General features: G+C 69.9%; 49 protein-coding genes and 2 pseudogenes (1 of these 51 cut by a window edge). 26 read left to right on the top strand and 25 right to left on the bottom strand.

The window, feature by feature from the left end:
• The 5 genes from ACIP89_RS23685 to ACIP89_RS23665 form a co-directional block, all read right to left on the bottom strand.
• Window positions 1-64: the 5' portion of a hypothetical protein gene (locus ACIP89_RS23685; protein ID WP_402116554.1), read on the bottom strand. Its footprint begins 272 nt before the window's first position; the window shows 64 of its 336 coding nt (coding positions 1-64); the start codon lies at window positions 62-64; its stop codon lies off the left edge, out of view.
• A 99-nt stretch (window positions 65-163) separates the two neighbouring features.
• Entirely contained in the window at window positions 164-985 is an 822-nt protein-coding gene (locus tag ACIP89_RS23680) for a lipase family protein (RefSeq protein ID WP_402116552.1), read from the bottom strand.
• 307 nt (window positions 986-1,292) lie between these two features.
• Window positions 1,293-2,093: an SAM-dependent methyltransferase gene (locus ACIP89_RS23675; protein WP_402116551.1), complete on the bottom strand. Its 801-nt coding sequence runs from the start codon at window positions 2,091-2,093 to the stop codon at window positions 1,293-1,295.
• 515 nt (window positions 2,094-2,608) lie between these two features.
• On the bottom strand, window positions 2,609-2,911 hold the full coding sequence (locus ACIP89_RS23670) for a DUF3253 domain-containing protein (protein ID WP_401924648.1): 303 nt from the start codon (window positions 2,909-2,911) through the stop codon (window positions 2,609-2,611).
• A gap of 86 nt (window positions 2,912-2,997) precedes the next feature.
• Window positions 2,998-3,318, bottom strand: coding sequence for a hypothetical protein (locus tag ACIP89_RS23665; protein ID WP_402116549.1), 321 nt, complete (start codon window positions 3,316-3,318; stop codon window positions 2,998-3,000).
• A gap of 204 nt (window positions 3,319-3,522) precedes the next feature.
• Between ACIP89_RS23665 and ACIP89_RS23660 the strand changes: the two genes are divergently transcribed.
• Together ACIP89_RS23660 and ACIP89_RS23655 are read left to right on the top strand one after the other, a co-directional pair.
• Window positions 3,523-3,765, top strand: coding sequence for a hypothetical protein (locus ACIP89_RS23660; protein ID WP_402116547.1), 243 nt, complete (start codon window positions 3,523-3,525; stop codon window positions 3,763-3,765).
• 136 nt (window positions 3,766-3,901) lie between these two features.
• Window positions 3,902-4,030 (top strand): LPFR motif small protein, encoded by a 129-nt coding sequence (locus ACIP89_RS23655; RefSeq protein ID WP_385031217.1) that lies wholly within the window; start codon window positions 3,902-3,904, stop codon window positions 4,028-4,030.
• 368 nt (window positions 4,031-4,398) lie between these two features.
• On the opposite strand, the gene ACIP89_RS23650 is transcribed toward ACIP89_RS23655, so the two are convergent.
• Window positions 4,399-5,004, bottom strand: coding sequence for a peptidase inhibitor family I36 protein (locus ACIP89_RS23650; RefSeq protein WP_401924655.1), 606 nt, complete (start codon window positions 5,002-5,004; stop codon window positions 4,399-4,401).
• Window positions 5,005-5,007: 3 nt separating this feature from the next.
• Window positions 5,008-6,066: a helix-turn-helix domain-containing protein gene (locus ACIP89_RS23645; RefSeq protein ID WP_402116545.1), complete on the bottom strand. Its 1,059-nt coding sequence runs from the start codon at window positions 6,064-6,066 to the stop codon at window positions 5,008-5,010.
• Between the two features lie 1,034 nt (window positions 6,067-7,100).
• Here ACIP89_RS23645 and ACIP89_RS23640 point away from each other — a divergent pair.
• Entirely contained in the window at window positions 7,101-8,981 is a 1,881-nt protein-coding gene (locus tag ACIP89_RS23640) for an FAD/NAD(P)-binding protein (RefSeq protein WP_402116826.1), read from the top strand.
• A gap of 66 nt (window positions 8,982-9,047) precedes the next feature.
• On the top strand, window positions 9,048-10,214 hold the full coding sequence (locus ACIP89_RS23635) for a putative PEP-binding protein (protein ID WP_402116544.1): 1,167 nt from the start codon (window positions 9,048-9,050) through the stop codon (window positions 10,212-10,214).
• 206 nt (window positions 10,215-10,420) lie between these two features.
• Here ACIP89_RS23635 and ACIP89_RS23630 read toward each other — a convergent pair whose 3' ends face one another.
• Window positions 10,421-11,299, bottom strand: a complete 879-nt coding sequence (locus tag ACIP89_RS23630) for a helix-turn-helix transcriptional regulator (protein ID WP_402116542.1) — start codon at window positions 11,297-11,299, stop codon at window positions 10,421-10,423.
• Window positions 11,300-12,520: 1,221 nt separating this feature from the next.
• Window positions 12,521-13,270, bottom strand: coding sequence for a DUF6008 family protein (locus tag ACIP89_RS23625; RefSeq protein ID WP_401932678.1), 750 nt, complete (start codon window positions 13,268-13,270; stop codon window positions 12,521-12,523).
• Window positions 13,271-13,790: 520 nt separating this feature from the next.
• Between ACIP89_RS23625 and ACIP89_RS23620 the strand changes: the two genes are divergently transcribed.
• The 9 genes from ACIP89_RS23620 (at window position 13,791) to ACIP89_RS23580 (ending at window position 22,116) form a co-directional block, all read left to right on the top strand.
• The gene (locus tag ACIP89_RS23620) at window positions 13,791-14,615 is read left to right on the top strand and encodes a p-hydroxycinnamoyl CoA hydratase/lyase (RefSeq protein WP_401924665.1); all 825 of its coding nucleotides are present in this window, start codon (window positions 13,791-13,793) and stop codon (window positions 14,613-14,615) included.
• A complete protein-coding gene (locus tag ACIP89_RS23615) occupies window positions 14,612-16,162 on the top strand; it encodes an AMP-binding protein (protein WP_401924667.1) in 1,551 nt (516 codons plus the stop codon). The genes ACIP89_RS23620 and ACIP89_RS23615 overlap by 4 nt, the downstream gene beginning before the upstream one ends.
• Window positions 16,163-16,197: 35 nt before the next feature.
• The gene (locus ACIP89_RS23610; RefSeq protein WP_401924669.1) at window positions 16,198-16,896 is read left to right on the top strand and encodes a DUF899 domain-containing protein; all 699 of its coding nucleotides are present in this window, start codon (window positions 16,198-16,200) and stop codon (window positions 16,894-16,896) included.
• Between the two features lie 139 nt (window positions 16,897-17,035).
• Window positions 17,036-17,782, top strand: a complete 747-nt coding sequence (locus ACIP89_RS23605) for an SDR family NAD(P)-dependent oxidoreductase (protein WP_401924672.1) — start codon at window positions 17,036-17,038, stop codon at window positions 17,780-17,782.
• A gap of 280 nt (window positions 17,783-18,062) precedes the next feature.
• The gene (locus ACIP89_RS23600) at window positions 18,063-19,010 is read left to right on the top strand and encodes an alpha/beta fold hydrolase (RefSeq protein WP_401924675.1); all 948 of its coding nucleotides are present in this window, start codon (window positions 18,063-18,065) and stop codon (window positions 19,008-19,010) included.
• A gap of 33 nt (window positions 19,011-19,043) precedes the next feature.
• Window positions 19,044-20,228, top strand: coding sequence for an acyl-CoA dehydrogenase family protein (locus tag ACIP89_RS23595; protein WP_401924677.1), 1,185 nt, complete (start codon window positions 19,044-19,046; stop codon window positions 20,226-20,228).
• A gap of 57 nt (window positions 20,229-20,285) precedes the next feature.
• Window positions 20,286-21,002 (top strand): NADPH-dependent F420 reductase, encoded by a 717-nt coding sequence (locus tag ACIP89_RS23590; protein ID WP_401924679.1) that lies wholly within the window; start codon window positions 20,286-20,288, stop codon window positions 21,000-21,002.
• Window positions 21,003-21,101: 99 nt separating this feature from the next.
• Complete coding sequence (locus ACIP89_RS23585) at window positions 21,102-21,509, top strand: GFA family protein (RefSeq protein ID WP_402116540.1); 408 nt, start codon at window positions 21,102-21,104, stop codon at window positions 21,507-21,509.
• A 103-nt stretch (window positions 21,510-21,612) separates the two neighbouring features.
• Window positions 21,613-22,116 (top strand): pyridoxamine 5'-phosphate oxidase family protein, encoded by a 504-nt coding sequence (locus ACIP89_RS23580; protein WP_401924684.1) that lies wholly within the window; start codon window positions 21,613-21,615, stop codon window positions 22,114-22,116.
• A gap of 185 nt (window positions 22,117-22,301) precedes the next feature.
• Here ACIP89_RS23580 and ACIP89_RS23575 read toward each other — a convergent pair whose 3' ends face one another.
• Window positions 22,302-22,643 carry a VOC family protein gene (locus ACIP89_RS23575; protein WP_401924687.1) on the bottom strand — a complete coding sequence of 114 codons (342 nt, stop codon included), beginning with the start codon at window positions 22,641-22,643 and terminating at the stop codon, window positions 22,302-22,304.
• 473 nt (window positions 22,644-23,116) lie between these two features.
• Here ACIP89_RS23575 and ACIP89_RS23570 point away from each other — a divergent pair, with 473 nt between their 5' ends.
• The 3 genes from ACIP89_RS23570 (at window position 23,117) to ACIP89_RS23560 (ending at window position 25,621) form a co-directional block, all read left to right on the top strand.
• Window positions 23,117-23,563: an SRPBCC domain-containing protein gene (locus ACIP89_RS23570; protein ID WP_401924690.1), complete on the top strand. Its 447-nt coding sequence runs from the start codon at window positions 23,117-23,119 to the stop codon at window positions 23,561-23,563.
• Window positions 23,560-23,916, top strand: a complete 357-nt coding sequence (locus tag ACIP89_RS23565) for an ArsR/SmtB family transcription factor (RefSeq protein WP_371634082.1) — start codon at window positions 23,560-23,562, stop codon at window positions 23,914-23,916. Before ACIP89_RS23570 ends, ACIP89_RS23565 begins: the two co-directional genes overlap by 4 nt.
• Window positions 23,917-24,181: 265 nt before the next feature.
• Complete coding sequence (locus ACIP89_RS23560) at window positions 24,182-25,621, top strand: MFS transporter (RefSeq protein ID WP_401932691.1); 1,440 nt, start codon at window positions 24,182-24,184, stop codon at window positions 25,619-25,621.
• A 131-nt stretch (window positions 25,622-25,752) separates the two neighbouring features.
• Here the strand turns inward: ACIP89_RS23560 and ACIP89_RS23555 are convergent, their stop codons facing one another.
• Window positions 25,753-27,138 (bottom strand): carotenoid oxygenase family protein, encoded by a 1,386-nt coding sequence (locus ACIP89_RS23555; RefSeq protein WP_402116538.1) that lies wholly within the window; start codon window positions 27,136-27,138, stop codon window positions 25,753-25,755.
• 79 nt (window positions 27,139-27,217) lie between these two features.
• Between ACIP89_RS23555 and ACIP89_RS23550 the strand changes: the two genes are divergently transcribed.
• On the top strand, window positions 27,218-27,868 hold the full coding sequence (locus ACIP89_RS23550; RefSeq protein WP_401924697.1) for a TetR/AcrR family transcriptional regulator: 651 nt from the start codon (window positions 27,218-27,220) through the stop codon (window positions 27,866-27,868).
• Between the two features lie 47 nt (window positions 27,869-27,915).
• Here ACIP89_RS23550 and ACIP89_RS23545 read toward each other — a convergent pair whose 3' ends face one another.
• Entirely contained in the window at window positions 27,916-28,884 is a 969-nt protein-coding gene (locus tag ACIP89_RS23545) for a hypothetical protein (protein WP_401924699.1), read from the bottom strand.
• A gap of 268 nt (window positions 28,885-29,152) precedes the next feature.
• On the opposite strand from ACIP89_RS23545, the gene ACIP89_RS23540 reads away from it, so the two are divergent.
• Window positions 29,153-30,136 carry a DUF1702 family protein gene (locus ACIP89_RS23540; RefSeq protein WP_402116537.1) on the top strand — a complete coding sequence of 328 codons (984 nt, stop codon included), beginning with the start codon at window positions 29,153-29,155 and terminating at the stop codon, window positions 30,134-30,136.
• The gene (locus tag ACIP89_RS23535) at window positions 30,133-31,530 is read left to right on the top strand and encodes a cytochrome P450 (RefSeq protein ID WP_402116535.1); all 1,398 of its coding nucleotides are present in this window, start codon (window positions 30,133-30,135) and stop codon (window positions 31,528-31,530) included. The genes ACIP89_RS23540 and ACIP89_RS23535 overlap by 4 nt, the downstream gene beginning before the upstream one ends.
• 189 nt (window positions 31,531-31,719) lie before the next feature.
• Here ACIP89_RS23535 and ACIP89_RS23530 read toward each other — a convergent pair.
• The 6 genes and pseudogenes from ACIP89_RS23530 to ACIP89_RS23505 form a co-directional block, all read right to left on the bottom strand.
• A pseudogene (locus tag ACIP89_RS23530) lies at window positions 31,720-31,860 on the bottom strand (transposase); the annotation flags it as partial.
• A 382-nt stretch (window positions 31,861-32,242) separates the two neighbouring features.
• Window positions 32,243-32,812, bottom strand: a complete 570-nt coding sequence (locus tag ACIP89_RS23525) for a flavin reductase family protein (RefSeq protein WP_078622531.1) — start codon at window positions 32,810-32,812, stop codon at window positions 32,243-32,245.
• Window positions 32,813-32,817: 5 nt separating this feature from the next.
• A complete protein-coding gene (locus ACIP89_RS23520; protein ID WP_401924706.1) occupies window positions 32,818-33,294 on the bottom strand; it encodes an acyl-CoA thioesterase in 477 nt (158 codons plus the stop codon).
• The gene (locus ACIP89_RS23515; RefSeq protein WP_402116534.1) at window positions 33,291-39,176 is read right to left on the bottom strand and encodes an SDR family NAD(P)-dependent oxidoreductase; all 5,886 of its coding nucleotides are present in this window, start codon (window positions 39,174-39,176) and stop codon (window positions 33,291-33,293) included. The genes ACIP89_RS23520 and ACIP89_RS23515 overlap by 4 nt, the downstream gene beginning before the upstream one ends.
• Window positions 39,173-40,192: an enediyne biosynthesis protein gene (locus tag ACIP89_RS23510; protein ID WP_401924711.1), complete on the bottom strand. Its 1,020-nt coding sequence runs from the start codon at window positions 40,190-40,192 to the stop codon at window positions 39,173-39,175. Before ACIP89_RS23510 ends, ACIP89_RS23515 begins: the two co-directional genes overlap by 4 nt.
• A complete protein-coding gene (locus ACIP89_RS23505) occupies window positions 40,189-42,168 on the bottom strand; it encodes an FG-GAP repeat domain-containing protein (protein WP_402116532.1) in 1,980 nt (659 codons plus the stop codon). Before ACIP89_RS23505 ends, ACIP89_RS23510 begins: the two co-directional genes overlap by 4 nt.
• A gap of 282 nt (window positions 42,169-42,450) precedes the next feature.
• On the opposite strand from ACIP89_RS23505, the gene ACIP89_RS23500 reads away from it, so the two are divergent.
• From ACIP89_RS23500 to ACIP89_RS23480, 5 genes are all read left to right on the top strand, one after another.
• On the top strand, window positions 42,451-43,998 hold the full coding sequence (locus ACIP89_RS23500) for a GMC family oxidoreductase (RefSeq protein ID WP_401924715.1): 1,548 nt from the start codon (window positions 42,451-42,453) through the stop codon (window positions 43,996-43,998).
• 257 nt (window positions 43,999-44,255) lie between these two features.
• Entirely contained in the window at window positions 44,256-44,891 is a 636-nt protein-coding gene (locus tag ACIP89_RS23495) for a carboxymuconolactone decarboxylase family protein (protein ID WP_402116530.1), read from the top strand.
• Entirely contained in the window at window positions 44,888-45,784 is an 897-nt protein-coding gene (locus ACIP89_RS23490; RefSeq protein ID WP_402116528.1) for an SDR family NAD(P)-dependent oxidoreductase, read from the top strand. Before ACIP89_RS23495 ends, ACIP89_RS23490 begins: the two co-directional genes overlap by 4 nt.
• Before the next feature lie 329 nt (window positions 45,785-46,113).
• The gene (locus tag ACIP89_RS23485) at window positions 46,114-47,169 is read left to right on the top strand and encodes a carboxymuconolactone decarboxylase family protein (RefSeq protein ID WP_402116527.1); all 1,056 of its coding nucleotides are present in this window, start codon (window positions 46,114-46,116) and stop codon (window positions 47,167-47,169) included.
• A gap of 359 nt (window positions 47,170-47,528) precedes the next feature.
• Window positions 47,529-48,323, top strand: a complete 795-nt coding sequence (locus ACIP89_RS23480) for a helix-turn-helix transcriptional regulator (RefSeq protein ID WP_401924723.1) — start codon at window positions 47,529-47,531, stop codon at window positions 48,321-48,323.
• Between the two features lie 156 nt (window positions 48,324-48,479).
• Here the strand turns inward: ACIP89_RS23480 and ACIP89_RS23475 are convergent, their stop codons facing one another.
• The 5 genes from ACIP89_RS23475 to ACIP89_RS23455 all read right to left on the bottom strand — a co-directional run bounded on the left by ACIP89_RS23475 (window position 48,480) and on the right by ACIP89_RS23455 (window position 53,937).
• On the bottom strand, window positions 48,480-49,181 hold the full coding sequence (locus ACIP89_RS23475) for a maleylpyruvate isomerase family mycothiol-dependent enzyme (RefSeq protein WP_402116525.1): 702 nt from the start codon (window positions 49,179-49,181) through the stop codon (window positions 48,480-48,482).
• Window positions 49,178-50,212 (bottom strand): NAD-dependent epimerase/dehydratase family protein, encoded by a 1,035-nt coding sequence (locus ACIP89_RS23470; RefSeq protein WP_402116523.1) that lies wholly within the window; start codon window positions 50,210-50,212, stop codon window positions 49,178-49,180. The genes ACIP89_RS23475 and ACIP89_RS23470 overlap by 4 nt, the downstream gene beginning before the upstream one ends.
• 202 nt (window positions 50,213-50,414) lie before the next feature.
• Entirely contained in the window at window positions 50,415-51,725 is a 1,311-nt protein-coding gene (locus ACIP89_RS23465; protein WP_402116521.1) for an ABC1 kinase family protein, read from the bottom strand.
• 93 nt (window positions 51,726-51,818) lie between these two features.
• Entirely contained in the window at window positions 51,819-52,592 is a 774-nt protein-coding gene (locus tag ACIP89_RS23460) for a TIGR03084 family metal-binding protein (protein ID WP_402116824.1), read from the bottom strand.
• Window positions 52,593-53,208: 616 nt separating this feature from the next.
• Window positions 53,209-53,937 (bottom strand): hypothetical protein, encoded by a 729-nt coding sequence (locus tag ACIP89_RS23455; protein ID WP_401924733.1) that lies wholly within the window; start codon window positions 53,935-53,937, stop codon window positions 53,209-53,211.
• A gap of 1,153 nt (window positions 53,938-55,090) precedes the next feature.
• Here ACIP89_RS23455 and ACIP89_RS23450 point away from each other — a divergent pair.
• Window positions 55,091-55,444 (top strand): RICIN domain-containing protein, encoded by a 354-nt coding sequence (locus ACIP89_RS23450; RefSeq protein WP_401924735.1) that lies wholly within the window; start codon window positions 55,091-55,093, stop codon window positions 55,442-55,444.
• A gap of 474 nt (window positions 55,445-55,918) precedes the next feature.
• Window positions 55,919-56,104: a hypothetical protein gene (locus tag ACIP89_RS23445; RefSeq protein WP_402116519.1), complete on the top strand. Its 186-nt coding sequence runs from the start codon at window positions 55,919-55,921 to the stop codon at window positions 56,102-56,104.
• 162 nt (window positions 56,105-56,266) lie between these two features.
• On the opposite strand, the pseudogene ACIP89_RS23440 reads toward ACIP89_RS23445, so the two are convergent.
• Both ACIP89_RS23440 and ACIP89_RS23435 read right to left on the bottom strand, forming a co-directional pair.
• Window positions 56,267-56,509 (bottom strand): annotated as a pseudogene (locus tag ACIP89_RS23440) (IS701 family transposase); the annotation flags it as partial.
• Window positions 56,510-56,728: 219 nt separating this feature from the next.
• On the bottom strand, window positions 56,729-56,998 hold a 270-nt coding region (locus ACIP89_RS23435; protein ID WP_402116517.1), incomplete at its 5' end, for a hypothetical protein.

The raw sequence follows: 56,998 nt of genomic DNA, 5'->3' as shown, positions 1-56,998 counted from the left end.
TGAACAGGACCCTGTGGTCGGATGCGCCGGAGGACCGGTGCGGATTCCGGGGAGCACGTCGCACCGCCGGCCTCGCACTCGAACCGGGCGCCACGTTCCTTACTGCCCGCGCCCGCGGGCGCGGCAGTCAGCACCGTGGCTTGCCCGGCGGCAGGAGCGGAGATCAGGTCAGGTTCTTCTCCAGGGCCGTGACGTAGTTGTTGATGAAGTGGTCGCGTACGCCGTCACTTGCCGGTGCCAGCGCGTCCGCTGTCAGGCCCCGGGCGCGGTCGGCGAGTCCGCCCAGCAGCGGCATCGACTCGTGCAGCCTGCCGCGGGCATCGATGTAGCGCAGGGCGTCGGCATGGGTGAACACCGGTTCCGGAGGCATCTGCGGAACGATGTCGTTGTTGTTGACGAAGCGGTACATGCGGTCCTTGAAGCCCTTGTTGCACGCGGCGGCCAGCAGCCGGTCGCAGACGCGGGGCTGCCCGTAGGTGTACACCCCGTCCGCGGCCAGACGCGGCTCCTCCAGATACGTCCGCGCCCCCGCCAGCATGGCCAGGGCACCGCCGAGACTGTGACCGGTGAACCACACGCTCTGCCCGTTGTCCCGGAAATCCGCGAGGCTGCTCCTGACCTCGGGATAGACCGATTCCAGTGCTTCACCGAAGCCGTAGTGGACGTACCCCGTCCTGGCCGGGCCCGGTACGGGCGGTGTCGTGGCGTCGGAGAGCCAGTCCTTGATCTGTGCCGGCTCCGTTCCGCGGAACGCGATGATGATCATCCGATCGCTGGCCGCCGTGAACGCCTGCGTGTCCTGCAGCGGAAAAGGCGGGCTGAACCGGGTCCGGTGGTGCCGCAACCGGCCGAAGCCCCAGGCGCGCACCTGTTCCTCGATGGTCGCTTCGTCCTTGTACGCCAGGTCGGATGCCTTGGCCAGCCAGTACGCATGGGCGAGGCTGTAACCAACGGCCTGGTGATCGATCGTCGACGGCACGGACATGCTCTTGTCTCCTCATACGTGGCTGCGGCGACGCCCGTACGATCTCCGCCGGGCGTCAGCCCCGCCGTGCCCCTCAGGGGCCCGGCAGGCACCAGACCACTTGAACAGCGCGCGAGCTCCCCTGTCGGCAGAAACGGTTTCCCCGGCACGTCGAACACCACCGGGCAGGTGTGGTCGGCATCTCCAGGCCGTTGGGTTGCGGAGCATCGTCGGCCTTGACCGAGGTGCCACACGGCGCCGGCGACGTCTGCCTCTGCCCCCAGCAGTACCGGCCGGCGGTGCGCGTCCCGCCGGCCGGCCGGTGCGGCTACCGCTTGGCGGCCACGAATCCCCACTGGTCGACCGGCTCGCCGACGGCGGGCTCCTGGGGGCGCCACAGGCTGATCGAGCCGAAGCCCGGCTCCACCAGATCGAGTCCGTCGGCGAAGGTCCGCATGATCTCCTTGGGGCGCGAGACGTACGGCATGGCACCGCCACTGGCGTACTCCTCCGACCCCGCCTCGGTCTCCGGGGTCCCGATGGTGTCGCACAGCATGAGGTGGCTGCCTGCGGGCAGCACGTCCAGGTAACTGCGCAGCAGCGCCGCGGCCTCGCCGGAGTCCGCGACGTGCCCCAGCGTGGAGAGGAGCATCACGGCCACCGGCTTGTCGAGGTCCAGCGTCCGCGCGGCCTCGCGCAGCACCGTCTTCGCGTCGGTGAGGTCCGCGTGCACGTAGGCGGTCGCGCCTTCGGGCCGGCTGGTCAGCAGGGCATGTGCGTGGGCCAGGACGATGGGGTCGTTGTCGACGTACACGATGCGTGCCGCCGGGTCGACATCCTGGGCGATCTCGTGTGTGGCGTTCGCCGTCGGCAGGCCGGTGCCGAGGTCGAGGAACTGCCGTACCCCTGCTTCACCGGCCAGATAGCGCACCGCTCGTGCCTGGAACGCCCGGGAGGCGCGCGCTATGTCAGTGATCTGCGGGTACAGCTCCTCCACCGTTGCGCCGAGCCGCCGGTCGACCCCGTAGTTGTCCTTGCCGCCGAGCCAGTAGTTCCACACCCGCGCCGAGTGCGGAGTGCTCGTGTCGATTCCGTCCACCGGTGCCGGGGTGTCCTGCTCGTCAGTCATCGGCCCTCTTCTTCGTGTTGCCCATGGGTTTGCGCGGACACCGCGCACAGTCATGCTTCCTCACCGGCGACCTCCGCACCAGCGACACAGGGACTCAACTCCCCTACGGCGAGGCGCCGTAGAAGGGGGCGGGCCAAGGATGGGCTGCGGTGGAGTGTGCGCGCGGCGGGCCGCCGGCAGGTCGCCAGGACCACACTGCAGCGCCACGTCGTCCTTGCCCGCGCCTCCGTGCGGCCCGAAGGTGGTCGGCGAGGCCGCGGTGATGGAGACCGTTCCTGAGGCGCTCCCATCGTCTGAACCACTCGCCGTGCCCGGCAGGGCCTCCCGAATCGTCCGGAGGGCACCAAACGGCACCGCGGCGAGCACGGCAGCAACACCGATGGGGTCCTCGTTCTGATCGGCCTGGTCCATGGCGCGCACGAAAGCCGTCCCCCATTCCCTATCCCCTGAGCCCGTCCCCGGCGCGCGCAGAGCGGCGGTATCGGCCGGTGAGACTCAGCCGGGCGCCGGGGAGGTCACCGCAGGCGTGCGCTGGGATCGGGGCCGGGGCGCGTCCGCCGGATCCGGATCGGTCCGTGGACCTCGGATTCGGTGACCGGGCGTCCCGCCTGAGTGATCTCCACCGCCCCCGCCTCGACGAGTCGCCACGCCGCGCGACGGGTCGCCTCCATCAGATGGCGCCAGCCGTCGTCCTGGCCGTCGTACGCGGCTCTCGCGGCATCGGAAGGGCAGATCGAAGACGTCGGACCACGCCGTTCCAGCAGGTCCACGATGGCCCGCTCCACCTGCTGGTCGATTTGGCGCCGTGTCTTCGCCACCCCGCCAGTATCCCGGCCCCCGGCATCCGGCGCCCCCGGGCCCTGGTGCCGACGGCCCGGCCGGTGCGAGCCGCCCGCGCCGCTGTTCACTTCTCGTCGTCCAGACGCCCAAGAGCCTGCTCCCAGCGCGCGCGGCGCTCCTGGGGGGACTGCTCCCACCACGGTGTGCCACGCTCCCCCAGCGCGGTTTTCGCCCACTGCACGCGGGAGCGAGCCGTTCGCTCGGCATCCACGTCCTTCGCCGACAGGGCTGAACGGACGGCTCGGCGTGCCGCCATCAGGTGATGGCGCAGGCGCGCTGCCGTCTCCTCCGGCAGCGAAGGGTCCGTCGCCCGCCACCGGCGGCCTTCGATCACGACATAGTGGCCGTCGGGAGTCTTTCCGGGTTGTCCTCGGCGTGCGCACATGCACCGATTCTCCGGCCGGCCGGTGCCGGATCGCGCCGAACCGCGCCGGGCACCCGCTCGCCGGAGACATCGAGGCGTGCGGCACCGCGGCGCCAGCCGTGCCGGCGTCAGCGGACCGGACGCGGCAGGCGCGCCCATGGACACCAATTCGCTTCGCTCGCCGTCACCGTGTCTGGTCCCCGTAGCTTCGGGTAGCCGAAGGTCATGAACTTTTCCGTACTTTCCGCGGACGTGTCCCCCTCACTGGCGGCGTTGGTCCCGGTGGGCCTGCTCGTTGTCGTGGCCCTGATCGCCGCGGTCATCGTCGGCAGCCGGCGGAATGCCCGGCAGAGGCTCACAGCCGACACGCATGCCCGCCCGGCAGCGGGGGAACGCGACGGGCAGCAGCGGGGCCGGACCTGGCAGACCATCGACGACGACCCCGACCAGGGAAATCCGCATCGCTGATCCGGTGGCCGAGCCGGATGATCCCCCCGGCCACCCGCACCCCTCCCCGCACCCGCGACAACAGGCCAAACGAACGAATGTTCGGCATAATTCGGACTAACACACCCACTGAGCAGCGACGACAAGGGACTGACACATGCTGACAGCGATCGCAGACGTACTGAGGTCCATCGGCGGAGCCATCGCCACCGTCGTGGCCCTGCCTTTCAAGGCCGTGGCACGCCTTTTCGGCGGAGCCGCGGACAGCGCCCACGGCCGACACTGAGGCACGCGGCGCGGACGCAGGATCCGGGGGCGTGGCGGTCGATCACGTGGGGGCACCGGCGTTTCGCGAAGACCGCGGTCGGCGCCGTCACCGGTCCGTTCGTCATGGTCACCATGACACCGCCCCTCAGCCTCCATGAAGTACGTGCGGTGGCGGCCTGAAGGAGGACCAGGCCGCCCACGGCAGGAAGGGCAGGGAACGCAACACCGTTGAGGGCCTGATCAACGAGCTGAAGGCCTGACGAGGCATGGCCACCCGCCGTGGCAGGATGCCCGAGCACTACCTCGCCGGCCTCCAATTCGTTGCCTCGATGACCTGGTTGGACGGCCTGCTCAAGGCCATCGAATGATCACGACATCACACAGGCGCTAGCAGGGGCTGAGATAGTAGACCCAGCCCCAGGGGGCGTTGCTGTCCTGGCTGTACCCTCCGGGCGAAGTCCAGCCGAGGTTCGCGTTGATGTCGTAGAACTTCGCCCGCAGGTGAGATGCCTGGTTGTTCTTCCAGGAGCCGTTCTGGGTCCACGGAATGCTGTTCAGCGTGTTGCAGTCGTAGAAGCTCAGGCGGGCACCCTCGAAGTTCGGGAGTGCGAACGCACACACGTAGGTGTACGGGCAGGTGCCGGCTGCGGCGAGCCGCGCGCCGTTCTTGTCGGCGAGATCACGGGCGTACTTCTCCCCGGGCAGCGGGATGAGCAGTTCCCCTCCGGCGCGGGTCACGATCTTGTTGATCGCGACCTGGGTGCCGCCCGTCTTGGCCAGGTAGCCGTCGGCTGTGCGCTGAAGTCCTGCCGCCTGGGCGCTGGTCAGTCCCACGGAGCTGGCCTGCGCCGCGAAGCTCGGGGTGCCGTTCCGGTCGGCTGCCGGGGAAGCACCGGCCGCACTCGTTGTGGCCGCCAGGGCGAAGAGCGTCATCATCACTGCGACGACGGCCCTCCCCCACGCGATGGATCTGAACGTTCCTTGCTCTGCCACGGATTACCCCTCGGGTCGACGACGTGTTTCGCACTGGCCACAACACTGCGGTGTGCGACTGCCGCCGTCATCGGCAAAGAGCGCAGCCTTCATTCGCGATGCGCGCTGGTACTCACCCGGCGTGACCCCGAAGGTGGTGCGGAACAGGCGGTTGAACGTGGCGGCGTTGACCAGTCCCCACCGCGCGCCGATGTCCTGCACGGGCATCGCGCGCAGCCGGGGGTCGGCGAGGTCCGCGCGGCAGCGTTCGAGCCGCAGGCGGCGAATAGTGGCCGCCACGCTCTCATCGCGGCCACGGAAGAGATGGTGCAGGAGCCGTACGGAGATGTGGTGCTGCGCGGCGACGGCACGGGGGGTGAGCCGGGTGTCCGACAGGTTGTCCCGGAGGAACCTGTCGACCCGGGCCAGCAGCATCGCGTGCCGCGCCTCCGGCGGCAGGTACTCCTGGGCATCGAGGTGGTGGGCGAGGAACCCCGTCGTCAGGTCGAGGCCGGTCCCGCCGAGCCGCTCCCGTTCGGTCGCGTCCAGCACGGGCGCCTCGTGGACCACGGAGTCGAGGAACTGGGCCAGCACCCGGCCCGTCCCTGACCTGGCCGGGATGCCGACGGCGAGCAGCCGGTCGATCTTCGCCTCGGGCAGCGGCACCAGCGCGCGCCGCAGATGCAGGATGATCGCCCGCGAGTCCCCGATGACGGGGCCGCTCTCGGCATGGCCGTTGTACGGGCGCGACGACGTCCACATCGCGAAGTCACCCGCACACAGCCGGGTCTCGTTGCGGCCCTGGCCCACCACCATCGCGCCGGCCAGGATCAGCGTCAGCTCGTACGTCTCGGGGTCGGAGCGGCGTATGAGCCCGGCGGTTCGCTCCGACCGGAGCCCGGGGAAGGACATCGTGGTGATCTGGAGCCGCCCCAGGTCCAGCGACCCCGCGCTCCCCGCGAAGTCGGCGGCGTGGTCGCTGGTGATCCGGGTCGGCGCCACCCCCCGGGCGACCACCTCGCGCCACCAGTCGAACCGGTGCTCCGCCGGTAACTCCGCCGTGTCGAACTCCGTGAACGCCATAGGAACCCCCCGTATGCCGTGCGCCTACCGTGGATGTGGTGGCACCTCGGTGGTCTTCCCAGCATCGGCACCGGCTACGACCGTCCGGCAGCCGTCTGCCGCAACATGGCCGGTGGTGGCCCACGATTGGCTGAGGTGACCTGAGGTACAGGTGACCCGAGGTACAGGGGAAACCCGGCGGTTCAGGAACGCGCGTGGACCTGGGCCACCTGGCAGTGCTACAGCTCAGAGGTTCACGCGCTGCCAACCCGGTTGGGACGGGACACCTGCTCGGGACCGCCTGTTCCGGATCCTGTACTCGCCAACTACGCGTCAAAGTCCTCGCCAACTACGGATCAAAGCGAGTCGCTGAGCTGCGGCGGGCGGATGCCGGCCCGCCGTCCACCGCCTCCCGCTCAAAGTCGCAGTCAGCGCATGACCGGGCACGCCTCGAACCCCAACAACTCGTAGGAACCCGCAGCTCAGCGCGCACGCCCCGGGGCTTCAAGGGCACAGGGGCAACACCGGAGCGGGCAGCGCCGCACCTTCGTAGCCACGGCGGTACAGCGCCGGGTGCACGAACTGCTGCGTGAGTGGCCCGAAGGTTTCCCGAGGCAGAGGTGGCCCGAGGGTTTCCCGAGGCAGGGGCCGAAGGGGTGCCCCTGACCGGCTGGACCGTCAGCGCCCCGAGTACTTCACGGATCCCGACACTGAGCTGCGGGTCGGGGCGGGGGCGGCGGGGGGCATCCCCGCTGCGCTTGAGCCGACGCGGAGTCGACACGGACCGGTCCAGCGCCCTCGGACCCGGCGCTGGACCGGTGAACGTCTGCACACGAAAGGCGAGATGGGCCCGATAGAGGTGGGCCCGATAGACTACTTTACCCGGGAAGCGCCTCGCACCATGGCAGGAACAAGGACCTCGACAAGCCTCGTTCTTGCTGGTCTAGGCGCTTTCTTCTCTTCTGCCCGACTGCCGGACAGACCGCCTCATGAAAGCCCGAGGCTGGTGTGAACCGGCAGAGCCGCAGTCCCATCCTCTTCGGGGAGGTTCTACCATACTTCGAACAGGTTCATGCCCAAGAGTGCTCATTGTCGGATCGGGCCTGGCCGGCGCCGCCACCGCTATGCGGTTGCTCCGTTTCGCGCGCAGCCCCCTGGAAATCGTTCTGCTCGAACGGCGCTCCGACTACCGGTGCGCAGGTGTCGCCTACCACCGCGACGGCAACCCCTGGGGTCATGCGTTCAACATCCAGGCGGGTCGGATGTCGGCCTTCCGTGAAGACGTCCACGACTTCATCCGCTGGGCCAATTCCGAGGCGGACCGCGGGGACTGGCCTGCCCCCTGGGCCGGGACGACCTTCACCGAGGGGGGACCGGCGCCCCGGCGGATCTTCCAGGACTATCTGACCGACCGGCTGGCCGAGGCCAAGCGGGAAGCCTATCCCGGCGTCGTGCTCGTCGAGGCGGACGGCGAGGCCGTCGACATGCAACTCCGTTCGAGCGGGGTCGATGTGACTGTACGGCACTTCTCCTTGAACAGTGCGGACAAGGGTTCCCGAGGCGGGCAGGGCCGGGACGCGACGGTGCTCTTCGCGGACCGCGTCGTCCTCGCGACCGGCCTGGAACTCAGGGAGCCGCCGTACGCCGCGGAAGTGCTCGATCACGAGTCCTTCGTGCGCAACCCGTACTCCGAAGCCGGCGTCCGGAAACTGATGACGCTCCCGCCCGGGGCGACTGTCGCGATCGTCGGATCCGTGCTGAGCGCGTACGACTCGGCGGGCCTGCTGTTGCGCCGGGGCCACACGGGGAAGATCCATTTGGTCTCCAGGACCGGGACGGTGTTCCGTACGTACCCCGCCGGCCATGAACACGAGGTGGTGCGGCTGCCCTGCCCGAAGACACTGCTGGAGCCGTACCTCGATCGTCAGGAGTTCCTGGCCCGGGTCCGAAGCGCGTGGGAGGCCGCGTGCTCGACCATCGTCCGCGAGCACCCCGGCATCCATCCGACCGTGGTCGCGGAGCGGGTGGCCAAGGCGTGGGAGCCGCATCTGCCGAAGGCCATCGAGCTGATTCCCTCCGCGGAACTGCGGTGGCTGCTCGACGAGTTCGGTACCGCGATCGCCGCCTTCCGGGTGGGTGCGGTGGAGTACACGATGGAGGTGATCGAGCGCGCCATGCACCCGGCGGACGGGACAGCGCGACTGGTGGTCGGCAAGGTGGCCGGGATCAAGCCGACGGAGTCCGGGCGGCTGACCGTCTCCGTCGACACCAGGAACGGGACGCGGTCCATCGAGACCGACCTGGTGATTGCCAACTTCAGCAGGGAGTCGGACTACGGCAGGGTCCGACAGCCGCTGTGGAAGAACCTTCTGCGCCGGGGCATGGCGGTCCCTCACGGGCGCACCGGGCGCGGTCTGGAGGTCGACGGACGGGGGGCTCTGCTCGCCCCCGACGGGGAGGCGGTCGGCCCCCTCTTCGCGGTCGGTGTGCTGAGAGAAGGCGACGAGATCGTCCGGAACGGCCGGACCGGTGCGTTCACCTTCAACCTCGCGGCCATCAAGAACCACTCGATCGCGGTTGCCGCGCATGTGATCGAGACCCTGGAACCGGGCGGAGACGATTTGACCGAGAGCTTGGCCACCTACTATGCCCGTTCCAGCAATCTCAAGGAAGTGGGGCGCGTCGAATTCGAGGAGGCTGTGAACCTGGAAGTGAGGAGGCTGGCTACACGTTCCCGAAGTGAACGGGAAATCAAGGATTCCCGTTTGGATTCCTGCATCAGGGCCGCCGGAGAACTGTCGAACCTTTCGATGGACGCGTCCAGGCGCGACCGCCTGATGAGGGCTGTCGTCAACCGGGCAGCCGTTGAACGGCTCACCGACATCTCGGTTACGCCGAAGCAATTGCGCAGACAACTCGGGCTAGCGAACTCCTAGGACGGGGAGGACCAGTTGAGCGGGCGACGAATTCAAGGGTTCCTGTTGAGCGGCGGAACAGAGAAGGTGTTGCGAGGCACTTGTAACCGCACAAGGAGCCCGCTTCAGGGGTCCATCCTCGTCGCCGGTTCCCTCGAAGCAGGCCTTTACGACGCGATGGTGGCCTCACGTGCGGTCGTCTGCGGCGCGGGCGGGCTGACCGGGCACATGCAGTCCATCTGCCGCGGCAGGGGTATACCCGTGCTCCGTGTCGACGAGAACGATCTGGCGGGCGTCACCGGCGAGGTGACGCTGCATCTGGAGAGCCAGTCGATCATCGTCGAGTCCGACACGGTCTCCCGGGCCGCGAGCCCGGGAGCGGGGGAACCGTCACTGGACGACCTGGGCTCGGCCTGCGCGGTCATCGCCGACCTGCAGGACATCGCCACGATCAACGCGTGCGGTCCGGACGCGGAGCGGGTCGACTCCTTCTTCATCCGGGAGGAGTTCCTCTGCCTGGCGGCGGGCCTGCGTCCACTCGACTCGATGGGGGGCAGCCCGGCCGACATCACGGCGTACGGGGAGGCCGTCGCGGACCGGCTGTGCGGGTTCGTCGAGGCTCTCCTGCCCGAGCAGCGGCTCGTCCTGCGGTTGCTCGACCTCCGCTCGGACCACGCTGCCCGGGTGACCGAGCTGGCCCAGGTCGCGGTCGAACCGAACCCCGAGCTCGGCCTGCACGGCGCCCGCTGGCTGCTGGGGTCGAACGCGTACCGGGACGCGCTGCACGCGTTCCTCGGGTCCCTGCGCAAGCGGCTCGGTGACGAGGTGGGCCGGGTGCACCTCTCGGTTCCCTTCGTCAACGACGCGGAGGAGTTCGCCACGCTGAGCAGACACCTGGAGCTGCCGGCCGGCGTGCGGTTGTCCGCGTTCATCGAGACGCCCGCGGCGGTGCACGCCACCGCGGCGATCTGTGCCTCGGGGGCCAGCGAGTTGTTCGTCGGCACGAAGGACCTGGTGCAGTACTACCTCGCGGCGGACCGGGGCAACCACCTGGTGGCCGGGTCCTATCAGACCCGGCACCCGGCCGTCATCGACGGCATGAGGAGGGTGGTGGAGTCGGCGCGCGCCACGGGCACCCCGGTGAGGGTGTTCGCGCTGGGGGCGGACCTCGGCCACTACGTGGAGCAGCTGCCGGCCCCGGACGGCTACATGATGTGCACGGCCGAACTCCAGCAGGTGATCCTCCGGCCGTAACTCCGGCAGGGCGAGCGCCCGGTACGGCGGCGGCCGCACAGCCGGACCCCACCGGAAGCCGGCCACGCGGACGGCGGGGTCCGTGCGGCGGCAACTCGTCCGGCGAGGCCGTCGCTTCCTCGCCGGACCGCTCGGCCGGGCCCTGGGCAGCCCGGCCGGCTCGCATCCGTTGTGCCCGTTCGCCGGGGGCCTGGCGCAGGTTCCGCCTATGGTGAGCCCTCCTGCACGGCTCTCAGTCGGTGCGCTCCGGCCCGGCCCCACGGATCAGCCTGCCAGTCGCCCGCACAGGGAGCCCGCCCGAACGCGCTGCCGGCGACCTCGGCCTCACCGGACGGGGCCGCCTGCAGCGGCCGGTGGTACGGGCCGTCCAGTTCCGGCAGAGCCAGCAGGATCGGCAGGTCGAGCTGGGTGGCCGCCCGCAATTGCACATCGGCGTTGTACACGCATCCACCGCGGGCGCGGACCGCCCACCCCGAGCCGATCAGCCTCGGCAGGCGGACCTGCGGGCCAGGCGCGCCGTCGTCCAGCATCACGGCCGCCGCCCGGATGAACCACAGCCCGTCGGGGACGTTCAGGCGGAACGGGCGGCACTCGTCCAGAATGTCGCAGGAGCGCGGCAGTCCCTCCATGATCGGGGTGCTGAACGCACCCACATAGACCCGGACCGGGCCGACGCCTGCCGGGAAGTGCAGTCGTCCGGCCACAGTGGACAACCCGTGGCGGGCCTGGGCGGCCGGCAGGGTGAGCGGTGGCATGCCGCAGCGGGCCAGGAACCGGTACCTGGTCGGTGCGATGCCGACGCTGCGGGTGAAGCGACTGGTGAACGTGCCCAGGCTGTTGTAGCCCACCCGGTGGGTGATGTCCGAGACGCTGGCCGCGGTCTCCAGCAGGTGCCGCTTGGCCATGAACAGTCTGATCGCGGCGAGGAACCGGCCCGGCGACGTCCCGGTCAGCTCGTTGAACATCCGCGAATAGTGGAACTTGCTGTAAAAGGCAGTCTCCGCCAGTTGTCCCAGGGAGAGCGGGCCGGCGTGGTGATTCCACATTGCTTCTATACTGCGCTCGATCGCTGCCTCTGTGGCCATTCGTATCTCCCGGCTTTAGATGCTGAGTATGCATTTGCATGTGCACGGAAGTACCAATTGCCTGTCGGGATTTTCGGGATCCCGATCGGAATTGTTCCGGTGAGCGGTCGCAGCGCGTCCCGGCCCACCGGCACGTTCATTACAACGAGTTGCCCTGCGGGTTTGCGGGTTCGTCCTGGGTTGCCTGATCGTTCTGTACCGGTCGCGCGGCGGCTCCCTCATGTGGCGGTACACCTTCCCGAACGTGTCGAACCCGGCCGATGCCGTGGCGGCCGAGTCTGGCCGAGGAATATCGTTTAGCTGTTCGAAACCGTCCGCATCTTCAAAATTGCGGTTTGAGATGGATGTCGAGAAAAGATGGCCGAAAATTGCGTTTACGGTACCGCTTCCGTTGACGGTGTTCAGCGCGATTCGGATTGAGTCTCCGGCCCCGGACGGGTTTCGCCGGCTTCACCTGCTGGTGGAGCCGAGGGCCGGTCGCGGGTGTCCGAGCCGGCCGGCAGAACCGGGCCGCGTCTACGGGCCCCGGGCTCCGGGCGCCACCTCATCGTCGTGGCCGTGATGAGGTGGTTCCTCAAGTCCGGGGTTCTTACCGAACGTGAGGACCAGAGCTCCTGCCGTCACCGAGACGTCACGGTGCCGTGGCTTGTCTTCGCCGCTGTTCGACACGGCCACGCCGGCGCTCTGCCCGACGCCGCACACGTCGGCCGGCGGTTCCCGTGGTCCCGCCGTACTTCCACGGCCCCCTGCCCACACTCATCGAGCTCATCGAGCATGGTCCGTGGTGCTTGTGCACGGCTCTCGCGACGACGCCGAGAATGTGCGGCACGAAATCGCTGACGTGCTCGAACCACCAGAGCTGCGGCTTTCACGGGCCAGGACCCGGATCGCGCCCATGGGAGAGCAATTCGCAGTGGCCACCGCTGAGGTGACGGCGCCGAAGGCGCAACGCACGGGGCGCCCGTGCGTCGAGGAGACATTCGAAGTCTCAACTCGACAGCACGGGCGCCCTACTGGCACCCCGTCATGCCCATCGCCCCCCTCGAGGGCCACCGCCGCGGGTGCCTGGGTTCCCGAAGCACGCACTCGACTCGCGGGGACGCGTCCCCGTCGAGGAGCCCGGCTACCCGGGCCGGGCCGAAGCGCGCCGCGAAGGGCCCGGCGTTGAACAGGCCCGGTCACACGCTCCGCGCGATGACCGGGCCCGGACGCCGCCGCCCCTCAGCGGCGCCCCAGAGGTTCCAGTGCGCTCGCGGAATCCTCCTCGGAGCCGGCCGGGGCAGCCACGGTTTCCACGTCCCCCAGGAGACCGAAACTCTCCTTGACCGCCCGCTTCTCCTTCCAGAGGTGGTAGACGGCGATGCCGAGGATGACTGTGCCCACCGCGTTGGCCACAAAGTGCCACCAGACCCGGTACGTCACCAGTGCCGGGCCCGGTTCGATGACGCCGAACCAGGTGGACAGGCCGATGGCCCGGCTCGCACCCAGCGCCACGGAAGCCGTCAGCACGACGTGCTCAAGGCCGTGGATCCCCTGCATCCAGACGCCCATCCTGGCCCACTTGCGCGCCTTGAGCTGCCCGGCGACCCGGTGCGTGATCTGCACGATGCCGACCAGTCCGGCAAGGAAGATGAAGTTGCCGACCAGGTGCAGGATCTCCATCCCGAGGGCGGGCTTGCCGGCGTCGACCTGACCCATCCCACGGGCAAAGCTGTCAGCCCACGGAGTCATCCACGCCGGGTCGTAGGGATGGGCGATCCAGTAGCCCGCCTGTGCGACATGTTCCTGGAAGTGGCCGACCTGGCCCACCACGCCAACGCCGACGAGCCCTACGGCGAGTCTGTACAGCCACGGCTTCACCGCCTTCCGGTTCCCGACCGCGAGCACGGCGACGGCGGCCCACATCGCGACGGCCCAGCCGATGAAGAGGACAGCGCCCACGGTGTCCACCGTCGAAACGGTGGGTGCCATCCCAGGCATGCCGGAGTGATCCATACGAAATTCCTCCCTGGTTGTCTCTCAACTGTGCGGACAGATCACAGAAACAGCAGTCGGCGTTCGGCAGCACCCTGAGGCAGTGACCGAAATCCGATACCAGCGAGAAAGCACGTCCTGGGTTCCCCCGGCACGAGCAGAACAGCACCCTCTCGCTGCTCACGATCGCGAACTGGCCCGCCTACGTGCCTCCCACACAACAGACTGCCCCCAGTCCGCCGGGTTCACCTCTTCCCAATTGCTCTCTTGGGGTCTCGGCAGGGCGCGCCCGGATCTCGCCGGTGGCAAGACCCTCCGCCCGCGTGCGACCCCGGACAGGTGCCTCGGCCGCCGGCACCGCCTCGGAGCGCTCCGCACCGATTCACGGCAAAGCACATTGGGAGAAGTCGACCCCCTACAGAAAATGTGATGCTCATATCCGTGGCCGGAGCCACGGACGGTGGATTGGTGAATTGCTGTGCGCGTACGCACTTCGTCTGGAGAAGAGGCCAAAAAAATGATCACGCTGGACACGGTGAACGTCGAGATCGACGGACCGAAGGCCACGATCTACCTGAACCGGCCGGGTAAGAAGAACGCGATGAATCCGCAGATGCACCTGGATATGAATGAGGCCCTGGACGCGATCGAGGCAGCCGGAACCGTAAAGGCGGTTGTCGTGACCGGCAGCGGTGACAGCTTCAGCTCCGGGATGGACCTCGAAGAGTGCTTCCTGCAGCCTTTCGATGACCCGCAGTTGTTCTACCGGACCAATCTGGTGGCGCTCAATTGGTTCAAGCGGCTGAAGGCCTTTCCCGCGGTGACCATCGCCAAGGTGAACGGGTACGCCTTCGGCGGCGGGTTCCTGGTCGCGGGGATCTGCGACCTGGCCATCACGTCGGAGACCGCGAAGTTCGGACTCTCCGAAATCAACTTCGGCATCTTCCCGGCGGGAGGAGCCACCTGGGCGGCCACCCACAACCTGCCGCGCAAGCAGGCGCTGTACTACATCCTCACCGGGGACACTCTCACCGGGCGGCAGGCGGAGACGTACGGGCTGGTGAACAAGGCCGTTCCCGCGGATCAACTGGACGCGGAGACCGACCGAATCGTCGGACGGATCGTCAACAAGAACCCGATCACCCTGGAACTGGCGAAGCAGGTCTACGAGCGCACCACGACCATGGACCTTCCGGCGTCGATCGACTACGACCAGGCGAAGCTCTGGGAGCTCTCCCGTCTCAGCGGCAACGAGTGGATCAACGTGGCGCTCAAGCAGTTCGAGAAGCGCGACTACCAGCCCGGCCTCAGCACGTACAGCCGGGTGGAAGCCACGTCATGATCTTCACTGGCCCACGTCCACGCGTCCGCGTCCCCGAGACCACGTTCACCTCCTTCATACTGCGACATGCGGAGCAGTACCCGGACCGCCTGGCGACGGTCGACGTCGACGGGGAGAACGGCTACACCTACGGCCGGCTCGCATCGGCGGTGCGCCGCGCAGCCACCGGGCTTCATGCCCGCGGCTTCGGCAAGGGCGACGTGTTGGCCCTCCTCGCGCCGAACGTGCCCGCCTACCCGATCGCGTTCCACGCCGCCGCCCTGGCGGGCGGCACGGTGGTGGTGCTCAATCCCCTCGACACGGCGGACGATCTCACCGCCCATCTGAACGACACCGGTGCGCGCCTGCTGGTGACCATGCCGTCCGAGATGGCCAAGGTCGCGGCAGTGACCGCGCGGACGAAGGTCGAAGAGATCATCGTGTTCGGTGAGGCGGAGGGCGCCACGTCGTTCTCCGCGCTGCTCACCGACGGTGTGCCGCCCGAGCCGGCAGTCGACCCGGCTCAGGACGTGGTGGCCGTGCTCCACTCCAGCGGCAGCACCGGCTATCCCAAGGGGGTGCTGCTGACCCATCGGAACATGATCGCCAACGTGCTCCAGACCAGCCTGGTCGCGCCCCTCGGTGAGCACGAGACGGTGCTCGCCGTCCCGCCCTTCCACCACGCGTTCGGCCTGATCATGACGATGAACGCCAGTCTGCTCCAGGGCGCGACACTCGTGACGATGCCGCGCTTCGACCCCGAGGCCTACCTCAACGCGATCCAGGACCACCGCGTCACACGCCTCTACGTCGTGCCGACCATCGCCGTCCTCCTCGCGAAGAGCCCGCTGGTGGACCGGTACGACCTCTCCTCGCTCCGCTCGATCGTCTCCGGCGGCGCCGCGCTCGACCCCGGGACGGCCGAGCTCTGCCGGCGGCGCCTGGGGGTGAGCATCGGCCAGGGATACGGCCTCACCGAGGCACTGGTCTCGTTCATGCAGCTCGCCGACCCGGTGGCTCCCGGGTCGGTCGGACCCAACTCCCCCAACATCGAGTGCAAGATCGTCGACATCACCACCGGCGACGAACTCGGGCACAACCAGGACGGCGAGGTCCTCATCCGCGGCCCTCATGTGATGAAGGGCTACCTCAACGCCCCGGAGGCCACCGCCAAGGTGCTCGAACCGGACGGTTTCCTGCACACCGGCGACCTCGGCCATGTGGACGAGAACGGAGAGCTCTTCCTCGTCGACCGCATCAAGGAACTCATCAAGTACAAGGGCCAGCAGGTGTCCCCGGTCGAGCTCGAAGCGGTCCTGATGTCGCACCCGAAGGTCACTGACGCGGCGGTGGTCGGCGTGCCCGACGAGGAGGCCAGCGAGATCCCCAAGGGATTCGTGGTGACCGGCGCGCCGGTCACGCCGAAGGAAATCATGGCCTTCGTCGCCGAACGGGTCGCCCCCTACAAGAAGATCCGGCGGATCGAGTTCATCGATCAGATCCCCCGCACACCAGTCGGCAAGATCGAGCGCCGCAGTCTGCTGGCCCGCGAGCGGACCGGCCGGTAATCGCAACTCTGAAGCAGACCACCCAGGGAGAACCCATGAACCTTCCGAAGATAGTTTCCCGATCGGAGTGGCTGGAGGCCCGCAGGGCGCTCCTGGAGAAGGAGAAGGAGGTCACCAACGCCCGCGACATGATCGCCGCGGAGCGCCGGAAGCTGCCGATGGTCAAGGCGGAGAAGGAGTACCTCTTCGAAGGACCGGACGGCACAGCGACGCTGCTCGACCTGTTCGAGGGCCGCCGCCAGCTCATCGTCCGGCACTTCATGTTCGGCCCGGACGACGACGAGGGCTGCATCGGCTGCTCCATGCAGACGGACAGCGTCGGCGAGCTCGCCCACATGTGGGCCCGGGACACCAGCTTCGCCCTGGTCTCCCGGGCGCCGCTGGCGAAGTTCGAACCCTTCAAGGCCCGGATGGGCTGGAAGTACCCCTGGTACTCGTCGTTCGGCAGCGACTTCAACTACGACTACGAGGCCGCCACCGAGATGGGCGAGTCGCCCGGGGTGAGCGCGTTCATCCGTGACGGCGACGACGTCTTCCACACCTACTCGGTCTTCGACCGGGGCGGGGACATCTTCAAGAACTTCTACAACTACCTGGACATCACCGCCCTGGGCCGGCAGGAGGACGAGCTGGAGCACCCCTGGGACTGGTGGCGCTACAAGGACAGCTACGACAGCAAGGACGCGGCCGCGCCCGGCAACAACTGGTGGAATGGGACACGCTTCAAGTCGTAGCGCGTCGATTCCCGCCCTCCGGCGACAGCCGGAGGGCCCCTGACTCCGGCTCCGGGACCTGCTGCCTCCCCGCGACAGGACCCGGGGCCGGAGCTCTCGACCGTCCGCGACCGGACACGCCCATTACCTGGAGGACATCATGAGCGACCTGTCCGGCAAGACCACCATCGTCGTCGGCGCGAGCCGCGGCCTGGGCCACGGGATCGCCACGGCCTTCGCCGAGGCCGGTTCCCGAGTGGTCGCCGTCTCGCGCACCGCGGCGCCGTTCGCCGAGCCGGCCGGCTCCGCCGGCAGCACCGTTCCCGAACTCGCCGACGCCGGCGACCCCACAGTGGCGGGCAGCCTCCTCGACCGATACCGGCCCGAGGTCGTCGTCCTGGCGGCCGGCGCGAGCCCGCACATGCGGCCGCTGCAACACCAGACCTGGGAAACCTTCTCGGTCAACTGGCAGACCGATGTCAGGATCGCGTTCCACTGGCTGCGCGAGGCCCTGCTCACTCCGCTGCGGCCCGGCAGCAGGGTGATCGTGGTCAGCAGCGGTGCCGCGATGGCGGGTTCGCCGCTCTCCGGGGGCTACGCCGGCGCCAAGGCCACCCAGCGCTTCATCACCGGATACGCCCAGGACGAGGCGGAGCGCGCCGGACTGGACATCACGTTCTCCGCGGTGCTTCCCCGGATCACCCCGGCGACCGAGCTGGGCAGGTCGGCGGCCCGCGCGTACGCGGCTCGCGACGGCCGGTCCGAGGAGGAGTACCTGAAGCAGATGGGGCCGCTGCTCACCCCGGAGATCGCCGGCTCAGCGATGGTCGAGCTGGTCCGGACGCCGGCGGCCGCGGTCGCGCCCGGCTACCTCCTGACCGGGGCCGGTCTGAAGAAGCTGCCCTGACTCGGTTCCACGTCATGGGTACGGGGCAGGGCCGCTGGTCGGCCCTGCCCCGTACGTCGTTGCGACTCCCGGGTACGGCTTGGCAGGCGGCGGGAGCGGACCTCCCGAGCCGTTGAGCACGCATGCCCCGAACCCGACGCCCGGCCCACCCGGGAAAGCGGGAGGGCACGTAGGAAGAGGCCGGGGGGATTCCCATCTTCGATGATGGCTGAGCAGCACCGAGCCCGTGGGCCGGTCCTTCGCATACCTGTTTCGGCCACGACGACGAGGAGTGGGAACAGTGACGACGAACAGCAGCAGTACGAGTACGCCGGACACCGGCGGGGAAGCCCCGGGCGTCCCGACCGATGCCGAACTCGCGAGCTCCCTGGACGGCGGCTTCAGCAGCGAGTACGCCACCGTGAACGGTCTCCGCCTCCACTACGTCGCCGGCGGGGAGGGCACTCCACTGGTCCTGCTGCCCGGCTGGCCGGAGACCTGGTGGGAATTCCACAAGGTGATGCCCGCCCTCGCCGCGGCCGGCCGCAGGGTCATCGTCCTCGACCTCCCCGGCATGGGCGGCTCGGACAAGCCCGCCGCCGGATACGACAAGAAGACGATGGCCGGGGTCGTCCATGGATTCGTCCGCGCCCTCGGCTACGACCAGGTGGACATCGCGGGCCACGACGTCGGCGCACAGGTCGCCTTCAGCTTCGCGGTCAACCACCCGGAGGCCACCCGCAAGGTCGCCCTGCTCGATGTGCTCCACCCGGACGCGTCGATGTACCAGATCCCCGTGCTGCCGGCCCCGGGCCTGCCTTTCTTCCCCTGGTGGTTCGCCTTCAACCAGGTCGTCGGCCTGCCCGAACAACTGCTGGCCGGACGCGCCCACTTCCTCATCGACTGGGTCTTCGACAACTTCCTGCTGGACCCGGGCGCGGTGACCCCGGCGGACCGGGCCATATACACCCGGGCCTACGACACGGCGGACGGGATCCGCGGCGGCAACGGCTGGTACCAGACGTTCGGCCAGGACATCGCCGACCTCGGCACCTACGGGCAGGTGACCGCGCCCATGCTCGGCCTGGTCTCCAACCTCGCCGACGGCATGTTCGCCAAGCAGATGGAGGCGACGCTGCCCACCCAGGGAAGCGACGTGCGGGTCGTGCTGGTGCCGGACGCGGGCCACTACTTCGTCGAGGAGGCGCCGCAGGCCGTCATCGACGCGTTCAACGCGTTCTTCGTCTGACCCCTGATCCCACAAGCCCGTTGAGGAGAAGTCATGTCAACATTCGTCATCCCGACCCGGGAACAGCTGGTGCGGCAGGTGTCCGCGATCGCGCCCGTGCTGCGGGCCAACACCGCTTGGTCGGCGGAGAACCGCCGGCTGCACTCCGACTCGGTGGAGGCCCTGCGCGACGCGGGCGTCTTCCGGATGCGTATCCCGCTGCGCTACGGCGGGTACGAGAGCGACGCGCAGACCATGGTGGCGGTGGCCGCGGAGATAGCCAAGGCCGACGGGTCCGCCGCATGGGTGGTGGCCAGCTCCTGGGTAGCCGGCTGGAGCATGGGCCTGTACCCCGACGAGGTGCAGGACGAGGTGTTCGCGGAGCCCGACGCAGGGCTCTGCGCCACCATCGGGCCGGGGACCGCGACGGCCGTCCCGGTTCCCGGCGGCGTCCTGGTCAACGGCTCGTGGCCGTTCATCAGCGGCGCCCTCAGCGGCACCTGGCAGCAGGTCGCGGCGATATTCCTGGACCCGGACGGGCAGCCGTACCCGGTGATGGGCCCGGTCCCGGTGTCGGAGCTGGAGATCGTCGACGACTGGCACACCGGCGGCCTGCGCGGAACCGGGAGCGTCACCACGACCGCGAAGGACCTGTTCATCCCGCAGGAACGCATCCTGCCGGCGCCCATGGTGCTCGGTGGCCAGTCGGTCTCCAAGCTGAACGCCGACTCGCCGATGTACCGGGCTCCGCTGATCATGGTGGGCGCGGCGTCCACGGTCGGGGTCGCCGTCGGCATGGGCAAGGCGGTGCGGGACCTCTTCTTCGAGCGGCTCCCCGGCCGCAAGATCACCTACACCGAGTACCCGAGCCAGAGCGAGGCCCCGGTGACCCATCTGCGGGTCGCCGAAGCGGTGATGAAGCTCGACGAGGCGGAGTTCCACGCGACCCGGCTGGCCGCCCAGCTGGACGCCAAGTGCGCCTCGGCCGAGCCGTGGGAGATGGCGGAACGCGGCCGCAGCCGCGCGGACGAGGGCTCGGCCGTGCGGCTGACCCGGGAGGCGGTGGAGATCCTCGCCTCGTCCAGCGGCGGCTCCGCGGCCTACACCAAGGTGCCGGTGCAGCAGATAGCCAACGACCTCCAGACCTTCGGCCTGCACGCGATGATGAATCCGGATGTCAACGCCGAGACCTACGGCCGGATCCTCTGCGGCCTGGAGCCCAACACCTACTACATCTGACCGGTGCCGAGCCGTCCCCGGCACGAGAGAGTCCACCAAAAATCCTGAGGAGTCGTCATGTCCACCCTTGGAATCATCGGCAGCGGAGTCATGGGCACAGTGATCGCTCGGCTCGCCGTCGGGAACGGCGTCCCGGTCGTGATGTCCAACTCCCGCGGCCCCGAGAGCCTCGCCGGCCTCGTCGCGGACCTGGGCCCGCTGGCCACGGCCGGTACCGTCGAACAGGCCTCCCGGGCCGGCGAATTCGTCGTGATGGCCCTGCCGGTCACCGACTACCGGACCGTCCCGGCGGCGCCGCTGCGGGGTCGGACCCTGCTGGACACCAGCAACTACTACCCGATCCGCGACGGCCGCATCGAGGAGCTGGACTCGGAGAAGCTGACCACCAGCGAGCTGATCCAGCAGCACTTCGACGGGGTCCACCTGGTCAAGGCGTTCAGCGGCATCCTGGCCCACCACATCACCCAGCTCGCCCGTCCCTCCGGCCATCCGGAGCGCAGCGCCGTGGCCATCGCCGGCAACGACGCCTCCGCGAAGACCGGGGCGTCGGCGCTGATCGACACGATCGGCTTCGACACCGTCGACGTGGGCTCGCTGGCGGACAGCTGGCGCATCGAGCCGGAGACCTCCGCGTACACCTGGCTCTACATGGCCGACAAGAACACCGCCTTCGAGGACCGGACCGAAGCCCTCGGGGCTCCCCTGCCGGCCGCCGCGCTGCGAGCGGCACTGGAGAACGTGGAGAGGGTCCGGGTGGCGGAGCGCACCTTCTGACCCCTGCCCGACGCCAGGAGGAAACAGGGAAGCCCGCCGGCGACAGCGGGCTTCCCTGCGAAAGCACAACCGACGGACCGAGAGCCTGGGGACACCACGATGAGCGAGATCGGCCAGCAGCAGACCCGTACCGGCGGCTGCCTGTGCGGGAAGATCCGGTACAGCGCGAACAGCCTGCCGTTCTACCCCCATGTGTGTAGCTGTTCGCACTGCAGGAAGCTCTCCGGCGGCCCGATGATGGCCTTTGTGGGCTTCCCTCTGTCCGGCTTCGCCTGGGACGGTCCTGGCGGCGAGCCCACCTGGTACGCGACCTCGCCGGGCGCCGGACGCGGGTTCTGCGGCGACTGCGGCTCCCGGGTGTGCGCGCTCGACGACGGCTCGGACGCCGTCTTCGTGACCCTTATGAGCCTGGACGACGACGGTGTGTTCGTTCCGCGGAACCAGCACTTCCGCGACGAAGCCGTGTCCTGGCTCCCGCAGGTACCGGAGCCCACGGCCGCCGTGTGACCGCGGTCGGCCCCTTGCGGCCGAGCACGATGAGAAGGGCGGGCGTCCACGACGCCCCAGAGACCGCACCGAGAATTCCGCCCGTCGAGAAGGAGCGGTATCCATGAACTACGCCGAGATCCTGCACCTGATGGAGACTGACCCGGTGATCCGGGAACTGATCGAGGCACCGATCCCGATGCGGCTCGGATACGTGGGGCTGGACGGCCACCCACGCGCGGTGCCGGTCTCCTACATCTGGAACGGCAAAGCCTTCGTCTTCGCCACCCCGACCGGAGCGTACAAGGTCAAGGCTCTCGCGGCGCACCCGCAGGTCGCCTTCACGGTCGACACCACCACCTACACACCGCTGATCATGAACGTACGCGGAACAGCCTCCGTCGAGATCCGGCAGGGTATCCCCCAGGAGCACATCGACGCGTCCCGCCGGAACATCGGCGACGAGGCGCAGATGGAGGAGTGGATGCGGGTGAAACGGGAGAGCACCAGCGAGATGGCCGTGATCACCATCGTCCCCACTCATGTCGTCGTGTGCGACTTCGTCACCCGCTTCCCGCCACCGCGGACCGTCGACTACGCCCACGCCTACGGGGCGGAGCGGGACTGAGCCGGCCGGAAACCGAACGCCCCCGGCGGTCTCCAGCGCCGTCGGCACGAAGGGGCGTCGCATGGCTCCGGGGAAAGCGCCGCCGCCTTCGCACGGACGCGGGGTGCGACGCACAACGGGCAGCCCCTCTCCCGGTCCGCATCGGACCGGAAGAGGGGCTGCGAGAACACCCGGCCTCGGGCGTCCTACTTCCACTGGATGATCTGGAGGTAATTCCCGTCGGGGTCGGAGAACGTACCGAACTTGCCCGGCTCCCGGTCGTCGATCGAGATCCACTCCGCGCCGGCCGCGCTCAGCTGGGCCTCCACCGCGTCGAAGTCGTCGACATGGAAGTTGACGATGGAGCGACCCGGCTGGCCGTTCTTCGCGTCGATGTCGTCGCGCTCGCAGACGACCAGGTGGAAGCCGCCCAGGTCGATCGGGCCGTCACCGGTGAACCCCGGAGCCAGCGCCTTGATGTACCAGGCCCGCAGTTCCTCGGGACGAGTCGAGCCGACCAGCATGCTTCCGGGCTTCAGTGTCGCCATGTCGAATCTCCTTGATGTGTGATCCGAGGTCGCGGCAGCGGCTGTCGCCACGCCACGCCTCTCGGTGCTGTGTGAGGTCGTCCGCCTCGGCGGCGCGCTCGACGACCACCGCCCGATGGCACCGGCCGGCCGCGGAGACCTCCAACGTAAGGTGCCGTCCGGTCGGGAAGCCGCAGGTGGCCTCACCGCGCCCCCGGCCCGGTTGCCGAGGACCAGCCGACCTGCCCGGCGGCCGGTCCACCGGATTCCGCAACCAAAGTGTTGCACGTGGCTCAACCCTTACGCAACCCAACTCTTGCGCGACACGCCGCCGCCCCCGACAGCGCGCGGCAACGCGTACCCGGACCTGACGCGGCACCGCCTTCCCCGGCAGTACCGCGCCCCTCCCGCTGAACGCAACCTTTCGATTGCGCCTGCCGATCCGATGTGCAACCATCGGGTTGCTGGCAAGAGCACCAATGAAGGAGTCCCCCATGAGCGAACGGCTGATCGAACGCGAAACCCTGATCGCAGCCCCCGTGGACCGGGTGTGGTCACTGGTGACCGAGCCGGGGTTCTGGGTCGCCGACCCGGCCAGTGCGTCCGGCACCGTGGCCGTCGAGGGTGAATCGACGGTGGCCAAGAACCCCGAGCACGGCAGCTTCCCCGTGCGGGTGGAGAAGGTGCAGCCGCAGACCTACGTCGCGTACCGCTGGGCCAGCGCGTTTCCCGGTGAGGAGCTGAGCGAGAGCAACAGCACCCTGGTGGAATTCACGCTGACCGCCGAGGGTGACAAGACGCGGCTGCGCGTCGTCGAGAGCGGGTTTGCGGCGCTGGCCGGGTCCGAGGATCTGCGTGCCAAGGCGCACAGTGACAACTCCGACGGCTGGCCCCAGGTGCTCGACGCGGTCAAGAAGCGCGTCGAGGCGTCGTCCGTGTGACGGACGAACGCCAGGGTTCCGTCGCGGTGGTGGACAGCGTGCTGGTCGCGCTGGCCGACAACACGCGACGCGAGCTGTTGCAACTGCTCGCCGCACAGGGCGAGGCCACGGCGACGACGCTTGCCGAGAGTCTTCCGATATCACGACAGGCGGTGGCCAAACACCTCGCCGTCCTGGACGCTGCCGGACTGGTCTCCGGCAGCCGGGTCGGACGCGAGGTGCGGTACGCGGTGAAGCCGGCGACCCTCGACGCGACGGCGCGGTGGATGACCATGCTCGCCGCCGACTGGGACCGGCGTCTGGCGAAGATCAAGCACATCGCCGAGGCGGCGGAACGGCAAGACACCCCCTAAGGGCCTGTCCGACCCTGATCCGCCGGACAGACCCTAGCCCCTGTCGTCCGGTTCCCGTCCGTCGCACGGCCCGCGCTCCGGGCGGACGACGGGAACCGGGCGGCAGTCCCCAGCACTCCCCCAGCTCCAGGTCACCCCGACAGGGGCACCGGGCTGACGGCCGGTCAGGCGTCGGCCCGGCGCTCGGTGGCGCGTGCCGACGGGCGGCACGGCCGGCCGACGCGGTGACCGTTCAGGAAATCGGACTCGATCGAGGGAACCTCTCATGACCACCGACGCAGGTAAGAGCGAAGCGAGCTCAGCTCCACGTTTTACCAGCAGGGAACGGATGATCCTCTTCCTCCTGCTCGGGTCCGGATTCATGCTGTCCGTCGACTTCTCGATCCTGAACGTCGCGCTGCCGGAGGTCGGCGCGGGCGTCGGGCTGGGGCTGTCCGGACTGCCCTGGATCACCTCGGCCTATGCCCTCCCCGCGGCGGGCTTCGCCCTGCTCTTCGGACGGATGGGCGACCTCTTCGGCCGCCGCCGGCTCTTCATAGCGGGGCTGGCCCTGCTCACCGCAGCCTCGCTGCTCGGCGGATTCGCCCCGAACCCCGAGGTGCTGCTGGCCGCCCGCGCACTGCAGGGCTTCGCCACCGCGATGGCGATCCCCGCCTCGCTGGCCCTGCTCACCAGCACCTTCGCGGAAGGCGCACTACGCGACCGGGTCCTCGGCCTCAACGGCGCGCTGCTCTCCGGCGGCTTCACGGTCGGCGCACTGGTCGGCGGAGTCCTGGTCAGCCTGCTCAGCTGGCGAGCCGCGTTCTTCATCAACGTCCCGGTGGCGCTGATCATCCTGGCTTTCACCCCCTCGCTGATCAAGGAGAGCACCCTCCCCGACCGGGTGAAGCTGGACGTGCCCGGCGCGGTGACCGCGGCCGGCGGTCTGCTGGCCGTCATCTACGCGGTCATCGAGACGAACATCTACGCGGGCGTCCTCGGCGCGGTTCTGCTGGTTTCGTTCTGGATGATCGAGCTGCGTTCGCCCGCGCCGCTCGCCCCGGTGGGCATCCTCAAGCGGCCGACGGTGAAGTGGGGCAACTACGCGGGGCTCGTGGTCTTCTCCATGGGTACCGCCATGATTTTCCTGATGACGCTCTACCTTCAGAACGTCCTGCACTACTCCCCGCTGATCACCGGCCTGGTCTTCGGTGTCCCGGGCCTGGCGGCCATGGTCGCCGGGATCATCGCCGGGCGCGCCATCGGACGGCACGGTAGCCGGAAGGTGCTGGCCGCGGGGATGTCCGTGCAGGGCCTGGCGATCGTTCCGCTGATCTTCCTCGGTGACGACCGGTCGGCGCTCGCGATCGTGGTCCCCGCGCTGTTCATCGCGTTCTTCGGGCATGTGACCTCCATCGTGGCCTACACCGTGACCGGAACCTCCGGCCTGCCCAACGAGGAGCAGGGCCTGGCCACGGGCATGACCTCGATGACCCAGCAGGTGGCCGTCACGGTCGGCATCCCGATCCTGAGCACGGTCGCCGCCACCCAGGCGGTGGAACTGGACGGCCTCCACCTCGCGCTGATCGTGAACGTCGCCGTGACCATGGCGAGCATGGCCCTGGTCTGGTTCGGGCTGCGTGCCCGCGGCGCGGACGCTCCGGCGGCAGTCGTGCCGCTGCCGGGGGAGCCCGCCGACGAGGCGTTGGCCCGTCCGCTGGACTGACACCTGACCCCAGGGAGTCGCACTCGGCCGGGTGCGACTCCCTGGCTTTTCTGGGCCGGGATCCGCCGGGTTCTTGCCGGTGGGCGTAGGCGATCGCCGGGTGGCCGGGTCTTCGTGGTCCCCCGCGCCGCTCACCTCTCCCCCGGCACCCACTGCGCGTGGAAGCCGTGTGGCACCCGGACCGGCAGCGGAACCACGGCGACGGGCGGCCCGGTGAAATCGGCGGTGTCCAGGACCACCAGTTCGCTGCGGTCGGCGGCGGGGTCGTACACCAGGGTCAGCAGCCAGCCGTCGGCCTCCGCGGCCCGCGCCTCGCGCGGCAGGAAGACGGGTTCGCCGGTCAGCCGTCCGCCGGCGAAGGCATGGCGGTCCGAGCGGCCGGAGGCGAGGTCGTGCCGCAGCAGTGCCGGGCCGCAGAGCGCGGCGCCCTGGCCCGCGTCGAGTTCGACGGTGAAGGCGTAGCGGTACCGCAGCCCCGTGTACCGCTCGTCGATCAGCGGGAACTCCTGCACCCGGCTGTCCAGTTGCCGCTCCGTCACGGCGTCCTCACGCGGATCGAGGGTCCAGCGCCACAGGGTGGGCGCCGACTCGCTGGCGTGCAGCCGGTCACGGTCGAAGGCCCGCTCGTGGCGGATCACGTCCACGGTGATCCGGCCGTCGCCCTCTTCGAAGGCGTTGACCGGGTGGAAGACGAAGCAGGGTGCGACATCGAGCCAGACTGCGGCCGCGTCCGTGGCGCCGCGGGGCACGATCCCGATCCGGGCAGCGTGGTCGTGCTGCCAGGAGTAGGGCACGGGCGAGCCGGCCCGCGCCTGGGCGGGGTCGTGGGTCACCGGCAGGTCGAAGAGGACGGCGTGGCGGTCGGTGAGGGAGAAGGAGTGCATCCAGGGGCGGCCCTTGACCGGGATCGGCAGTGTTTCGCGGACCCGGCCCGCGACGTCGAGGGTGAGCAGGACTGCCTCGTCCCTCGCGTGGTCGGTCGCGACCGCGAGGAGTTCGCCGGTGAGCGGGTCGGTGAGGGGGTGCGCGCAGAAGTCGCCGGGGAGGGTGCCGTCGAAGTCGGTGCGGGCGCGGGTGGCGAGGCCGGAGTCGAGGACGAGCGGCAGGGCGGTGGCGGCGGCCACGGCCAGGGTGCGGCCGGCGTGCCGGACCAGGTTCGCGTTGACGTTGTCGTCCGGTCCGTTACGGGGCCCGGGAGTGGGCAGCTCGTTGAGCGCGCCGCTGATCGCGTCGGTCCGCAGCCAGCGGTTGCGGTACGACAGCGCGCGGCCGCCGCCCAGCCGGATCGCGTGCACCATGCCGTCACCCCCCAGGGCGTGGTCGACGGCGGGGTCGTGGGTGCCCCGGGGATTGGGCCCGATCCGCAGGAAGGTTCCGTCGAGCTGCGGTGGCAGCGTGCCGCGCACCGTCAGTTCCGTGTGATCGGTCTCGGCCGGCACCGGCTGGTAGCCACGCCCGAGAAGGTGCACCGTGCTGTGCGGGAGTGTGCCGCGGGCAGGGTCGGTGGTGCGAGGCATGGCCGCCCCCTCGTTGAGTATCATCGTTACGTAACACTGTCACGGAATAGCGTCACAGCCGCCCTCCATACTGTCAAGGGTGAGCCCACGCCGAGTTGACCCGAACCTCCGTCCCCAACTCATCGACGCCGCGGCGAAGCTGCTCGGCGAGGAGGGGCCGGCCGCGCTGTCCACCCGCAAGCTGGCAGCCATGGTGGGCACCTCGACCACGGCCGTGTACACGTACTTCGGTGGGATGGACGACCTGGTGCGGGCGATGGTCCACGAGGGGTTCAGGCTGCTGGGCGACCGGATGAGGGCGGTCGAGGAGAGCGACGACCCGGTCGCCGACGTGCTCGCCCTCGGCTGGGCGTACCGGGACAACGCCCGGGAGCACTGGCACCTGTACAACGTGATGTTCGGCGGCTCGGGCCTCAGCGGATTCTCCCTCACCGACGCCGACCGGCAGCACGGCCGCTACACCCTGGACATCCTCGTCGGAGCGGTCAAGCGCTGCGCCGCGACCGGCCGCTTCCGTCCCTTCGACCCCGAACTGGTCGCCCATCAGCTGTGGATCGCCCTGCACGGACTGGTCACCCTGGACCTCGGCGGATACCTGGTCGAGCCCAACACCGCGGACGTCTGCTTCGAGGCACAGGTGGGCGGAATGATCCTGGGCGCGGGGGACGACCCTCAGCGCGCCCAGGAGTCCCTGGCCAGGGCCACACAACGGCGGCTCCGGAGCCAGTAGGGCCCGGAGCCGCCGTTGGTGGTTCCGCCGGAGCGGAGAGAGACCCGCTACGCATTCCAGGGAGCCGTCGGGAACCATATGTAGTCGAGCCTGCCCAGCATCCGGATGTCCCAGTAGATGACCGTGAACGCGCCGGCCACCAGGAACGCGGACGCGGTCAGCGTCGCCACCCGGCCCGGCTTGGTGGCCAGCCAGCGCTGGACGGGCCGGCTGAGGGTGTAGGACAGGAGCAGGAAGAGCACCGCCATCACCACGAAGTTGCCGATGGACTGGAGCGAGAAGGCGACCGCTCCGTAGAGCGGGTTGTGTTCCTCGGCCGCCTGCCGGAACAGGTTGCGGAACAGCGGGTAGGGGCGGCCGATCAGGAAGGCGCCGACCATGGCGCCGATCAGCACCAGCGGAGCGTTCGGGTGCCGGCGCGAGACTGCCGCCAGCGGGTCGGGGATCAGACCGGCCGCGGCCAGCCCGAGCGCCAGCATGAACAGGCCGAGCACCCCGTACACGATCATGGCCTGGGCGATGCGGGGTGAGATGCCTTGCGTCTGCGCCATCGAGAACTGCGGCATGTGGGTGCCGGCGAAACCGACCAGCACCCCGTAGGCGGCCGAGACCGGCAGCATGCCGGCCGCCATCCAGCCCAGCGGCCGCAGCGCGTGGGCCAGCCGCTGACGGCGGGTCAGGCTGATCTGCCCGACCAGCGGTCCCACCGCTCCGAACACAGCCACGTTGCAGGCCGTGAAGGAGCCTGCCAGCCCGGACACGAGGGCGAAGAGCACCCCGGAGGCGATGCCGGACAGCGGCGTGTCCTTGGCGTCATGACCGAGCAGTCGGCTGGCGGTGCGGAAGCCGATCTCGTCGTCCGCCAGCTTCGAGGACCACGCGTAGGCGATCAGTAAGCCGCCGAGCAGGCTGAGCACGAGGAGCAGGACCCGGCGGCGCGGGAACAGGCCGTTGACGAAGAGCGACGTGGCGTGCGGCGGTGCCGTCGGGGCCGGAACGGAGGTGGTATCGGTCACGTGAGGTCTCCTCTGGGGCGGGGCGGTGCCGGAACCGGTGCACGGGGTCCGCGATCCCGGCCGCTCCCGTTCGGGACGGCCGCGTGCGAGACCTCGGATGTGGGGACGTGCGGGCGACGCGACTGATTGTCGGGACCCGACCCGTTCCGTGCCTACTCCTGAATTGCCCGGTACCGGCACGGCAGAAGTAGTACGGCGGGCCGCGGAACCGGAGCATGTAACCGGAGAGCTGCGGCCGTCCGGGCGCGCGGCGGGCTGGAGGGCAACGATGAGCGCGAGCTGGCGAGCGGTCAGGCGCCGTCTGATGACACCGAGCCACAACGAGACCAAGCTGTCGACCCGGGGCTTCCACGAGAAGAGCCCCGAGGCACGGGAGACGCTCGAAACGGTCGGGGCGACCTTCCTCGACGGGTACGCGTTCGCCGTCGAGGCACGCGACCAGGACGAGGCGCACCAACGGCTGGAACGGATTCCGGTGCGGTTCCGCGGCTTCGCCTACGAGGGCGCGGCGATGGGACTGGCCATGCTGGACGGACTTCCGATACCCGGCAACGGCCGGATACCGGCCTTCCTGACGGGCCACGGCGCCCCGCACGGCTACATGGTGCACGTCGGGGTCGGCTGGGCGATGGCCCGGCTGCCCCGCTTCCGGTGGGCGTCCGTCGCACCCGCCGACCCACTGCTGCGCTGGCTGGCCCTGGACGGATACGGATTCCACCAGGCCTACTTCCGTACCCAGCGCTATGTGCGCGAGCAGTACCGGGACCCGGCCATCCCGTGGCCCGGCGACGAGACCCGGCAGTACGCCGGGCACGCCGTCGACCAGGGCATCGGGCGGGCGCTCTGGTTCATCGGCGGCACCGACCCGGCCGTGGTCGCGGACCTGGTGGACGGCTTCGCCGCGGACCGGCGGGCCGATCTCTACAGCGGGGTCGGCCTGGCCGCCTGCTACGCCGGCGGTGCCGATGAGGCCGAGCTGCTGTACCTGCTCGAAAGGGCCGGCCGCTACCGGCCGCAACTCGCCCAGGGCGTGGCCTTCGCCTCGACCACCCGGGTGGAGTCCGGGCTGCTGACACCGCACACCGAAATGGCCGCGCAACTGGTCTGCGGCATGAGCCCGCAGCAGGTCACCGAGGTCTGCTCGCGGGCCCGGCCCGATCCCGTCGTGGACGGCCGGCTGACGGCGTACGAGGTATGGCGCCGGGAGATCGCCGAGCGGGTCTCCAGCGACGCCCCCGAGGCGCGGACATGACCGGGGTGGACTCGGTACCGGCCCCGGCCCCGCCCGGCGGCGGCCGGCCGCGTCGGCCGCCGGGGCCGTCGCGGGCCGGCACCCCGGTGCTCCTGGCCCGGATGGCCTCCGACCGGCTGGCAGTGATGACCGAGGCGGCGGCCACCTACGGCGACGCGGTACGGCTGCCGCTCGGCCCCAAGACCCTGTACTTCTTCAACCACCCCGACCACATCCGCCGGGTACTGACCGACAACAGCGCCAACTACCACAAGGGCATCGGTCTGGTGCACGCCCGCCGCGCGCTCGGCAACGGCCTGCTGACCAGTGAGGGCCCGTTGTGGCGTGCCCAGCGCAAGGTGATCCAGCCGGCGTTCCAGCCGCGCCGGATCAACCGGCAGATCGGGGCCATCGGCGAGGAGGCGCTGCTGCTGGCCGAGCGGCTGAGGGGGTCGGCGGGCGCGGGAGCGGTGGACATCCGGCAGGAGATGACCGGGCTCACCCTCGGGGTGCTCGGCCGCTCGCTGCTGGACGCGGACCTGGGCGCGTACGAGTCCATCGGCGAGGCCTTCGAAGTCGTCCAGGACCAGGCTGTCTTCGAGATGATGAGCCTGAGTTCGGTACCCACCTGGGTGCCGCTGCCCCTGCAGTTGAGGTTCCGCAAGGCGCGGGCCGAACTGAACCGGATCGTGGCCGCGCTCGCCCGGGAGCGGGAACAGCACCCGGCCTCCGACGGCACTCGCGACGACGTGCTCTCGCGCCTCATCGACGCGACGGCCGACGAGCGGGATCCGGCGGTCCGGCAGAACCGGATGCGCGACGAGCTGATCACCCTGCTGCTCGCCGGGCACGACACCACCGCCAGCACCCTCAACTGGACGCTGTATCTGCTGGACCGGCACCCCGAAGCGGGCGACCGGGTACGCACCGAGGTCGACGAGGTGCTGGGCGACCGGCTGCCGGCCATCGAGGACCTCCACCGGCTCACGTACACGTCAATGGTGCTCCAGGAGGTGATGCGGCTGTACCCGGCGGTGTGGCTGCTGCCGCGCAGGGCGCTGGCGGCGGACGAGATCGGCGGCTACCGGGTTCCGGCCGGCGCCGATGTGGTGCTGTGCCCCTACACACTGCACCGGCACCCGGACTTCTGGGAGGACCCGGACCGGTTCGACCCGGAACGGTTCGCCAAGGGCCGCTCCGCGGACCGGCACCGGTACAGCTACGTACCGTTCGGTGCGGGACCGCGGGTCTGTGTCGGCAGCAGCCTGGGGATGATGGAGGCCACGGTGGTGCTCGCCGTCCTGCTGCGCCGGCTGCGGCTCTCGGTCCCCCGGGGCCACAAGGTGCGGGCCGAGCCCATGCTGACCCTGCGGGTCAAGGGCGGCCTGCCGATGACCGTGGAGGCGCGGAACTGACGGTGTGTCGGCGAGGACGGACCGGTCACGCCGACGGCCGCCCCGGGCAGCAGTGGCCCGGGGCGGCCGTTCACGTTCCGGAGTCCGCGGCGGGGAACGCGGGAAGCCCGGCCGGGGCAGCCGGCCGGGCTTCCCGTTCGAACCGGGGATGCTCCTCATGACGTCAAGCGGCAGGAGACGGTGGCGGTGGGTGCGGCCGGAAGACGCGGGGACCGGCGCGACGCCGGTCAGGTGCGCGAACGCCGCTTCCGAACGCATCCGCTCGGGGCTGTGCCCGGCGGAGGCGAGTAGCCGGCCCGGGGTTTCCGGGCCGGCCCCGAACGTCTCCAGCAGTGCGGGTGCCTGCCCGGTCAGCGGGCCGATCTCGGAGTCCAGCTCGGCGATCTCGTCGTCCGTGGCCTGGTGGCGGCGGGCCGGGCGCCGCAGTGGGGCCCGGCTAGCGGCCGGCGGCCTGGAGAGATCGCCGCCAGGCCGCCGGCCGGGCCAGGGTGCGTATCAGCGCGGCACGTTCCAGGCCGGAGACCTGCTCGCGCAGCGTCGCGGGGCGGAGACCAGTGGCCCGCGGATCTGGTTGACGTCACCAGCGCCCGTCCGGCCGCGTGCATGGTGGCTCCGCCGACGCGCTGACGAATCCCCCAACAGGACAACCGAACACGGTCGGTCAGGCGGAGGGTCAGACGCATCAGCGGAGCCACCACTCACATCATCGCTGTCAGGCGGCGACGCGGCGGAAGGCCCCGCCCAGGAAGAGCAGCGGATCCTCGCCCGACGCGTTGCCCGCGCCCAGGACCGAGCCCACGAAGATGGTGTGGTCACCCCCGTCGTGGATGGCGCTGAGCCGGCACTCCAGCCATGCCTGGACGTGGCCCAGCACGGGGGCTCCGGTGTGCCGGCCGGGTTCGTGGTCGATGCCGGCGAACTCCGCCGCACCGCGCGGGCGTGAGTGGTCGGCGAAGTGGCGGGCCACCCATTCCTGGTCCCGGCTGAGCACCGAGACCGCGAAAGCCTGCTCGGCCAGCACGAGTTGGTGGATCGCCGCCGACTTCACGACGCACACCAGCACCTGGGCCGGTTCGAGGGAGACGGAGGTGAAGGAGTTGGCGGTCATGCCGCGTGGCGCGTCGCGTCCCGCGGTCAGTACGGTCACCCCGGTGGCGAAACGCCCCAGCACCCCGCGCAGTGCGCGACGGTCGTGGATGTCCGCCTCGGGGGCCTCCGCGGGAAGCGGCGGCAGGTCGAGCGGACCGGGCAGCGGAACAGAGGCGGATGGGACGATGGACATGTGAATCACCCCGCAGTAGTGGTGAGCGTCCGGGAGGACGCCGCACCGGAGACGCTGTAAGGGGCCAGGGCGAGCCGCAGCGGCTCGGGGACCCTGGTCGGGTGGGTGTCGGTGTTGGGGCCGCGCATGCAGGCGATCCTCTGCTGCCCGCGTGCGACCAGGGTTTCGCTTCCGTCGGGCCCGAGCCGCACGTAGTCGAAGGTGAAGGCGATCTGGGTCTGTGTGAGGTCCAGCAGCCTCATCCGGATGGACAGTTCGTCGAAGGCGGTGATCTCGGCGAAGAACTCGCAGTCCACCTTGAGGGTGAACAGCTTGAGGTCGGCCCGGATGTCGGCGAGCACGTCGGGAGCCCGGTCGCGCAGGAACATCTCCCGGCAGCGGCCCTGCCAGCGGAGGTAGTTGACGTAGTAGACGTTGCCGACGAGGTTGGTCTCCTCGAAACCGACCAGGTGGCGGTACTCGTAGTAGGCCGGTTGCGTCATCGGGTCCCCTCGGTCAGCACGGTGAACGACACCGGATCGGCGACGCCCTCCAGGGCGGTCGCGAAGGACGTGATGCGGTGTGCGCCGCCGCGGAAGGCAACCCAGCCGGCCGGCAGTCCCGCGTCGCCGTCCAGGCTCAGCGCGGCCACCGCGTGGCCCGCCTTGCGCAGTGTCTCCACCGCGCCCCACACCCGGGTGGCGGCCAGGCTCAGCGCCTCGCCACGCCCCTCGGCGAGCAGCCGTGCCAGCGCCAGGCCGTCGGCGCCGAGCAGCGCCGCCCACGCGTCGGCCGGCCGCTCGGCGGCCACTTCGACGTCGCAGGTGACGGCCTGGTCGGCGACCACGGCGAAGGTGACGCCCGCCGCGTGCGAGGAGGACACCCGTCGCGTGCCGGCCAGTTCGGGCCGTCCGTCGGGCCGGTGGTGCACCTCGGTGGTACGCCCCAGCGCCCAGCTCACCGCCTGGGCGGTGCGCTGCCGGCGCTCGTCCACCGAGGACCCGTCCACCGGGCCTCCGGGCAACACGACGCACCGCAGCGGGTGGCCGAGCGCCGCTTCGGCGCGCCGTTCCAGGAAGGGGCCGAGCAGGGCCGGCAGCCAGGGTCCGGCTCCGTCCTGCTTGCGCACCGCCCGCAGCAGCAGGCCCTCCCAGCGCTCGACCAGCCGGCCCTCCTCGTCGCGGACGTCGAGGTCGTAGAGGTAGCTGTCGCCGTCCCGGGACCGCTCGCGGGCGTCGAGGAACAGCAGTCGGCCGTTGTGGTGCGCCGGCCGGGCCGCGAGATGCAGCCGAGCCACGCTCACCGGCAGCAGTGTGGCGTCGGGCACGCACGCCTGGATGGAGTGCATGAGCGCGTCACGGGTACCCGGGTCGGCCAGTACCAGCTCGCCCGGGTGGTAGGCGGCGAACCAGTCGGCCCGGGGAGTGTCGTCGATCTCGGCCAGGCAGTGCCTGGCGGCCAGGTCCCGGTAGCCGAGCAGCCGCTGGAACCGATCGCCCTGGAAGAGCACGGGCCCGTACAGCTCACCGGGTGCCAGCGGCACCCGGGGCACCTGGTCGGTGACCGGCGCCGGGTCACCGGCCGGCGCCGGCCCGCCGAAGCGCAGGGTGGCCCGGAAGTGGTCGGCCTGGAAGCCGGTCTCACTGCTGCGCACCACCGCCTCGACCGTGCCGGGTCCGGTGACCAGGGCGGCCACCCGCAGGGTCGTCGTGCCGTCCACCGGGACCACGATGGGCCGCAGGAAGCGCATGTCCTCCAGCACCGGGGTGTCCCGGTGTCCGGTCAGCGCGGTGGCCACCTGGGTCATGGCCTCCATGCCGAGGACGGCGGGGAAGAGCAGGTCGCCGTCCAGCAGATGGTCGGGCAGGTAGAGATCGCTGCCGCCGCTGAGTTCGGCGTCCGCGACCAGTTCGATGCCGGGGTAGTGCACCTGGACGCGTTCCAGGAACCGCAGCAGCGGCGGTTCGCGCTGCTCCAGGGTGAGCGTCGGCAGGCCGCCGGCCCGGCCCATCACCACCAGGGCCGGCGGGGCAGCGGTGTCGGCCAGCAGCCGGCCGAGCAGTTCCACGCCCTGGTCCGCGGGGATCGGCTCGATGCCTTCGCGGACCAGCCCCTCCAGGACACCCAGCCGCTCCCCCATGCCGGCACCGGACCATACCGACCACTCCAGTGCCAGGCAGCGGCAGTCGGGGTAGTCCTGCTGGAATTGGACGGTCAGCTCGGTGAGCCAGTCGTTGGCGGTGGCGTAGTCCGCCTCGCCGCGCAGTCCCGCCCGGCCGATGATGCTGCCGAAGGTCACGAAGAGCCGCAGCGCCGCCGGGTCGATCGCGGCCAGCACGGCCTCCACACCGTCGATCTTGGTGGCCAGGGTGCGGCGGAACGAGTCCTCGTCCAGGGTGGCCAGTGCCTGCGGCTGGTTGCGGCCCGCGCCGTGCAGCAGCCCGGTGACCGGGCCGAGCGCCTTGGTGATCTCGCCGACCGCGGCCTTGACCTGGTCGACGTCGGTGACGTCGGCCCGTGCGTAGTACACCCGGACACCCGCCGCCTCCATCCGGGCCAGGTTGTCCGCGAGCTCGGCGTCCTCTGCGGGGTCGGAACGGCCCATCAGCCCGATCGCCGCACCGCTCGGCCCGGCCAGCGAGATGGCGCACTCGGCGGTGATGCCCTTGCCGCCGCCGGTGATCAGCAGGACGTCGCCGTCGTCCAGCGCCTGGTGGGTGGAGTCCGTCGCGAGCTCCACCGCCCGCAGCACCGGCTCCCGCCGCACGCCCTCGGAGTCGTAGTGCACCTCGCTGAATCCGGTGGTGGCGAGGACGTCCGCGGTGATCCGGACGCTGATCCGTTCGGCGGCGTCGGCCGTCATGTCCCGGGGCAACGGCAGAGTGACGACGGTGACCGGGATGTCCGGTGCCTCCAGGTGCAGCGTCTTGACCAGGCCCGCCGCTCCCCTGCGGTCGCCGACGGCGACCAGCCGGGTGCCGGCGGCACGCCGTGCCGGGTCGAGTGCGGCTCGGGCGGCGTCGAGCATCAGCCCGATGTGCTCCTGACCGCAGTCGCGGGGCAGGGCGAGCAGGACGCCCGCGCCGGGCCCGGTCGCGCGCAGCCTCTCGGCCAGCGGGCCGGCCAGCGAGTGCCGGTCGGAGGCGAAGACCTGCCAGTCGCCGCCGGGCCCGGCGGCGGGGCCGCCGGGCAGCTCGGCCGGGGTCAGATCGACCACGAACGGGCGTACCCAGCTCGCCACGCCGGGGGCGGCCGACGGCTGGTGGTCGTCGGGCGACTGCTCGGCCAGCTCGTCGAGGAGCTCGGCGAGTTGCCCCAGCGTGGAGGTGGCGAACGCGGTGGTGACCATGGGGGCGGAGATGCCCAGCTCCTGGGCGGCCTGGTTCATGATCTGGCCGACGGTGATGGAGCTGAGGTGTAGTTCGTCGAGCGGGTTGGCCGCCGGATCGACCGTTTCGACCGGGAGTTCAGCACGCTCGGCGGCCAGCCGGAGCAGTACCTCCAGGCTGGAGGCGTCCTCCCCGTCGGCTGCCGTGGTGGCGGCGGTGGCCGCGAGAGCGGTGAGCTCGGGCAGCACGGCCGTCATCGACTGCTCCAGCACGAAGTCCTCGCCGTTGGACTCGCAGGGGCTGGCGAAGAACTGGAACTCCTTGTCCAGTGGCAGCGGCCGGGTGAAGCGACCGGCGAAGAGCCGGCTGTGCCGGACCGGTGCGCCCATCGTCCAGGCGGCGGCGACCGTGCCGAGCAGCCCGGTCAGTGACAGGGCGTCCGCCTCGGTGGCGACCGCGGGCACATCCGGCAGGATCTCGGCGGCCAGCGACTTCAGTACGTGGCCGGGTCCGACCTCGATCAGCAGGTCCACCTCGCCGTCCATCTCCTGGAGCGCCTCGGTGAACCGGACCGGTTGCAGTACCTGGCGGGTGAGCAGGTCCACCACGTCGGTGTTGGCGGGCAGCAGCCCGCCGGTGACGGTGGAGACCAGTCCCTCGCCGACCGGGCCGAAGCGCTCGGTCGCCAGGTGCTCGGCGAGTCCGGCCGCGGCCGGGGCGACGGCCGGTGAGTGGAAGGCATGAGAGACGTTGATCCTCGCCATGCCGACGCCCTGCCCGGCCGCCCGTGCGCAGACTCGTTCGACCGCCTCGACCGGGCCGGACACCACGGTCTGCCGCGGGCTGTTGTAGCCGGCGATCACCACCGGCTCGCCGGCGGTCAGGGTCTCGGCGAGTTCGGGGGTGGACGCGAGCGCGGCCATCGTGCCGTCGCCGTCGCTGGCCGCGGCCATGATCCGGCCCCGGGCGCCGGCCACGCTCAGCACGGTCGGCTCGTCCATCGCGCCCGCCCAGTGCAGGGCCGTGAGTTCCCCGAGGCTGTGCCCGGTGGCCCGGACCGCCTCGATGCCGAGGATGTCCAGGATGCGCAGGCCCGCGACCGAGGCGGCCACGATCCGGGGCTGGGCGACGTCGGTGGCGACCAGGTCCCCGTCGGTGGGCAGCGAGAGCCGGTCGTACAGCTCTTCCACGGCGGCGAACCGGCGGCGCAGCGCGCCTCCGTCGCCCCGCTTTCCGGCGCCCTGGCCGGGGAAGAGGAAGGCGATTCGGGGTGCCGATCCGGCGTCGCCCAGGAAGACGCCCCCCTGGGTGTCCAGCAGCGAGCGGGTCCCGGCGGCCAGTTGTCCGGCCAGCTCGGTGAGCCGCTCGGTGGCCTGTTCGGGCGAGGCGACGAGCACCGCGGCGCGCAACGGCCGGCCGTCCAGCTCGCCCTGCAACGTGGCTGCCAGGTCGCCGAGTTCGGCGTACGACAGCTGGGCGCAGAACTCCGCGAGGCGGGTCGCCTTCTCCCGCAGTTCCTCCGGGTCGGCGCCGTCCAGCAGGAACAGCTCGGCGTCCTGCCGGGAGGCGACCAGTTTGCGGGTGACGCTCGGCACGGCGCTGCGCCGCAGGCCGTCGGCGTGCTCGACCACGACGTGGGCGTTGATGCCGCCGAAGCCCATGGAGGAGACCCCGGCCCGGATGGGCATGTCCTCGGGCCACAGCTCGGCACGGTCCGGAACCCGCAGCGCGGGCTCGGGGCCGAGGAGTTCGGGGTGCGGGTCGACGTGGCTGGTTGCGGGCGGGATCACCTGGTGGCGGACCGCGAGGATCGCCTTGAGGAGTCCGGCGACCCCGGCCGCCGCCTTGGTGTGGCCGAAGTTGCCCTTGACGGTGCTCAGGGCGGCCGGGGCGAGAGCCCCGGAGGCGCGGCGGGCCTCCGAGAAGGCGCGCAGCTCGGTGGCGTCACCGACGGCCGTGCCGGTGCCGTGGCCCTCCAGGAGGCCGATGGTCTCCATGCCGAAGCCGGCCGTGCGATAGGCGCGTTGTATGGCGAGCCGGTGGCCGCTGGCCTCGGGCCGGGTGATGCCGCCCTTCCCGTCCGAGGAGTAGCCCCAGCCGGCGATGGTGGCGTAGCGGAACCGGCCCTGCGCGCGGGCGTCCTCGTCCCGCATCAGGACCAGCATGCCGCAGCCCTCGCCGGGCCAGAAGCCGTTGGCGCCCTTGTCGTAGACCCGCATCTCGCCGGTGGCCAGCGCGCCGGTCTTGGCGAAGCCGATCACCTCGAAGGGGTCGATGCTCAGGTCCACACCGCCGGCCACCGCCACGTCCATCGTGCCGCGGGCCAGCGCGTCGCACGCGGTGGAGACCGAGAGCAGGGAGGACGAGCACGCGCCGTCGACGGTGAAACCGCCGCCCTTGAAGTCGAAGTGGTTGCAGATGCGGCCGGCGATGGTGTTGGCGAGGCCGCCGGCCAGGGTGTCCTCGCCGATGGGCGGGAAGGCGCTCTTGTACCGCTGTTCGAGGCTGTCGAGGAAGGCGGTGAGCGCCTCGTCGTCCCAGCCCTGCTCGCGCAGCGCGGCGCCGACGGTGCGGCGGACGTACGGCCAGCGCAGCCGCATCAGATTGGCCCGGCTGAACTCCCCGGTGAGGGTGTTGCCGATGATGACGCCGGTGTTGACGTCCGCCAGCCCCTCGCCGAACGGGAAGCCGGCGTCCTCCAGGGCGCGGGCCGCGGTGTCCAGGGCGAGCCAGTGGGTCATGTCGGTGGAGCGGAAGGTGCTGCCCGCCACCCGGTAGCGGACCCGGTCGAACTCGAATCCCTCGATCACTGCCGCCTTGGCGCTGTAGAAGCGGTCGGGCGCGGCGGGATCGGGTGAGTAGTAGTCCTCGGCACGCATCCGCTGGTCGGGCAGTTTACGGAAGGCACGGCGGCCCGCCAGTACGTTCTGCCAGAGCTGTTCGGGGTTCTCGGCGTCGGGGTAGCGGCAGGCGATGCCGACCACCGCGATGCGGCCCGAGGGTGCCCGCTCGTCGTTCTCGGCCGTGGTCACGGGCCTCGGCTCGGATACGGTCATGCCGCCACCACCTCGTTGCCGGCCAGGCGCTGTGGATCGGTGGGCTGCGCCACCGTGCCGCTCGTCGCGTCGTTGCCCCGGCGCCGTTGCAGACCGTGGGCGACCCACCAGCCGATACCGCGGACGGCACACACGATCGTGGTGGCGAAGAAGAGGGTGTACACGACGTTGAAGACCATCAGCAGCCCGTAGACCATGGCGACCGAGGAGCCGAACATGAACTGATTGCGGCCCTTCGAGGGGGTAGTTCCGGGGTCGGTGATCATGTAGTTGGTGAAGAGCACGAAGGCGACGCCGCTCATCGGCCCGAGCGCGGACCAGATCGCCACGTCCCATATGAAGTGGCGCAGCACCGCCTGGATGACGAAGCCGCCGAGCCAGCCGACGATCAGCGGCACCCGCTTGGTGAGCATGGCGTTGATGACCGTGCCGGCGGTGGCGATGACCAGCGGGATGCCGACCCGGAAGAACGTGTTCGCGTTCTCGGTGAACTCGTACGGCGGGGCGATGCTGATCCAGGAGCCGAACATGAGCAGCGAGACGGTGATACCGAAGTTGGACGGGTTCATGTAGTGCCGCATGCGGCCGTTGACCGGTGCCTGGAGGACGTGTTTGCCGGCCACGCCGATGAAGACACCGAGCAGGATGGGCAGCAGCAGGTCGTTGGCGTAGAGCAGCATGTTCACCGCGAGCGCGGTGATGTGGGCGGGCAGCAGGAACTCGTACACCCTGCGGAACCCGCCGCCCATGAAGCGGGCCCGGCGCTTCTGGGCCCAGGCGCTGATCAGCTCCAGCACCATCTCGACCGCGTAGGCGAACGGCGCGCAGATGATCGGCCACAGCCAGGGCTGCTCGAAGCCGAGCAGGGTGTAGCCCAGGATGTTGAACACGCTCATGGAGATGGCGAAGTTGCGCAGTGCCAGGTAGCGGGGATCCCGGTTGGGTTTCTTCTTCTCGACGTGGGGCTGGGCGGCGTGCGGAGCCGCCTTGACAGTCTGGGAACGGTTGCCGGTCATCGGCTCGTCACCTCCTGGATGTCGTCGGTCAGCATGAGGGAGTGGCTGCCCGCGGAGAGCTGCCGGGTCTTGGTGTGCAGGCCGCCCCCGCTGTCGCGCCACGTGAAGTGCGCTTCCACCGGGCCGGTGTAGGTGTCGAGGCCGAAGCGCACGTCGAAGCTGCGGAAGCCTCCGTGCCCGCCGCCGCCGTCGAGCTGGGCGATCTGCCGCCCCTGCGGCGTGGTGATGCTCACCGTGGTGCCGTACGCGGGCGAGCCGGTCGCGGCCAGCCCGTCTCCAGCGGCGGAGTCCGGCGCGGGCCGGTACAGCCGCAGGGTCAGGTCGTTGCCCAGCTTCGGGGCCTGGTTGGCGTAGAACGCCGGAGGGCCCCACTGTCGGGCTATCGCGAAGTCCAGCGCGCCGCTGCCGGTGGTGTCGGCGGTGGCGATCGCGCGGGTCGGGATCGGGACGTCGAGGCCGAGCTGCTCGCTCACGTTCGCGTACTTGCCGCTGCTGGTCCGGGCGTAGAACGCCATCACCTCGTCGCCGGCCAGGTCGTCGCCGGGGCCGACGTGCGGCCACATCGCGGGGTTGGAGAGCAGGTTGTCGTTGGTCATGGCCAGTTCCTGGAGCCACGGCCAGCGGTCGATGTCGCCCTTGACGAAGCCGTCGGCCTGCAGGATGTTCTGCTGGCCGTTGTTGAGGAAGTCGCCCATCTTGGCGTCCCAGCCCCAGCCGGTCCAGGCGACGCCGTTCTTCTGCGCCTCCTGCCTGAACGGGGCGATGCCGTCCTGCAGTTCGGCCTTCGCGGCGGCCGGGCTGTCGGCCTGGTTGATCCAGAGGAAGTTACTCTCCTCCAGGCCCCAGGCGACGGTGATGTTGCTGACCATCATGTCGAAGCTGCCGTTGCCGTCGACGTCACCGAAGTCGACCCCCATGCCCTTGAAGGAGCCGTTGCCGAGCACGAACGACTTCGGGGTCGTCGGGGTGCGCTCGCCCTTGGCCTCCGTGAAGCGGATGTCGCCGGGGGTGGAGCGGTTGTGCAGCAGGTGCCCGTGGCCGAAGTCGTTGGCGATGTACACGTCGGGCAGCCCGGAGCCGGTCAGGTCGGCGCCGGAGATGGCCAGCGTCCAGCCGGTGGAGCTGGCGTACGGGATGGCGTCCTTGTCCTCGACGAAGGAGACGTCCGGGTCGGTGCCGGCCGAGCCCTTGTACCAGCGCAGCACGTGGTCACCGCCCGCGTTCTTCGCGCTGGACAGCGAATCGTTCATCTCGACGTTTTTGAGGCCGTTCGGGTCGAGCACGTCGGAGTCCGGGAAGTAGTTCCCGACGATCATCGACGGGTGGCCGCTGCCGTCGAGGTCGGCGACGTAAACGGCGTCGGTGTTCCACCGCGGCCCGTGGTACTTGCCGTCGAGGCTCTGCGAGGCGACGACCTCGCGCGGGACGTACGTGGACGCGGACGGGGTCTTGGCGTCGGACTTCGCCAGGAACAGCACCGGAGTGCGTCCCCAGTAGGTGACCAGGAAGTCGTTGCGGCCGTCGCCGTTGAAGTCGCCGGGGGTGCAGCCGGTGGGTGCCATGGCGTCGTCCATCGGCAGCGGCTTGCCGTCCAGCACGAACGGGGTGAACCGGTCGCCGGTACGAGCGGTCGGGGTGTAGGTGACCACGACCGAGTCGGTACGGGTGTCGACGATGCACATGCCGTTGGCGAGCCCGTGGCCGGTGACATCGTTGACCGCGATGCCGGCGCCGACCGAGGAGATCCAGGCGCGGATCTTCTCGTAGGCAGGGTTCACCTCACGGATCGTCTTCTTCGGCTGCGAGTCGTATCCGGGCGGCATCGCGATCGGCATTTCCTTGAACTTGTACGCCGCAGCAGCCTCGTCACCGCCCGCGACGGACACCGATGTACGGACGACGAAGAACAGCGAGGTCGCCACCAATATCGTGGCCACCCCTGGTATGAGCCTGCGGAATCGCTGTCGGTACGACATCCCAATTCCCTCCCGTGAACGAGAAATGAACGGCTGGCCGAGGTCATTGCGAATGTAATTCCGAAATTACTGTCGCAGTACCTGGCACTTGAGGATCTACCACCCCGGCAAGGGCTGCTTCTCTGACGTTGCCACGGTTCGAAGGGAGCACTCGCCTTCAGTGCGGGGAATATCCACGGCTCCGGTCATTGAGCATTCTCGGAGAAGACCGAATGCGGGCAGCCTGTAAAACTCGGGTGAGATCGGACCCTGTCGAATCACAGTCTGGCGAGGTTTAAATCCATGACGCACACGTATGACGCGATCATCGTCGGGTCGGGCTCCGCGGGTGCGGCGCTCGCAGCCCGGCTGAGCGAGGACCCGGCCCGTTCGGTGCTCCTCATCGAAGCGGGCCCGGACTTTCCCGATCCGGCCGGCATCCCGCACGACATCACCAACGGCAACGCCATGTCGATGAGCAAGCACGACTGGCACTACCGCGCGGAGATCATGGACGGCCGGCGCATCCTCTTCCCCCGAGGAAAGATCACTGGCGGCTCGTCCGCGGTCGGTGCCACCATCGCGCTGCGGGGCGTACCCGAGAACTACGACAAGTGGGCGGCGGCCGGCAACCCGGCGTGGGGGTACGAGCAGGTGCTGCCGTACTTCCGCCGGCTGGAGGACGACCTGAACTTCGAGGGCCGCTACCACGGCAAGGGCGGCCCGGTGCCGATCCGGCGGTTCCAGCCGGATGAGATGACCACCATGCAGCGCGCCTTCACCGAAGCGAGCCTGGCAGCCGGGTTCCCCGAGGTCTCCGACCACAACCACCCCGAGGCGACCGGTATCGGCCCGATCCCGTCCAACCGGCGCGACCCGCGTTTCCGGGTCTCGACGGCGATGGCGTACCTGACGGGCGAGGTACGGGCACGGGAGAACCTGGCCATCCGCAGCGGGACGCTGGTGCACGAGGTGCTCTTCGAGGGCGACCGCGCGGTCGCCGTCCTGGTCTCGTCAGGTGCCGGCCGGCCGGAGGAACTGCGGGCGCACAAGGTCGTCCTGTCGGCCGGCGCGGTCAACACCCCGACGCTGCTGATGCGTTCGGGGATCGGCCCGGCCGACGACCTGACCAGGCTCGGGATCGACGTCCGGCTGGACCGGCCCGGGGTCGGCGCCCACCTGATGGACCACCCGCGGACCGGCGTGTTCATGCGGCCCAAGGAGGGGGCCCTGGACGAGAACGTGCCGTTCCTGCAGTCCATGGTGCGGACCACGGCCAAGGGGTCCACCGACTTCAACGACATGCAGTACTACATGGTCAACCACTTCGACCTGGAGCTGTTCCCCGAGCTTCAGATGCTGGCCGGCGCTTCGATGATCTTCGGCGTGATGGTGGTGGACCAGCAGCCGGAGTCGGTTGGCCGGCTGCGGCTGGCGTCGGCCGACCCGGCGGCGGGGCCGGACATCCAGCTCGACTTCCTCTCCACAGAACGGGACCTGGAGAAGATGGTCCAGGGCGTCCGGACCTGCTGGGAGCTGGCCAACCACCCGGGGATCGCGTCGCGGGGCGACGGCTTCATCGTGCTGAACGACAAGCTCATCGAGAAGGACGCGATGGTCGAACAGTACGTGAAGGTGAGCCTGGACAGCGGCTACCACCCGGTGGGCACGGCCCGCATGGGCACCGCTGACGACGCGGGCGCCGTGGTGGACGAACAGCTGCGGGTGCACGGGGTGGAGAACTTGTACGTGGCCGACGCCTCGGTGATGCCGAGCATCGTCAACTGCAACACCAACCTCACCTCGATCATGATCGGTGAGCGGCTGGCGGACTGGCTGCGCGCCGAGTGAGCTGAACCCGCCCGGCCTCCCCCGACGGCCGTTCCGGCGCCTGCCGCGCCGGAACGGCCGTCCGTATGTCCAGGTCCAGGACCCGCCGGCAGGCGCACGCAGGGCAATTTGAAAGACGAGACGCCGTCACCATTCCTGCCACCATGAGGGAAAACAACGCCGCAATTACCCGCCAGACAGCAGACCCGGATATATTCCCGTTTTTCTGAATTAGTTCGCGGGGCGGCTCCCACAATCGGAAGAAAAGGAGATCGTCCATGACCGAACCGAATGTGCTGAGCACGGTCCGCGTCCCCCTGGTGGGGGAGGATGAGGCCCAGGGCAGGACCGCGGAGCTCTACGGGGCGATCAAGTCCCGGATGGGCATTCCCTTCGTCCCGGACATGTTCCGCCTGGTGTCCAGCCGGCCCGACCTGCTGGAGGTCGTGATCGCCGGCTACGGCGGCGTGTTCAACGACGGCGTGCTGCCGCGTGCGACCCGCGAGATGATCTCCGCCTGGAGCTCCAAGGTCAACGGCTGCCCGTACTGCGTGGGCACCCACAACTGGTTCCTGGCCCAGTTCGGCGGCGACCAGGAACTCACCGACGCGATCGCCGACTCCGCCTCGGTGGAGGATCTGCCGATCGACGAGCGCACCAAGGAGCTCATGCGCCTGGTCACCCAGATCTGCACGGGTGCGTTCCGGGTCACCGACGAGGACTGGGCCAGGACCGAGGCCGCGGGCTGGACCAACGCAGAGATGCTGGAAGCGGTGTTCACCGCTTCGCTGTTCGCCTTCATCAACCGTCTGGTGGACGGCCTGGGCCTGGGCGACTCGGTGGCCCGCAGCCGGATCGCCTCGCAGCCGGAGGACGCCACGGTGTCCGAGCAGCGGCTGGCAGAACCCCGGTGAGCAGCCCCTCGCGCGCGATCCTGCTGACCGGGGCGTCGTCGAGCACCGGCATGTCCTCCGGCACCGGAAAGGCCGTGGCACTGCGGCTGCACCGGGCCGGCTGGCCGGTCTACGCGACCGCGCGGCGGCCGGAGGCACTGGCCGAGCTGGAGGCCGAGGGCATCCGGGTCCTCCAACTGGACGTCAACGACGAGGATTCGATGGCGGCCGTCGTCGACAAGATCACCGCCGAGCACGGCTCGGTCGGCACTCTGATCAACAACGCCGCCTACAGCCTCAACGGCACCATCGGCGAGACGCCGATGGACGAGGTGCGCAGCCAGTTCGAGACGAACCTGTTCGGACTGTGCCGGCTCACCCAGCTCGTGCTGCCCGGGATGCGGGCCCAGGGCAGCGGCCGGGTGGTCATGATGTCGTCCATCTTCGGTCAGTTCGCCACCCCGGGCCGCGGCTACTACCAGGCCACCAAGCACGCGTTGGAGGCCATCAGCGATTCGCTGCGCCTGGAGGTGGACGCGTTCGGCATCAAGGTGGTGCTGGTCGAGCCGTCGCCGGTGCTCGGCGGGTTCGTACCGATGTCGGTCGCCGACCTCGGGATGTCCGGGCAGGAACGCGGCGGTCTGTACGACGACTTCTGGCGGTACTTCGTCGACTGGCACGGCGCCTACCGGGAGACGGAGAAGCCGAGCGGCCGCGGCCGGATGGCGGTGCGCGCGGAGACCGTGGCGAAGGTCATCGAGAAGGCTGTGACCAGCGACAACCCGCGGATCAGGTACCGGATCGGGATGCCGTCCCGGTTGCTGCCGAGGATGCGGTGGACCATCGGGGACAGGATGTTCGAACGCTTCGTCCGGGCGTTCTTTCCCGTCCCCGAGGACGTCCTCCGAAAGTAGCGCCGTCCGCCCGAAGGGCGGGCCCGGCGGCGCCTGGTGCCTGCGATCGCAAGGTGCGGAAATGCCCTCGTAGCGGAGCTACCAGGGCATTTCCGCGACGCCGCGAGCGTGCGTGCCGGGCGCCGCCGGGAAGGCGACTTTCAGAACACGCCCCAGGGCGTGCCGTCAGACCGCAAGAATGAAGAAGGAGGAACCCCGCATCGGTGTGACGATTGACTTGCGCACCGAAAGACATCCGCCGAGGAGCTGAGGGAAGTGCCACCGATGCATGAAGGCCACGCGGGGCCACCGCGGCGCGACGTCCCCGGTACGGATCCCGGAGCGGACGCATGAAGGACCCGAGACTGCTCGTCCAGTCGCCGCTCAGGAGGCTGTCCCTGCTCCAGGTCCGGCACATCGCGACCGTGCCGTTCGGTGAGGCGACCGGCGACACCGCCAGGGTCTACCGGGAGCTCGAACGGGACTTCGGGGTGCTGGCTCCGCCCATAGCCCTGCACGCCCCGGTGCCGGCGCTGCTCGCGGCCTCCTGGATGACACTGCGCGAGACGATGCTGGTCGACGGGCTGGTACCGCGGGCCGCGAAGGAAGCGGTGGCCGCCGCCGTGTCCCGGAGCAACCAGTGCCCCTTCTGCACCACCATGCACTCCACGATGCACAACTCCCTGGCCGCCCGGCCCACTTCGTCCCGGCGGGGCGCGAAGGCGGGACCGAACGGCGGCGCGGGGACGGCGCCGGACCAGTTGACGGCGTGGATCGACTCGGCGGGCAGGCCTCCCTTCGCACCCGAGCTGACGCCGGAGCTGGCCGGGACCGCGTTCTGCCTCCAGTACCTCAACCGGATGGTCAACGTCTTCCTGGGCGCGCAACCGCTGCCGCCGCGCGCCCCGGACCGGGCGGTGGGCCCCGTGCTGCGGGTGCTGACCGGCCTGATGCGCAGCTCCGTCCGGGCCAGCCCCCGAACGGGTACGTCGCTGTCGCTCCTGCCCGACGCGCCGCTGCCGCAGGACCTGGGCTGGGCGGCGGCCGATCCGCGGATCGCCGCGGCGCTGGCCCGCAGTACGGCGGCCGTCGAGCTGACAGCGGCGGAACTGGTCCCGGAGTCGGTCCGGGACCTGGTGGCCGCCGAACTGGCCCGCTGGGACGGCGGCGACCCCGGCCTCGGCCGGGCCTGGCTGGACGCACCGCTGCGGGAACTGCCGTCGGCCGACCGGCCGGCGGGCAACCTCGCACTGCTCACCGCCCTGGCTTCCTACCGGGTGGACGACAAGGCCATCGCGGACTTCCGGCAGAACGGCGGGGGTGACCGGGAGATCCTCGCGGTCACGTCGTGGGCCGCCCAGCGGGCGGCCCAGCGGCGCAGCGGACAACTGCTCCGCGACAACTGAATACCCGGCTCCCCTCGGGTCGGCAGCTGTAGTTCCGCCCACCGCCCTGCGGTGGTGCTCCGACATAGGGTCCGTGCGCCCTGAATTCTCCAGGTGTTGATACCCGATGCAGTGCAGCGGGATCCAGCACTTTCATGTCGCTGCCCGAAAGCGGGTTCCCTCTCCCTCCGACCTGCGGTTGTCAGGCGCTGCCCTGCCCGTCCGGTCAGGACCTACTCGCTTCATCGGCACGCTCGGAGAAACACCGTGCAAATCTTTGCGGTACACATTATCGCACCGACAGAGCGTCAGTTCTGAGAAGTTGCTCGGCCATTTCCGTCAGGACGCATTCGATTCATCGACAAGCTTGGAGCATTGCCATGCAGGTCGCCGTTGAGCGCGCGATAGCGACGATGTGGAACCGATACGAGGAACCACTCTCGCTCGACGAGATCGCCAACACCGCGATTCTCAGCAAGTTCTACTTCTCCCGGGTGTTCCGAAATTTCACCGGGACCTCTCCGGGGCGGTTCCTTTCCGTGGTCCGGTTGCACCAGGCGAAGAGCCTGTTGTTGGAGACCAACCTCAGCGTCACCGAGATCTCCTACCGGGTCGGTTACAACAGTCTCGGCACCTTCACCAGTCGGTTCACCCGCAGTGTCAGCCACTCCCCTGCCCGCTACCGGGCGCTGGCCCGTGCCGGGCTGCTCGCGCCGAGCGGCGGGGCCGCCACGGGGCCGCAACAGCTCCTCGACGGCTGCCGGCCCGCCAGCGAGCTCGAAGGAACCATTCGTCTCCCCACCGCACAGCCGGTACGGATCTACGTCGGTGCGTTCCGTGAGTCCATCGTGCAGGGCCGCCCAACCGCCTGCGCGATCCTGGACGGGCCCGGTTCGTTCTCGCTGCGCCTGCCGGAGGGCGCCTGGTACATCCGGGCGGCCGTACTCGCCACGGACGACCCGCCCTCGCCGCTCGGTCCACGGCGCCCACTGCTAGTGGCTTCGAGCCAGGTACTGAACGTACGACGGGGCCAGGACACCCGGGTCAACCTGATCGGGCGTCCGCTGACCCCCCTGGACCTGCCGATCCTGCTGGCGCTGCCGGAGCTGGACTTCTCGGGTCTGCCGAAGGCCGGCGGTGCTCCCTTCGAGCTGCCCGCCATCACCGGCACCTGAGTCCGTGGGGGCGCAGGAGAACGCCCGGCCCGTCGTGCGACGGGCCGGGCGTTCTCCTGCGGTGCGGCCCGCCCGTGCGCCGGCCCCGCCCTGGGCACCGGCCCGGCCGGTGCGGCCCCGGACGGTCCCGCCGCGGCCCTCGCGGGGCCCGGCGGGTCAGAACCCGCAGACCGGCTCCACCTCGTTCGCGGGAGGCGCGAACGGCCCCCAGACGAAGGCCGGCATCCAGGTCACCGACGGGGCCCCGGACCAGCGCAGGTCCTCGATCTGGTGCCGGGTGCGGCGGCCGGTCAGGGACCGGAACACGTCGAAGGCCGGGCCGTGGACAGTGGCGACGGCAGCCCCCTCTCCCACCACCCAGTCCCGCTCCGGAGTGTCGATCCGCAGCGCCGGCAGGTTCCCGCCGTGCACCGCGAGGCCGAAGCCCATGGTGGCCAGGTCCAGCGCGCCGGGGAACGCCGGATGGCCGGACGGCGCGACCGTCTCGCCCAGGCCGACGCGCAGGTCGGTCTCGTGCGAGAACACGTCGAGCAACAGGATGCGCCGCCGCAGTTCGGGGGTGCGGTCCAGTGCCTCGCGCAACTCGCTGTCCAGGGCGTCCCACCGGTCCAGCAGAACGGGCAGGTCAACGCCCTCCGACGGGCGCAGATCTATCTGGTTGTCCTCCAGGGCGACGAACGACTCGCATATGTGGACCAGGTGTCCGATCAGATCGCGCACGGTCCAGTCCGGGCAGGCGGGCACACCGGCGGCGGCCGTCTCCGGCGTCCGGGTGACCAGGGCGGTGATGTTCTTCCTGGTCCGCCGGTAGGCGTGGTGTTGCTCGGCCGGATCGTGTCCGGTCCCGGCCGCCGTCATGACCCGCTCCGCTCGCCCGCGGTACCGGCCTGGCGTCGCGTCAGCAGGCCGGCCCGGTGGAGCCAGCGAGCGGTGTCGGCCATCGTCGTCGCGACGGGCCGCGCCGTGGGGACGTCGGCCGTAGCGGCCCGGGCCACCGGCACCGCGTGCACGCAGGTGTAGGCGGCGCCGAACTCGGCGGGTATGTGCCACGGCCACCACCGCTGGACCTCATCGGCGACCCGGGCGGCGGGAAGCATGGCCCGCCCCGGCAGCCGTAGCGTCGTGAGCCTGCGGCCGGTCGCCGCGCGGAGCTCCGTCAGGTAGTCGGCAGTCGTCACGTACCGGTTGGGCCCGAAGACCCGTACCGGCTTGTCCGGCGGCGGGCCGAGGGCCAGTCCCCCGAGTACCGCGGCGGTGTCACGCACGTCGCCCAGCGGGAAACCGCCGGTGGGCCACAGCGGCATCAGGCCGCGCAGCGCGTCGCGCAGCCGGCCGGTCTGGTCACCGAGCCTCGGGTCGTCCGGGCCCAGCAGGGCCGGGGGGTAGACGATGTGGATCGGCGCCCCGTCGTCCTGGTACCGCCGGGCCAGCGTCTCGCAGGCCGCCTTGCTCGCCAGGTAGGGCTCGACCGGGTCCCCCACCGGGCTTTCGGCGCGCAGCTCGGATTCGGTGGTGGGAATCAGCGCGCCAACGGTCGAGACGTACAGCACCGTGCCGGCCCCGGCCCGGACCGCCGCCTTCAGGACCGCTTCGGTGCCCGCCACGTTGGTGCGGGTGATGTCGTCACGGCGCCGGCGGTCGAAGGAGTAGACCGACCCCAGGTGGATCACGGTGTCGGCGCCGCGGACCGCGCCGGCCACCGCTGCCTCGTCGGCGACGTCGCCGGTGACGGTCTCCACCGTGTCCGGTTCGATGCCGAGCGGGCCGAGCGCGGGCGCCAGCCGTACCGGGTCGCGCACCAGCAGCCGGATCCGTGCTCCACCGGCCGCGAGGGCGGCGACGGTGTGCGAGCCGAGGAAGCCGGTGCCTCCTGTCACACAGACCAACATGTCGTTCCTCCTTTTCCGTCCCCTGCTCGACGTGCCGCTTCGCCCGCCGGCGCGGCCGGTCCGCAGGCGTGCACAGCCGGTCCGGCAGGAGCTGTCGGGTGATGTCCGCCATGCGGCGGCTCGTGCCGTCCGGCCCGGTCCGCACGAAGGCGGAGGCGGGCGACCGCAGACCGTACGGGGTGCGGCGGGGTCGGCACGGTTCTCAGGCGGCCCACCCGCCGGAGGGGCCGTTCTCAAGGCGCTCGGAGTCCACTTGGACGTCCTTGGCGAAGGAGGCCATGAGTACGGGAACCGCCTCGGCCTGGAAGTCGACCTCGGAGTCGAACTCCTTGATCATTCCTTCCAGCACCAGCAGCGACAGCAGCGGAAAGGCGAACTCGGCCGCGGCGAAGACTCCGAAATCCTTCTGGAGCTTGAACAGCCGCGGCGCGAACGCCCCGAGGTCGAAGTCCTTCGACAGCGCCCCGGCCACCTCGTCCACCAGCTCCGTCACCGCGCTGCGGAAGCCCTCCCGGTCCATGTCCGCGGGGAGCCGCGCGGCGCTGTCGAGCACGATGTCCGCACACTCCGGGCCGTTGCCCTGGGCCATGTTGAGAAAGAAGCCGGCGAAGGAGCGCCGCACCGCGTCGGGCAGCTGCACCACGAAGCCCGCGTCGAGCACCACCACCCGTCCCTCCCCGTCCAGGCAGAGGTTGCCCGGATGCAGGTCGCAGTGCACCACGCCGTCCACGAAGAGCATCCGGTAGACCGCCCGGAGCACGTCGCGGACCACCTCCTGACGGCGGGCCATCGACATGCCGTGGGGCCTGAACCGGCCGATGTCCGGGACGAACTCCATGGTAAGCACCGTCGGTCCGCACAGTCCCTCGACGGGCGCCGGGATCCGCAGCTGGGTGTGGTCGGAGAGGTTGCCGCGCAGCGCGAGCAGGGAGTCGTGTTCGGCATTGAAGTCGAGCTGGCGCAGGACGGCGCCGCCGAGCTGTCCGATCATCTCCTCGGCGGGCAGGTCCCGCATGCTCGGCAGCAGCCGGCCGGCCCGCGCGCCGAGCAGGGCGAGGCGCAGATCGGCCTCCAGCACCGGGCGGATGCCATACCGCTGCACCTTGACGGCGACCTCGCTGCCGTCGGCCAGCCGTGCGCGGTGCACGCTGGCGATACTGCCGCAGGCCACCGGCTCCCAGTCGAACTCGGCGAAGGCATCGGACATTCCGGCCTCGGCGAGGGTGCGCGCCACCGCCGCCCGCCTCGGCTGCCGTACCTCGTCGGCCAGTTCACCCAACGCGTCGCACCAGCGTTCGGGGACCAGGTCACGGCGCGTGCTGAGCAGTTGCCCCGCCTTGACGAAGAACGGCCCCAGCGCGGTCAGCAGCCGGGGAGCGCGGTGCGCCAGCCGGGTCCGACCGCCGCGGGTCATCGTGTGCGGCAGGGCGGCGATCAGATGTCCGGTGACGATCAGGGCGGTGGCACAGGCACGCTTCGGCAGCAGCCACCAGCTGGTCCGTTGTTCTCGCACGGCAACCCCAGATCCCTCGTGTCGGGCGGACCGAAGACGGCCCGTCAGCTAGGAAAGCAGCCCCCCGGGCCGGTGATCTATACGCCATATTGCTCACTGCGGTGCCCGGCCCGTGCCGGGCGGTCCGGTGTAGGACTGTGCGATGTCCAGCCACCGGCCGGCCTCCGTCCCGACCGCGGTCAGCGCGAGGTCGTCGCGGTGTCTGCGACGGGTGACGAGCAGGCAGAAGTCCTGGGCCGGACCGGTGATCCGCTGCCCGGCCTCCGGCGGGCCGAAGGCCCACAGCTCCCCGGACGGGGCCGTCAGCTCGAAACGGAACGGCTCGGCCGGAGCCCGCAGACCGCGGGCGCGGTAGGCCAGGTCCCGGGTCCGGGTCCCGAGGAAGACGATGTGGCCGATCCGGTCGGTGAGCACGCGCGGACGCCCGAGGCCGTCGCGGATGTCCTGGCCGTGCGCGAACAGCTCCGCCAACGCCACCGCGGCGAGCACACTGGCCGGCAGCGGCCCGGCCGGCCACGGCACCAGGTCGCGCCGTTCCCGTGCGGACAACCCCTTCTCGGCGGCAGTCCGTTCCTCGGCCCAGCGACGCAGCAGACGGGGAGCCGGCTCCGCGACGTACTCGGCGAGCCCGGCGTCCATCCCGGACTGGAAGTCCTCCCGGACCGGCGCGATCTCGGCCTCGAACGCCTCCGTGTCGCTCACCGAGAGCCGGACCATACGGGAGACGTACGCCAGGTGAGCCACCTGGTGACGGACCGTCCAGGAGGCGGCGGGGGTCTCCGCCGCCCATTCTTCGGGGCTCAGTCCTGACACGAGGTCACCGAGTTCGGTGCCCTCCACCGCCAGATCGGCGTACACGTCCTGCATCGCGGTCACGTGGCCATTCCTTTCGAGGCGCCGAAGAACGCAGCGGGCGAACCGCGTCCATCTTCCGGGCGCGGGCGGACCGCCGCTTCTTCGCCCGTGCTCTCCGCGCCGCCTTCGACGGCCTGGAAGTGACGGACTGACCTGTCCCTCCACGGCGAGGCGCCGCAGCGCGAGCAGAGCCGGTTCCAGCAGGAGACTCACCAACACTGCGCGATGTGAGCGCCACCGAAGCTCACGAGCTGGCGCGGGGTCTTCCTGCTCCTGCTGCCGCTCACCGCGATCGCCGCCGTCCTGTCCCCGCCGGGGCTGCGCAGGCTTCGAAGGCGTCACGGCTGAGGAGTACGTTCTCGTCGCCGCCTATACCGACCTCCTGCGCGAACACGGCTGGACGGTAACTGACCGTACGACCAACCGGCCCGGGCTTCTCCTCTCGAAGCCCCCTGCGGTTGTGCCCCACCCGGAATGAGGCTCCTCAGGCGCTGTCGACATCCTGGAACGACATAGCCGGGGAGGACCTCGTCTCCCCGATCAGCGGGGTTGCGGGTCTCCAGGGCGACGTCTTCCAGGAGACCCGCAGCTCTCTGGCGTCCGACAGCCAGGTGCAGCAGCGCGGAACCTAGAAGAGCCCCTCCCGGTCCAGGTTGATCAGCATGACGATCCACACAGCGGCGGCGCGCACCACGCCGCGGGCCTCGCTGGGGTGGACCTCGAGGTCCTTCGCGCCGCCTCCGTGGCGGACCCAGGGCATTGCGGACCCGTAGTTGTGGAGCTGATTGATCGCCTGTCGCAGGGGGGTGCGCTCGCCGTCCGGGAACAGGCTGGACAGTCCGTCGTTGATGCTCTTCCGTCCGGAGGCGAGCCTGACCACCCCCTCCAACGTGTTCACGGCCAGAGCAACCGCCTGGCGCTCGTCGCCGGCCTTCTGGGCCGCCAGTACCTTGGTCCAGTTCGCGCGGGCAGCGACGTACTTCCCGGTGAGCAAGGACAGAGGACCGATGGCGGCCTCCTGGACATCGAGCTCCTCGGCCCCCTCGTCATTCTCGTAGAAGACGCCGTCGCTCATCCTCAGCCCGATCTCGGCTTCATCGAGGATCTTGTTGACCTGATCGTCGTGGGAGTACGACCCTTCCAGGGCTTTCTCCAGCAGGTCGAACACCTTGGGATCCGGCAGCCGCTCCAACTGATCATTGATCCACATGATGTTGTCTCTGCCCCACATGTTGGCGGGCACCGGAAGGACGAGCCAGTCGGCGAGCGTCGACACCGCCTCATCCTCCAGCCCGTGAACCTGGTCCTGAAGGATTTTGCGCAGCCCGGGCGGGGCTTCCTCACGCTCGTGACTCATCGTCGAACCTCCTGATCTGTACAGCACTTCGGCCTGCATTGTTGACGAGAGGGCAGGTCGATGAGTCCACTTTCCGCACAAGCAGTGCAGACCGGGAGCGGAACCCACCGCCTCGCTCCCGGCAGGTGCAGGCTCACATGCTGTCAGGACCGCTCTGGGTCCTCCGCTGCATCGCGGCGGTTCACCGCCGCGAGTCTCGCCACCGTGCTGCTCTCGGGACGGGTCCGCCTTTCCATGCTCCTCATCACCCCGTTCAGGGGGCAGCTTGGGCGCCCGGTTCGACGGCACGGTTCCGAAAACCGACCCGGTGCTCGTCTTCGACGGCGCGGAAGTGCTGTCACCGCTGACCCGCGGGCACCGGGCGGACTTCGAGGTATCCCAGCGCGCCGACCGCCGCGAATCCGGCTCGTCAGTGGCAGCCTGTCCATCGACTGGCCGCCCTTTGCCTCCTGATCTGGTGGAGGTGGGTCACCCGACCGCCGAAGAGCGCCGGGCTCGTCTCCGTCCGGACGGAAGACGATGTCGCCCAGCCGCTGTGGGAGGCTGTCGAAGCGTTGGAGGAGACCGGGCTCCGCGATACCGGCGGCTGCGACGTCCTCCGGGCGGCCCTGCGGCCGCTCGGTCCCAGCCGAAAGCCGAAGCCGCCGACCGGGTGAACGGTAAGCCCAGCCGCGGGTCTGGGCAGGGAATGCCGGCCGAGTTGCAAGACGCGCGGATCGCCTGTCTTGAACGGGCCGGCATCACCCTGGAGTACGGGCTGGAGCAGACGGCACGGAGCCGGTTCTGGTGGGAGCAGCACCCCGATGGAGGCCACGCCGGACGAACCCGGTCGCGGATTGCGCGCATTGCACACGATGTCTGCGCTCCGTGCTAAGGACCGACGCCGCCCAGCCATCGCAGGATGGGTGCGAACCAGAAGAGCACTCGACAGAGGAGTATTCGCGTGACTCAGACACAGCGGCAGAGTTTCCGGGGTGCCATCCGTACCCGAGCCCTCATGACAAGCCGCGCGGCCCGCATCGGCGGCGCAGTTCTTGCTGCAGCTGCTCTCTCGCTCACCGCAGCGGGCACGAGCAGCGCTGTAAGTCCCGATCGCACGCCCCGCGTCAGCACCTCTTCCGCGTCCGGAGCGGACGTCTACGCCTATGCCTTGATGAACCAGAACACCAACCGTTGTATAGACGACAGTTATGGTGACGGCCTGCACGGGGTGGGGTGCAACGGCAACGCCCACCAGAAGTTCGACTTCTACCACCAGTCCGGCGACATCTGGGCGCTGCGGAACCAGAGCACAGGCCGTTGCATAGATGACAGTTATGGTGACGGCCTGCACGGGGTGGGGTGCAACGGCAACGCCCACCAGCAGTGGGAGATCTCGTACTTCTCCGACGGCACCTCAGCGTTCCGCAACCTGAGCACCAATCGGTGCATGGACGACAGCTACGGTGACGGCCTCCACGCGGTGGACTGCAGGTACAACAACTACCAGAGTTTCTACTTCCAGTAGCCCCCGACGCGAGATACCCCGGACCTTGTACCAAGGAGTTTGGTCGATCTCCGCAGATGCTGTCGGTCTTCCCCAGGCGTTGCCAGTAGGACAAGGGGGAGGCCGCCGAAACGGGGGTATTCCTCGTACTCCTCATTAGGTGCATCCGAAGACGGGGGGCCGGCGTGGCGAGCGAATTGCGGCATCGGTCCCTCCGTGTCGCAGAGCCTCGGTGGGGGCTCGTGACGGCCGGCGCGGACATCGCCAGGCCGATCATGCCGACCCAGGCCGCGCACCGACGCGCCGACGGCGGCGATCCGCACCCGCGGCGGCCTCGCCGGATCGGACATGTACACCCACCACGGCGCCCAGTACAGAGCCGGGGTCTGCCGGTCAGGGAGTTCCACGACCGGCTGCGCGACCGGGGCCGCCAAGCGGCGGGCCGCAACGTCGAGCCGACGGCCGGTGTGATCGACTCATAGTCAGTCAAGGCGGATGCAGTCGTCGGACTCCGACAGCCGCGCCTTCGACGGCGGGAAGCTGATCAACGGCCGCAAGCGGCACGACGTGGTCCACACCTTCGGCCTGCTGCTGGGCGTCAAGGTCACGAGCCCGGAGTCACGAGAAGGAGTCCGTCGCGGGCTGACTTCCGGGTGCTCGCCGCGACGCCAGGAGCAGTAGCAGGGGCAGGAGTACGAGCGCCGATCCGTACAGCGGGCGCAGGCGCAGGCGGGCGCGTGACAGGTGGGGCAGGCGCCGGTCCAGGTCGCGAGGAGTATCTGCAGCTCGCGAACGACTCGGTAGAGGCTCAGGCCGACGCCGCTCTTTCGGGGATCGACTCAGTCACTGAAGGGTGCAGAAGGCGTGGGCGGCCGAGACGAGGGCGACGTGGTGGTGCCAGCCTGGCCAGGTCCGGCCTTCGAAGTGGGCAAGGCCCAGGGCCTGTTTCATCTCCCGGTAGTCGTTCTCGATAAGCCAGCGGAGCTCCGCGGTGCGCACGAGGACTGGCAATGGCGTGGTCTCGGGCAGGTTGGAGAGCCAGAACTGCACGTGCTCGTCCTGCTCGGCGGGCCATTCGGCCAGCAGCCAGCGGACCAGAAGCCAAGCCCTTGGCCCCTGCACAACCACGTCTGACAGCAGAGACCGTGGAGCGCCCAGTGCGATGAGAGCCGCACGCCGATGCGGCGAGCGGCCTGGGGAAACGGGTCGGCGGCAATGCCGAAACCGCGCCCCAGGCCGACTCAGCATCAGTACCGAGACCGGGAACCCCGTCTACGTCTCCGGGAGCTGCGGACGCGTTCGCCGTCAGTGCTCGCGCCGCCGAAACCTGACCGCCGCGATCCCGGCACCGACAGCAAGGAGGACGGGAAGGAACGTTACCCACGCGCGGACTACGGTGGCTCCGGTCAGCGTCATGATCACACCCCCGAGCACGTAAATTGCCAGGAAGGCCAGAATCAGATTGGCCACGGGATGGCCCCTAAGGGCTGTCCCGTAAACGATCTTCAGAGGGCGACGCACGGCCCAGCACGCGGCCTTGCTGGGTCCTCTGCTCGTGTGCTGCCCGGCTTCAGG

Origin of the sequence: Streptomyces sp. NPDC088730 (assembly GCF_044751215.1) — a bacterium.
Taxonomy (GTDB): domain Bacteria; phylum Actinomycetota; class Actinomycetes; order Streptomycetales; family Streptomycetaceae; genus Streptomyces.
This window is presented reverse-complemented; position numbering and strand designations above follow the sequence as displayed.

Coding starts and splice junctions, on each gene's coding strand:
- ACIP89_RS23680 (WP_402116552.1), bottom strand. CDS start 985: ATGTCCGTGCCGTCGACGATCGATCACCAGGCCGTTGGTTACAGCCTC.
- ACIP89_RS23675 (WP_402116551.1), bottom strand. CDS start 2,093: ATGACTGACGAGCAGGACACCCCGGCACCGGTGGACGGAATCGACACG.
- ACIP89_RS23665 (WP_402116549.1), bottom strand. CDS start 3,318: ATGTGCGCACGCCGAGGACAACCCGGAAAGACTCCCGACGGCCACTAT.
- ACIP89_RS23660 (WP_402116547.1), top strand. CDS start 3,523: ATGAACTTTTCCGTACTTTCCGCGGACGTGTCCCCCTCACTGGCGGCG.
- ACIP89_RS23655 (WP_385031217.1), top strand. CDS start 3,902: ATGCTGACAGCGATCGCAGACGTACTGAGGTCCATCGGCGGAGCCATC.
- ACIP89_RS23645 (WP_402116545.1), bottom strand. CDS start 6,066: ATGGCGTTCACGGAGTTCGACACGGCGGAGTTACCGGCGGAGCACCGG.
- ACIP89_RS23630 (WP_402116542.1), bottom strand. CDS start 11,299: ATGGCCACAGAGGCAGCGATCGAGCGCAGTATAGAAGCAATGTGGAAT.
- ACIP89_RS23625 (WP_401932678.1), bottom strand. CDS start 13,270: ATGGCACCCACCGTTTCGACGGTGGACACCGTGGGCGCTGTCCTCTTC.
- ACIP89_RS23620 (WP_401924665.1), top strand. CDS start 13,791: ATGATCACGCTGGACACGGTGAACGTCGAGATCGACGGACCGAAGGCC.
- ACIP89_RS23615 (WP_401924667.1), top strand. CDS start 14,612: ATGATCTTCACTGGCCCACGTCCACGCGTCCGCGTCCCCGAGACCACG.
- ACIP89_RS23610 (WP_401924669.1), top strand. CDS start 16,198: ATGAACCTTCCGAAGATAGTTTCCCGATCGGAGTGGCTGGAGGCCCGC.
- ACIP89_RS23605 (WP_401924672.1), top strand. CDS start 17,036: ATGAGCGACCTGTCCGGCAAGACCACCATCGTCGTCGGCGCGAGCCGC.
- ACIP89_RS23595 (WP_401924677.1), top strand. CDS start 19,044: ATGTCAACATTCGTCATCCCGACCCGGGAACAGCTGGTGCGGCAGGTG.
- ACIP89_RS23590 (WP_401924679.1), top strand. CDS start 20,286: ATGTCCACCCTTGGAATCATCGGCAGCGGAGTCATGGGCACAGTGATC.
- ACIP89_RS23585 (WP_402116540.1), top strand. CDS start 21,102: ATGAGCGAGATCGGCCAGCAGCAGACCCGTACCGGCGGCTGCCTGTGC.
- ACIP89_RS23580 (WP_401924684.1), top strand. CDS start 21,613: ATGAACTACGCCGAGATCCTGCACCTGATGGAGACTGACCCGGTGATC.
- ACIP89_RS23575 (WP_401924687.1), bottom strand. CDS start 22,643: ATGGCGACACTGAAGCCCGGAAGCATGCTGGTCGGCTCGACTCGTCCC.
- ACIP89_RS23570 (WP_401924690.1), top strand. CDS start 23,117: ATGAGCGAACGGCTGATCGAACGCGAAACCCTGATCGCAGCCCCCGTG.
- ACIP89_RS23560 (WP_401932691.1), top strand. CDS start 24,182: ATGACCACCGACGCAGGTAAGAGCGAAGCGAGCTCAGCTCCACGTTTT.
- ACIP89_RS23555 (WP_402116538.1), bottom strand. CDS start 27,138: ATGCCTCGCACCACCGACCCTGCCCGCGGCACACTCCCGCACAGCACG.
- ACIP89_RS23540 (WP_402116537.1), top strand. CDS start 29,153: ATGAGCGCGAGCTGGCGAGCGGTCAGGCGCCGTCTGATGACACCGAGC.
- ACIP89_RS23535 (WP_402116535.1), top strand. CDS start 30,133: ATGACCGGGGTGGACTCGGTACCGGCCCCGGCCCCGCCCGGCGGCGGC.
- ACIP89_RS23525 (WP_078622531.1), bottom strand. CDS start 32,812: ATGTCCATCGTCCCATCCGCCTCTGTTCCGCTGCCCGGTCCGCTCGAC.
- ACIP89_RS23520 (WP_401924706.1), bottom strand. CDS start 33,294: ATGACGCAACCGGCCTACTACGAGTACCGCCACCTGGTCGGTTTCGAG.
- ACIP89_RS23515 (WP_402116534.1), bottom strand. CDS start 39,176: ATGACCGTATCCGAGCCGAGGCCCGTGACCACGGCCGAGAACGACGAG.
- ACIP89_RS23510 (WP_401924711.1), bottom strand. CDS start 40,192: ATGACCGGCAACCGTTCCCAGACTGTCAAGGCGGCTCCGCACGCCGCC.
- ACIP89_RS23505 (WP_402116532.1), bottom strand. CDS start 42,168: ATGTCGTACCGACAGCGATTCCGCAGGCTCATACCAGGGGTGGCCACG.
- ACIP89_RS23500 (WP_401924715.1), top strand. CDS start 42,451: ATGACGCACACGTATGACGCGATCATCGTCGGGTCGGGCTCCGCGGGT.
- ACIP89_RS23495 (WP_402116530.1), top strand. CDS start 44,256: ATGACCGAACCGAATGTGCTGAGCACGGTCCGCGTCCCCCTGGTGGGG.
- ACIP89_RS23485 (WP_402116527.1), top strand. CDS start 46,114: ATGAAGGACCCGAGACTGCTCGTCCAGTCGCCGCTCAGGAGGCTGTCC.
- ACIP89_RS23480 (WP_401924723.1), top strand. CDS start 47,529: ATGCAGGTCGCCGTTGAGCGCGCGATAGCGACGATGTGGAACCGATAC.
- ACIP89_RS23475 (WP_402116525.1), bottom strand. CDS start 49,181: ATGACGGCGGCCGGGACCGGACACGATCCGGCCGAGCAACACCACGCC.
- ACIP89_RS23470 (WP_402116523.1), bottom strand. CDS start 50,212: ATGTTGGTCTGTGTGACAGGAGGCACCGGCTTCCTCGGCTCGCACACC.
- ACIP89_RS23460 (WP_402116824.1), bottom strand. CDS start 52,592: ATGCAGGACGTGTACGCCGATCTGGCGGTGGAGGGCACCGAACTCGGT.
- ACIP89_RS23455 (WP_401924733.1), bottom strand. CDS start 53,937: ATGAGTCACGAGCGTGAGGAAGCCCCGCCCGGGCTGCGCAAAATCCTT.
- ACIP89_RS23450 (WP_401924735.1), top strand. CDS start 55,091: ATGAACCAGAACACCAACCGTTGTATAGACGACAGTTATGGTGACGGC.
- ACIP89_RS23445 (WP_402116519.1), top strand. CDS start 55,919: ATGCAGTCGTCGGACTCCGACAGCCGCGCCTTCGACGGCGGGAAGCTG.